Origin of the sequence: Schlegelella aquatica, from assembly GCF_026013905.1 — a bacterium.
GTDB lineage: Bacteria > Pseudomonadota > Gammaproteobacteria > Burkholderiales > Burkholderiaceae_C > Caldimonas > Caldimonas aquatica.
The window spans coordinates 1,185,258-1,242,532 of record NZ_CP110257.1 but is presented as its reverse complement, the minus strand read 5'-3'; the positions used below and the strand labels follow the sequence as shown (position 1 = coordinate 1,242,532).

General features: G+C 68.2%; 48 protein-coding genes and 3 tRNA genes (2 of these 51 cut by a window edge). 19 read left to right on the top strand and 32 right to left on the bottom strand.

Going from position 1 to position 57,275, the window contains the following annotated elements; genetic code table 11:
• The 4 genes in view from OMP39_RS05630 to OMP39_RS05615 are tightly spaced (at most 52 nt apart) and all read left to right on the top strand, a layout consistent with a single transcriptional unit that may run on beyond the window.
• On the top strand, positions 1-3,151 hold the 3' portion of the coding sequence (locus tag OMP39_RS05630; RefSeq protein ID WP_264893848.1) for an efflux RND transporter permease subunit. 53 nt of this gene lie to the left of the window's left edge; 3,151 of the gene's 3,204 nt are visible here — the last part of the coding sequence; its start codon lies off the left edge, out of view; its stop codon occupies positions 3,149-3,151.
• Positions 3,152-3,200: 49 nt separating this feature from the next.
• A complete protein-coding gene (locus OMP39_RS05625; protein WP_264893845.1) occupies positions 3,201-3,866 on the top strand; it encodes a protein-L-isoaspartate O-methyltransferase family protein in 666 nt (221 codons plus the stop codon).
• 3 nt (positions 3,867-3,869) lie between these two features.
• Positions 3,870-4,208 (top strand): rhodanese-like domain-containing protein, encoded by a 339-nt coding sequence (locus OMP39_RS05620; RefSeq protein WP_264893843.1) that lies wholly within the window; start codon positions 3,870-3,872, stop codon positions 4,206-4,208.
• Between the two features lie 52 nt (positions 4,209-4,260).
• Positions 4,261-5,712, top strand: coding sequence for a TolC family outer membrane protein (locus OMP39_RS05615; protein ID WP_264893842.1), 1,452 nt, complete (start codon positions 4,261-4,263; stop codon positions 5,710-5,712).
• 55 nt (positions 5,713-5,767) lie between these two features.
• Here the strand turns inward: OMP39_RS05615 and OMP39_RS05610 are convergent, their stop codons facing one another.
• Complete coding sequence (locus OMP39_RS05610; RefSeq protein WP_264893840.1) at positions 5,768-7,093, bottom strand: 3-deoxy-D-manno-octulosonic acid transferase; 1,326 nt, start codon at positions 7,091-7,093, stop codon at positions 5,768-5,770.
• Between the two features lie 294 nt (positions 7,094-7,387).
• Complete coding sequence (locus tag OMP39_RS05605; protein ID WP_264893838.1) at positions 7,388-8,779, bottom strand: phosphomannomutase/phosphoglucomutase; 1,392 nt, start codon at positions 8,777-8,779, stop codon at positions 7,388-7,390.
• A gap of 144 nt (positions 8,780-8,923) precedes the next feature.
• Here OMP39_RS05605 and OMP39_RS05600 point away from each other — a divergent pair, with 144 nt between their 5' ends.
• The 5 genes from OMP39_RS05600 to OMP39_RS05580 all read left to right on the top strand — a co-directional run bounded on the left by OMP39_RS05600 (position 8,924) and on the right by OMP39_RS05580 (position 12,740).
• Positions 8,924-10,429, top strand: coding sequence for an AlkA N-terminal domain-containing protein (locus OMP39_RS05600; RefSeq protein WP_264893837.1), 1,506 nt, complete (start codon positions 8,924-8,926; stop codon positions 10,427-10,429).
• A complete protein-coding gene (locus OMP39_RS05595; protein WP_264893835.1) occupies positions 10,426-10,980 on the top strand; it encodes a methylated-DNA--[protein]-cysteine S-methyltransferase in 555 nt (184 codons plus the stop codon). Before OMP39_RS05600 ends, OMP39_RS05595 begins: the two co-directional genes overlap by 4 nt.
• Positions 10,981-11,072: 92 nt before the next feature.
• Positions 11,073-12,002 (top strand): DMT family transporter, encoded by a 930-nt coding sequence (locus tag OMP39_RS05590; RefSeq protein ID WP_264893833.1) that lies wholly within the window; start codon positions 11,073-11,075, stop codon positions 12,000-12,002.
• A 112-nt stretch (positions 12,003-12,114) separates the two neighbouring features.
• A complete protein-coding gene (gene pcaC / locus OMP39_RS05585; RefSeq protein ID WP_264893832.1) occupies positions 12,115-12,573 on the top strand; it encodes a 4-carboxymuconolactone decarboxylase in 459 nt (152 codons plus the stop codon).
• Positions 12,570-12,740, top strand: a complete 171-nt coding sequence (locus OMP39_RS05580) for a hypothetical protein (RefSeq protein WP_264893830.1) — start codon at positions 12,570-12,572, stop codon at positions 12,738-12,740. The genes pcaC and OMP39_RS05580 overlap by 4 nt, the downstream gene beginning before the upstream one ends.
• Before the next feature lie 210 nt (positions 12,741-12,950).
• On the opposite strand, the gene OMP39_RS05575 is transcribed toward OMP39_RS05580, so the two are convergent.
• From OMP39_RS05575 to OMP39_RS05440, 28 genes are all read right to left on the bottom strand, one after another.
• A tRNA-Asp gene (locus tag OMP39_RS05575) sits at positions 12,951-13,027 on the bottom strand.
• Positions 13,028-13,075: 48 nt separating this feature from the next.
• Positions 13,076-13,151 (bottom strand) — tRNA-Glu (locus tag OMP39_RS05570).
• Positions 13,152-13,190: 39 nt separating this feature from the next.
• A tRNA-Ala gene (locus OMP39_RS05565) sits at positions 13,191-13,266 on the bottom strand.
• Between the two features lie 107 nt (positions 13,267-13,373).
• Positions 13,374-14,768: a glutamate--tRNA ligase gene (gene gltX / locus OMP39_RS05560; RefSeq protein ID WP_264893828.1), complete on the bottom strand. Its 1,395-nt coding sequence runs from the start codon at positions 14,766-14,768 to the stop codon at positions 13,374-13,376.
• Positions 14,765-16,006 (bottom strand): O-succinylhomoserine sulfhydrylase, encoded by a 1,242-nt coding sequence (locus tag OMP39_RS05555; RefSeq protein WP_264893826.1) that lies wholly within the window; start codon positions 16,004-16,006, stop codon positions 14,765-14,767. Before OMP39_RS05555 ends, gltX begins: the two co-directional genes overlap by 4 nt.
• 7 nt (positions 16,007-16,013) lie before the next feature.
• A complete protein-coding gene (gene purF, locus OMP39_RS05550; RefSeq protein WP_264893825.1) occupies positions 16,014-17,531 on the bottom strand; it encodes an amidophosphoribosyltransferase in 1,518 nt (505 codons plus the stop codon).
• A gap of 55 nt (positions 17,532-17,586) precedes the next feature.
• Positions 17,587-18,078 carry a CvpA family protein gene (locus OMP39_RS05545; RefSeq protein WP_264893824.1) on the bottom strand — a complete coding sequence of 164 codons (492 nt, stop codon included), beginning with the start codon at positions 18,076-18,078 and terminating at the stop codon, positions 17,587-17,589.
• 4 nt (positions 18,079-18,082) lie between these two features.
• Entirely contained in the window at positions 18,083-18,889 is an 807-nt protein-coding gene (locus OMP39_RS05540; RefSeq protein WP_264893823.1) for an SPOR domain-containing protein, read from the bottom strand.
• 80 nt (positions 18,890-18,969) lie between these two features.
• On the bottom strand, positions 18,970-20,295 hold the full coding sequence (gene folC / locus OMP39_RS05535) for a bifunctional tetrahydrofolate synthase/dihydrofolate synthase (protein ID WP_264893822.1): 1,326 nt from the start codon (positions 20,293-20,295) through the stop codon (positions 18,970-18,972).
• 162 nt (positions 20,296-20,457) lie between these two features.
• Positions 20,458-21,330 carry an acetyl-CoA carboxylase, carboxyltransferase subunit beta gene (gene accD / locus OMP39_RS05530; RefSeq protein ID WP_264893821.1) on the bottom strand — a complete coding sequence of 291 codons (873 nt, stop codon included), beginning with the start codon at positions 21,328-21,330 and terminating at the stop codon, positions 20,458-20,460.
• On the bottom strand, positions 21,317-22,159 hold the full coding sequence (gene trpA, locus OMP39_RS05525) for a tryptophan synthase subunit alpha (RefSeq protein ID WP_264893820.1): 843 nt from the start codon (positions 22,157-22,159) through the stop codon (positions 21,317-21,319). Before trpA ends, accD begins: the two co-directional genes overlap by 14 nt.
• Entirely contained in the window at positions 22,156-23,397 is a 1,242-nt protein-coding gene (gene trpB, locus OMP39_RS05520) for a tryptophan synthase subunit beta (protein WP_264893818.1), read from the bottom strand. Before trpB ends, trpA begins: the two co-directional genes overlap by 4 nt.
• Before the next feature lie 20 nt (positions 23,398-23,417).
• Complete coding sequence (locus OMP39_RS05515; protein WP_264893816.1) at positions 23,418-24,065, bottom strand: phosphoribosylanthranilate isomerase; 648 nt, start codon at positions 24,063-24,065, stop codon at positions 23,418-23,420.
• Entirely contained in the window at positions 24,062-24,868 is an 807-nt protein-coding gene (gene truA, locus OMP39_RS05510) for a tRNA pseudouridine(38-40) synthase TruA (RefSeq protein ID WP_264893815.1), read from the bottom strand. Before truA ends, OMP39_RS05515 begins: the two co-directional genes overlap by 4 nt.
• Before the next feature lie 145 nt (positions 24,869-25,013).
• On the bottom strand, positions 25,014-27,611 hold the full coding sequence (locus OMP39_RS05505) for a FimV/HubP family polar landmark protein (protein ID WP_264893813.1): 2,598 nt from the start codon (positions 27,609-27,611) through the stop codon (positions 25,014-25,016).
• A 219-nt stretch (positions 27,612-27,830) separates the two neighbouring features.
• Positions 27,831-28,964, bottom strand: coding sequence for an aspartate-semialdehyde dehydrogenase (gene asd, locus OMP39_RS05500; protein WP_264893812.1), 1,134 nt, complete (start codon positions 28,962-28,964; stop codon positions 27,831-27,833).
• 88 nt (positions 28,965-29,052) lie between these two features.
• On the bottom strand, positions 29,053-30,132 hold the full coding sequence (gene leuB, locus OMP39_RS05495) for a 3-isopropylmalate dehydrogenase (RefSeq protein ID WP_264893811.1): 1,080 nt from the start codon (positions 30,130-30,132) through the stop codon (positions 29,053-29,055).
• Positions 30,133-30,143: 11 nt separating this feature from the next.
• Positions 30,144-30,791 (bottom strand): 3-isopropylmalate dehydratase small subunit, encoded by a 648-nt coding sequence (leuD, locus tag OMP39_RS05490; protein ID WP_264893810.1) that lies wholly within the window; start codon positions 30,789-30,791, stop codon positions 30,144-30,146.
• Positions 30,792-30,834: 43 nt separating this feature from the next.
• Positions 30,835-30,963: an entericidin A/B family lipoprotein gene (locus OMP39_RS05485; protein WP_264893808.1), complete on the bottom strand. Its 129-nt coding sequence runs from the start codon at positions 30,961-30,963 to the stop codon at positions 30,835-30,837.
• A gap of 22 nt (positions 30,964-30,985) precedes the next feature.
• Positions 30,986-32,398, bottom strand: a complete 1,413-nt coding sequence (gene leuC, locus OMP39_RS05480; protein WP_264893806.1) for a 3-isopropylmalate dehydratase large subunit — start codon at positions 32,396-32,398, stop codon at positions 30,986-30,988.
• Positions 32,395-33,378: a LysR family transcriptional regulator gene (locus OMP39_RS05475; protein ID WP_264893804.1), complete on the bottom strand. Its 984-nt coding sequence runs from the start codon at positions 33,376-33,378 to the stop codon at positions 32,395-32,397. The genes leuC and OMP39_RS05475 overlap by 4 nt, the downstream gene beginning before the upstream one ends.
• A gap of 208 nt (positions 33,379-33,586) precedes the next feature.
• Complete coding sequence (locus OMP39_RS05470) at positions 33,587-34,897, bottom strand: citrate synthase (protein ID WP_264893802.1); 1,311 nt, start codon at positions 34,895-34,897, stop codon at positions 33,587-33,589.
• 27 nt (positions 34,898-34,924) lie between these two features.
• A complete protein-coding gene (locus OMP39_RS05465; RefSeq protein WP_264893800.1) occupies positions 34,925-35,197 on the bottom strand; it encodes an FAD assembly factor SdhE in 273 nt (90 codons plus the stop codon).
• A 35-nt stretch (positions 35,198-35,232) separates the two neighbouring features.
• The gene (locus OMP39_RS05460; protein WP_264893799.1) at positions 35,233-35,940 is read right to left on the bottom strand and encodes a succinate dehydrogenase iron-sulfur subunit; all 708 of its coding nucleotides are present in this window, start codon (positions 35,938-35,940) and stop codon (positions 35,233-35,235) included.
• Positions 35,941-35,968: 28 nt separating this feature from the next.
• On the bottom strand, positions 35,969-37,744 hold the full coding sequence (sdhA, locus tag OMP39_RS05455) for a succinate dehydrogenase flavoprotein subunit (RefSeq protein ID WP_264893797.1): 1,776 nt from the start codon (positions 37,742-37,744) through the stop codon (positions 35,969-35,971).
• Entirely contained in the window at positions 37,744-38,142 is a 399-nt protein-coding gene (gene sdhD, locus OMP39_RS05450) for a succinate dehydrogenase, hydrophobic membrane anchor protein (protein WP_264893795.1), read from the bottom strand. The genes sdhA and sdhD overlap by 1 nt, the downstream gene beginning before the upstream one ends.
• A gap of 25 nt (positions 38,143-38,167) precedes the next feature.
• Entirely contained in the window at positions 38,168-38,596 is a 429-nt protein-coding gene (sdhC, locus tag OMP39_RS05445) for a succinate dehydrogenase, cytochrome b556 subunit (RefSeq protein WP_264893792.1), read from the bottom strand.
• 92 nt (positions 38,597-38,688) lie between these two features.
• A complete protein-coding gene (locus OMP39_RS05440) occupies positions 38,689-39,465 on the bottom strand; it encodes a GntR family transcriptional regulator (RefSeq protein ID WP_264893791.1) in 777 nt (258 codons plus the stop codon).
• A 193-nt stretch (positions 39,466-39,658) separates the two neighbouring features.
• Here OMP39_RS05440 and OMP39_RS05435 point away from each other — a divergent pair, with 193 nt between their 5' ends.
• From OMP39_RS05435 to acnA, 9 genes are all read left to right on the top strand, one after another.
• Positions 39,659-40,645, top strand: coding sequence for a malate dehydrogenase (locus OMP39_RS05435; protein WP_264893790.1), 987 nt, complete (start codon positions 39,659-39,661; stop codon positions 40,643-40,645).
• 101 nt (positions 40,646-40,746) lie between these two features.
• Entirely contained in the window at positions 40,747-41,784 is a 1,038-nt protein-coding gene (locus tag OMP39_RS05430; RefSeq protein WP_425340663.1) for an HpcH/HpaI aldolase/citrate lyase family protein, read from the top strand.
• The gene (gene prpB / locus OMP39_RS05425; protein WP_264893788.1) at positions 41,781-42,668 is read left to right on the top strand and encodes a methylisocitrate lyase; all 888 of its coding nucleotides are present in this window, start codon (positions 41,781-41,783) and stop codon (positions 42,666-42,668) included. Before OMP39_RS05430 ends, prpB begins: the two co-directional genes overlap by 4 nt.
• A gap of 58 nt (positions 42,669-42,726) precedes the next feature.
• The gene (prpC, locus tag OMP39_RS05420) at positions 42,727-43,884 is read left to right on the top strand and encodes a bifunctional 2-methylcitrate synthase/citrate synthase (RefSeq protein ID WP_264893786.1); all 1,158 of its coding nucleotides are present in this window, start codon (positions 42,727-42,729) and stop codon (positions 43,882-43,884) included.
• A 112-nt stretch (positions 43,885-43,996) separates the two neighbouring features.
• Positions 43,997-46,609: a Fe/S-dependent 2-methylisocitrate dehydratase AcnD gene (acnD, locus tag OMP39_RS05415; protein ID WP_264894446.1), complete on the top strand. Its 2,613-nt coding sequence runs from the start codon at positions 43,997-43,999 to the stop codon at positions 46,607-46,609.
• An 11-nt stretch (positions 46,610-46,620) separates the two neighbouring features.
• On the top strand, positions 46,621-47,811 hold the full coding sequence (gene prpF, locus OMP39_RS05410; protein ID WP_264893785.1) for a 2-methylaconitate cis-trans isomerase PrpF: 1,191 nt from the start codon (positions 46,621-46,623) through the stop codon (positions 47,809-47,811).
• Between the two features lie 133 nt (positions 47,812-47,944).
• Complete coding sequence (locus OMP39_RS05405; RefSeq protein WP_264893784.1) at positions 47,945-48,415, top strand: hypothetical protein; 471 nt, start codon at positions 47,945-47,947, stop codon at positions 48,413-48,415.
• Positions 48,416-48,889: 474 nt separating this feature from the next.
• Positions 48,890-51,472 (top strand): bifunctional aconitate hydratase 2/2-methylisocitrate dehydratase, encoded by a 2,583-nt coding sequence (gene acnB, locus OMP39_RS05400; protein WP_264893783.1) that lies wholly within the window; start codon positions 48,890-48,892, stop codon positions 51,470-51,472.
• A gap of 159 nt (positions 51,473-51,631) precedes the next feature.
• Positions 51,632-54,391 carry an aconitate hydratase AcnA gene (gene acnA / locus OMP39_RS05395; RefSeq protein ID WP_264893782.1) on the top strand — a complete coding sequence of 920 codons (2,760 nt, stop codon included), beginning with the start codon at positions 51,632-51,634 and terminating at the stop codon, positions 54,389-54,391.
• An 83-nt stretch (positions 54,392-54,474) separates the two neighbouring features.
• Here the strand turns inward: acnA and OMP39_RS05390 are convergent, their stop codons facing one another.
• Both OMP39_RS05390 and OMP39_RS05385 read right to left on the bottom strand, forming a co-directional pair.
• Complete coding sequence (locus OMP39_RS05390) at positions 54,475-54,825, bottom strand: ArsC family reductase (RefSeq protein WP_264893780.1); 351 nt, start codon at positions 54,823-54,825, stop codon at positions 54,475-54,477.
• The gene (locus OMP39_RS05385) at positions 54,822-55,214 is read right to left on the bottom strand and encodes a hypothetical protein (RefSeq protein ID WP_264893779.1); all 393 of its coding nucleotides are present in this window, start codon (positions 55,212-55,214) and stop codon (positions 54,822-54,824) included. The genes OMP39_RS05390 and OMP39_RS05385 overlap by 4 nt, the downstream gene beginning before the upstream one ends.
• Before the next feature lie 585 nt (positions 55,215-55,799).
• Here OMP39_RS05385 and OMP39_RS05380 point away from each other — a divergent pair.
• A protein-coding gene (locus OMP39_RS05380) for an acetoacetate--CoA ligase (protein WP_425340670.1) crosses the window boundary here: on the top strand, positions 55,800-57,275 show its 5' portion. It continues 495 nt past the right edge of the window; 1,476 of the gene's 1,971 nt are visible here — the first part of the coding sequence; its start codon is at positions 55,800-55,802; its stop codon lies off the right edge, out of view.

Here is a 57,275-nt window from a genome sequence, read left to right as displayed (position 1 = left end):
GCTCGCCTTCGTGGTGCTGGGACTCTTTTCCTACCAGCGGCTCAAGGTCGATCAGTTCCCCGACGTCGAGTTTCCCGTCGTCGTGGTGCAGATCGAATACCCTGGCGCCTCACCGGAGATCGTCGAGACCGAAGTGACCAAGAAGGTCGAGGAGGCCGTCAACTCGATCGCCGGGATCAACCAGCTCTTCTCGCGCAGTTACGACAGCCAGTCGGTCGTCATCATCCAGTTCAACCTGGATGTGGACGGCCGCAAGGCCGCGGAGGACGTGCGCGAGAAGGTGGCGGGCATCCGCCCGCTGCTGCGTGACGAGGTGGAGGAGCCGCGCGTGCTGCGCTTCGACCCCGCCTCGCGCCCGATCTACACCCTGGCCCTCACCTCCCCCGACGGTAGCCGCAGCCCGGTCGAACTCACGACCTACGCCGACCAGGTCGTCAAGAAGCGCCTCGAGAACGTGCGCGGCGTGGGATCGGTGACGCTCGTCGGCGCGGTGGCGCGCGAGATCAACATCTACCTCAAGCCGCAGGCCCTGGAGGCCTACGGCCTGGGCGTCGATCAGGTCATGCAAGCCGTGCGCGCCGACAACCAGGATCTGCCGGCCGGCGCGCTGCGATCGAGCGAGAACGAGCGCATCGTCCAGATCACCGGGCGCATCCAGCGGCCGGAGGAGTTCCGCGACATCATCGTCGCGCGACGCGGCCCGGCGGGCAGCACCGCCCCCGTGAAGCTGGGTCAGATCGCCGACGTGGTCGACGGCCCGCAGGAAGTGGAAAGCCTCGCCCTCTACAACGGCACGCGCACCCTCGCGCTGGACGTACAAAAGGCCCAAGGCGAGAACACCATCGACGTGGTGGACGGGCTGAACCGGGTGGTGGACGAATTGCGCACCGAACTGCCCTCCGGCGTCGCAGTGGACGTGGTGCGCGACAACTCGCGTCCGATCCGGGTGGCCGTGAGCAACGTGCGCCAGACGCTGATCGAAGGCGCGGTCCTCACGGTGGTGATCGTCTTCCTGTTCCTCAACTCCTGGCGCTCCACAGTCATCACCGGCCTGACGTTGCCAATCGCGCTGATCGGCACGTTCCTCTTCATGTACTGGTTCGGCTTTTCGATCAACATGATCACGCTGATGGCGCTCAGCCTGTGCGTGGGCTTGCTGATCGACGACGCGATCGTCGTGCGAGAGAACATCGTGCGCCACGTGCAGATGGGCAAGGACGCCCACCGAGCCGCGCTGGACGGTACGCACGAGATCGGCCTGGCGGTGCTGGCCACGACGCTGTCCATCGTCGCGGTGTTTCTGCCCATCGGCTTCATGGGCGGCATCATCGGGCGGTTCTTCCACCAGTTCGGCATCACGATCGTCGCAGCGGTGCTGATCTCGATGTTCGTGAGCTTCACGCTGGACCCGATGCTCTCCAGCGTGTGGCACGACCCGGCCATTCATGCCGAGGGTCGGCCTGCCGAGCGGCGGTCGTGGTACGACCGCACCATCGGGCGGTTCACCGCCGCGGTCGATCGCTTCACGCACTGGTTGGGCGACGTCTACCAAGCCATCCTCGCGTGGTCGCTCAAGCACAAACGGGCCACGCTCGGCATCGCGGCGGCGAGCCTGGTGGTGAGCTTCGCGCTCGTACCGGTGATGGGCACCGAGTTCGTGCCCAAGGCAGACTTCTCCGAAACGTCCATCAGCTTCTACACGCCCACCGGCTCCTCCATCGAGGTGACGGAGGCCAAGGCGCGCCAGGTGGATGCCATCTTGCGCGAGTTTCCCGAGGTCAAGTACACGCTGACCACGATCAACACCGGACAGGCGCAAGGCAGGAACTACGCCACCGTCTACGTGCGGCTCGTGGATCGCAAGGAGCGCCAGCGCAATGTCGACCAAATGTCGGCCCTGCTGCGCGAGCGACTGGCCCGGGTGCCGGGCATCACCGTGACCCATGTCGGCCTGCTCGACCCGGTGGGCGGGACCAAGCCGATCTCGGTATCGATCCAAGGCGCGGACCTGCAGGAGTTGCAACGGCTGACGAGCCAGATCACCGAGCGACTGCGGCAAATCCCCGGCCTGGTGGACCTGGACACCAGCATGAAGCCGAACAAGCCCACGGTGGACGTCGTCGTGCACCGCGAAGCGGCCTCCGATCTGGGCCTCAGCGTGGGTAGCGTCACCCAGGCCCTGCGCGGCCTCATCGCGGGCCAAACGGTCGGCAACTGGCGCGCCCCGGATGACCAGAGCTACGACGTCAAGGTGCGGCTCGCCCCCGATGCCCGAGCCACGCTGCCCGACCTGGAGAAACTGGGGCTGACGGTGATCGGCCCGGACGGCACGCCGAAGATCGTGCGGCTCGCGCAGGTCGCCGACGTGAAGCCCTCGTTCGGTCCCAACCAGATCAACCGCCGCGACCTGGCTCGCGAGGTCGAGATCACGGCCAACGTCTCGGGCCGCTCGCTGGGCGAAGTCTCCGCCGATATCCGGCAGGTGCTCGACACCACTGCCTTCTCGCCCGGCTATCGGGCCAAGTTCGGCGGCTCCACCAAGGACATGCAGGAGTCCTTCGGCTATGCGCTCTCCGCGCTCGCGCTCGCAGTGATCTTCATCTACATGATCCTAGCGTCGCAGTTCAAGAGCTTCCTGCAGCCCATCGCGTTGATGTCGTCTCTGCCGCTGACGCTCATCGGCGTCGTGCTCATCCTGCTGATGTTCGGCTCGACGCTCAACATGTTCTCGATCATCGGCGTCATCATGCTGATGGGCCTGGTCACGAAGAACGCCATCTTGCTGGTGGATTTCGCCAACCGGGCGCGCGAAGGCGCCAGCGGCGAGGGCTTGGCCGGCCAGAAACTCGACCGCGAGGCCGCGCTGCTGCTGGCGGCCCGCGTGCGCTTGCGGCCGATCCTGATGACCACCTTGGCAATGGTGTTCGGCATGGTGCCGCTGGCCTTCGCGCTGTCCGAGGGCGCCGAGCAGCGCTCGCCGATGGGGCAGGCGGTGATCGGCGGCGTCGTCACCTCCTCGCTGCTGACCCTGGTCGTGGTGCCGGTCATCTACTGCTATCTGGACGACTTCTCGACGTGGATCAAGCGCAAGCTGCGCGGACGTCGCCCCGTGCCGGCGGCGGTGGGGCTCGGGACGGGTGAGGCGAAATAAAATGCTCGTTTGTCCTGACTACGCCTCAAGCCTTCCGAGGATGGCCGCCATGAACATCGAACAAGCGCGCTTCAACATGATCGAGCAGCAGATCCGCACCTGGGAGGTGCTGGATCAGTCGGTGCTGTCCCTGCTGGCTGTCGTCAAGCGCGAGGACTTCGTGCCCGCGGCCTACCGCTCGATGGCGTTCATGGACCTCGAAGTGCCGCTCAAGGACGGGGGCTCGCGCGGCCGGGTGATGCTTCAGCCCAAGGTCGAGGCCCGGCTGTTGCAGGAACTGGCCCCCGCCAAGCACGAGAAGGTGCTTGAGATCGGCGCCGGCTCCGGCTACATGGCGGCCCTGCTGGCCCACAAGGCCCAGCGGGTGCTCTCGCTCGAGATCGACGAGGAACTCGCCCGCTTCGCGGCCGAGAACCTGAAGCGCGCCGGCGTGATGAACGCCGAGGTGCGCCTGGCCGACGGCTCCAAGGCCGTGCCAGCCGAAGGCCCGTTCGATGCCATCGTCGCCTCGGGCTCGGTGGCAACCGTGCCGCAGCATCTGCTCAACCAGCTCAAGGTGGGCGGCCGCTTCTGCGGCATCGTCGGCGAGGAGCCGATCATGCGCGCCGTGATCGTCACCCGTACCGGGGAACGCGAATTTCGCACCGTCGAGATCTTCGACACCCTGGCCCCGCGGCTTCTCGGATTCGAGGAGCCGCCCAAGTTCCGCTTCTGACCCATGCAGCAACTCCCACCATCCGCCGTCCAACGACTCGTCCAATCGTCTGCGCCTGAGCGCCGCCCCGTGCTGCTCGACGTGCGGGAGCCGTGGGAGTTCCAACAGGCCGCCGTCCGCCTGGCCGAGGCGGACACGCTGCACATCCCCATGCGCGAGATCCCCTCGCGCCTGGCCGAGATCGATCCGGCCCGCACCATCGTGTGCGTCTGCCACCACGGCGGCCGCAGCCTGCAGGTGGCGCACTTCCTCGTGCAGCGCGGCTACATCGACGTGATCAACCTGCAAGGTGGGATCGACGCCTGGTCCCGTGAGGTCGACCCGTCCGTGCCCCGTTACTGACGCAGAGCACGTGCCCACTCATCGCAGCGCCCTCCCGACCAGAAGGAACTCCATGGCTGAGCGGATTCCCCTTGCGCCCTCGACCGACGCTTCGCGTGACGCCCCCCGTGCCTCGCGCCTTGCCGCATCCGGCCCTGATGCGCCGGCATGGGCGGCCACGCTGTCCGCCCTTTGGGGGCGGGCTTCTCGTCGGCTCGTCGGGGGCTTGGCGGCCGGCTGCGTCTTGCTGTGGACGGCGGGGCACGCGCAGGCGCAGACGCTGATGGAGGTGTACGAGGCCGCCCGCAGCTACGACGCCACCTACCTCGCTGCACGTGCGCAGGCCGAGTCGGTGCGCTTCGCCACCGAGCAGGCCTACGCGCTGCGCCGCCCCAGCGTGGGCCTGAGCGCGGCCGTCACCCGCAGCGAGCTCGACCCGCCGGTCGGCAGCGACCGCACCACGACGAACCGACAGGTGGGCGTCTCCGCCGCGCAGCCGATCTTCAACCGCGCCAACAGCGTGCGCATCGAGCAGGCCGAGCGTTCGCTCGAGATCGCCAAGGCCGACCTGCAAGCGGCCGAGCAGGACTTGATCGTGCGCGTGGCGCAAGCCTACTTCAACGTGCTGGCCGCTCAGGATGCGCTGGGCACGGCGCGCGCCAACAAGAAGGCCATCGAGGAGCAGCTCGCCTCGGCCAAGCGCAACTTCGAGGTGGGCACCGCCACCATCACCGACACCCGGGAAGCGCAGGCGCGGTACGACCTCGCCGTGGCCCAGGAGATCGCCGCCGAGAACCAGCTGCGCACCGCGCAGGTGGCGCTCGATCAACTGGTCGGCCGCACGGGGGTGATTCCCCGGCCGCTCACCGCCCCTGTCACGCTGCCCCCGATCCACCCCGAGTCGGTCGACGTCTGGGTGAGCCGCGCGGAAACCTCGCCCACGGTGCGCCGGGCGCAACTCGGGCTCGAGATCGCCTCGCTCGAGACGGAGCGCGCGCGCGCCGGACACCTGCCCACCGTCGATCTGGTCGGCGACGTGGGCCGCAGCCGACAGACGAGCGATCCGCCCAGCATGACGCAGCCCTCCGGCACCTATGGCAGCGCGACCGTCGGCGTGCAACTCAAGATGCCGCTGTTCGCCGGCTTCTCGGTGCAGAACCGCATCCGCGAGACCCTGCTCCTCGAAGAGAAGGCCCGCAACGACCTGGCCGCGGCCCGGCGCGGCACGGACCAGGCAACGCGCCAGGCCTTCCTCGCGCTGCAATCCGGTCTGGCTCAGGTTCGCGCCCTCGAAGCAGCCGAGGCGTCCAGCCGTCTGGCGCTGGAGGCCACGCTCACGGGCTACCGGGTCGGCGTGCGGGTGAACCTCGACGTGCTCAACGCCCAAACCCAATTGTTCACGACCCAGCGCGACCTCGCCCGCGCACGCTACGACGCGCTGCTCGGCCGGCTGCGACTGGAGCAGGCGGCCGGCCAACTCGACCCGGCCGACCTGCAGCAGATCAACGCCCTGCTCGCTCCCTGAAGCGCGCCCGGGCGGCGTCGAGGAGACGTGGCCCCCGCGAGGGCCTCTCCACCCCTCAGCCGCCCTGCTCGCGCACGATGGCGGCAATGCGGGCCGCCATGGCGCGGGCGCCCCCCCGGTGCATCGCCGCGAACGCCAAGGCCCGTTCGCCGGCCTCGCGCGCCTGCCCGGAGGCAATCACTTCCACGGCACGCGCCACCGCCTCGGCGGCGGTGTCCACCCGCCAGCCCGCCCCCGCCTGGAGCGCGAGCTCGGCGGCGTCGGCGAAGTTGAACGTGTGGGGGCCCATCACCACCGGGCATCCGCAGGCCGCCGCTTCGATCAGGTTCTGCCCGCCCAGCGGGGCGAAGCTGCCGCCCAACAAGGCCACGTCGGCCGCCGCGTAGTAGGCCGGCATTTCGCCGATGCTGTCCCCCAGCCACACGTCGGCCGCGCGATCGCCCTCTGAGGGCTGCCCCTCGCCCCACGAACTGCGGCGCGCCCATCGCCACCCCTGCTCGTGGACCGCGGCCGCCACTTCCGCAAACCGCTGAGGATGCCGGGGCACGATCCACAGCAAGGGTCGCGGCCCCGCCAGCCCCTCCCACGCGGCAAGCAGCGCGGCCTCCTCGTTCTCGCGCGTGCTGGCGGCCAGCACGACGGGGCGGTCGAGCCCCGCACGCCACGCCCGGCCCCGTGCCAGCAAGCCGGGATCGGGCGTCATGTCGAACTTGAGGTTGCCGCACACCTCCACCTCGGGTGCACCTGCATGGCGCAGCCGCTCGGCATCGGCCGCCGTCTGGGCCAGCGCCACGCGCAAGGTCTGGGCCGCCGGCCGCAGCACCGCTTCCAGCCGCTGCGCCTGTCGCAGACTCTTCTCGCTCAGGCGGGCGTTGGCCACCACCATGGGCACACCGGCCCGCTTCGCGCCGTGCAGCAGGTTGGGCCAGATCTCGGTCTCCATCAGCACACCGACGGCCGGGCGGAACTGCTCGAAAAAGCGGCGGACGACGCCCGGCGTGTCATAGGGCAGCCACACCTGCTCGTCGCCCGGGCGCAACAGCGACTGTCCGGCCTCACGGCCGGTGGCCGTGCCGTGCGTCAGCAGGAGCCGCATGCCGGGCAGCTCGGCCCGCAAGGCCTCGACGAGGCTGGCCGCGGCGCGCGTTTCGCCCAGCGAGACGGCGTGCACCCATACCCACCCCGTCGTGGGAGCGCCGGCGTAGCGGCCCAGTCGCTCCAGCACCGCATGGCGATACAAGGGCTCGTGGCGGCCACGCCACCAGAGCTTCACCAGGTATGCGGGCTTCAGCAGACCCAGCAACACGGAATAGGCGCCGCGCGCCCAGAATCGTGACGAAAGCAGGCGCGAGCCCGCCCCGGTGCGCCCGGCACTGCTCACGCCGCAGCCCTCCCGTGGACGAGTACCGGGCCGCGCCGCCGGGAGGCCGCCCGCTCAAGGCGCAGCGCTATCGCCGAGGGCGCGACTGCACCACGGGGCATGAAAGGTGAAGGGGCGTGCCTGCGAGGCACGCGGCTGGAGAAAGCTCGATGGACGGATCGCACGGCGCGATTGTCCATGCAGACGGGCCCCCGTGGACAGCGTGCCCTCGCCCGGGCCCGCTGCCGCGCGCCGAGGCCCTGACCCAGCGCGGTCGCGCCCGGCACACGCGGGGGAGCAACCCCTGCGATGCCCTCAGTGCGCCGAGGCGGCCACCTGCGCGTCGGGCTTCACCCGCCGCAGCGCCTCCATGAACGTTTGCTCGATGCGATGCAGCGCCTCGGGCGTGTGGCCCTCGAAGCGCAACACGAGCACCGGGGTGGTGTTGGACGCGCGCACCAGCCCGAACCCGTCGGCATACTCGGCACGCAGGCCGTCGATGGTGACCACCTCTTGCGCCCCGGGGAAGATGGACTCGCGTTCGTGCAACGCCTTCAATTGCGCGATCACCTCGTGATGCTCGCCCTCGGCACACGGCACGTTGAGCTCCGGCGTGCTGTGGCTCGTCGGCAGCGCGTCCAGCACGGCGCTCGGGTCGTCGTGGCGCGACAGGATCTCCAGCAGACGCGCCGCCGTGTAGGTCGCATCGTCGAAGCCGTACCAGCGCTCCTTGAAGAAAATGTGGCCGCTCATCTCGCCAGCCAGCGGGGCCCCGGTTTCCTTGAGCCTCGCCTTGATGAGCGAATGGCCGGTGCGCCACATCAGCGGCACGCCACCCGCCTGGCGGATGGCGGGTGCCAGGCGCTGCGTGCATTTGACGTCATAGATGATCGACGCGCCCGGGTTGCGCGCAAGGACATCCTGGGCAAAGAGCATCAGTTGCCGGTCGGGATAGATGATGTTGCCCTGGCGCGTGACCACACCCAGCCGGTCCCCGTCGCCGTCGAAGGCCAGGCCCAACTCGGCCCCCGTCTCCTGCATCGCGCGGATCACGTCCCGTAGGTTCTCGGGCTTGGAAGGGTCGGGGTGGTGGTTGGGAAAACTGCCGTCCACCTCGGAGTACAGCTCGACCACCTCGCAGCCCAACGCCCGCAGGATGCCGGGGGCGGATGCGCCCGGAATGCCGTTGCCCGAGTCGACGGCGATCTTCATCGGGCGCGCGAGCTTGACGTCGGAGACGATGCGCTCGCGGTACTCGGGCAGCACGTCGAGTGTGGTGAGTGCCCCGTGGCCTTGCGTGTAGTCTTCCTCTTCGATGCGGCGCCGCAGGTTCTGGATCTCATCGCCATAGATGGCACGACCGGCGAGCACCATCTTGAAGCCGTTGTAGTCCTTCGGGTTGTGGCTTCCCGTCACCTGGATGCCCGAATTGCACCGGGTAGCGGCGACGTAATAGGTCATGGGCGTGGTCACGGGGCCGATGTCGATCACGTCCACCCCTGCCGCGCGCAGACCCCGCACGACAGCCGCCGAGAGCGCGGGGCCCGACAGCCGGCCATCGCGGCCCACCGCGACCAGCCGCTCCCCTTGCGCCCTCATTTCGCTGCCGAATGCCCGGCCCAGGTGCTCGGCGACCGCTTCGTCGAGCGTCTGCCCGACGATGCCCCGCACGTCATAGGCCTTGAAGATCGATGCTGCGACTTTCATCCAAGCTCCCGATACGCAAAACTCGGGTCATTGTAGGGAGCGGCTCTCTCGCAGCTGTAGGCGCCTGTTACGGCAGCGGCCGGTCGCCCGTCCACATGTCCGAAAACGGCCAGACGCGCGGGAGCCCGCGCCCATAATGGCCGCATGACCTGGAACGACGCCGCTGCCTATCTCGCCCTGCGGGCCCGCGACGCCCGCTTCGACGGGCAGTTGTTCGTGGGCGTGGCGTCGACGCGTATCTATTGCCGACCCATCTGCCGCGTCCGTACGCCCCGGCGCGAGAACTGCATGTTCTTCGAGAGCGCCGCGCGGGCCGAGGCCGCGGGCTTCCGCCCCTGTCTCAAGTGCCGGCCCGAGTTGGCACCGGCCGGGCCGGCGTGGAGCGTGATGGACGCCTCCCGGACCCTGGCGCGGCAGGCCGCGCATTGGCTGGACGAGCAGTTGGCCCAGCAGGTGACCGTCTCTGTAGCCGGTTGGGCACGCGCGCTCGGCATCACCGACCGGCATCTGCGCCGCATCTTCACCGCCGAGCATGGCGTCACGCCGCAACAGTACCTCCAGACCCGGCGCCTGCTGCTCGCCAAGCAATTGCTGACGGACACCCACCTGCCCATGACGGACGTGGCGAGCGCCAGCGGCTTCGGCAGCGTGCGGCGATTCAACGCGGCCTTCCTCGCTCACTACCGCCTCGCCCCGGGACAGTTGCGCCGTTCGGCGCGCGACGTCGATGGGCCTCCCATGCGCGCCGTGCGCCTCGGATGGCGGCCGCCTTATGACGTCGATGCCCTGATGCGCTTTCTCCAGCAGCGCGCCATCCCCGGGGTCGAATGGGTCGACCGCGATCGGCGTGAGGTGCGGCGCACCGTGCGCCTGCACGGCCGCGAGGGCGAGGCCGTGGGGTGGGTGGCGGTGCGGTTCGTCTCGCAGGAGGCCTGCGTACGCCTCGATCTGTCGCCCGCTCTGGAGCGCTGGAGCCCGTCCGTCGTGCATCGCGTCCGCCGGTGGCTGGACCTGGACGCGGTACCGGCGGTGATCGACTCGGCCTTGGAAGACCTCGCGTGCCCGGGCATGCGCCTGCCAGGCGCCATCGACCCGTTCGAGCTCGCGGTGCGTGCGGTGCTGGGCCAGCAGGTCACCGTCGCGGCCGCCCGCACTCTGGCGTTGCGGCTCGTGGCGGCATTCGGAGAGCCGCTCGTCTCCCCATGGGCAGAGGTCGATCGCGTCTTCCCCGCCCCCGCGGTGCTGGAGGCGCTCACGCCCTCGCAGTGGGGCTCGCTCGGCATCACCCGACAGCGCGCGGCGGCCATCCAGGCCCTCGCCGGTTCGTGGCCGCACCTGCTCGCGCTCGCTGCGCAGCCCCAGGCGGCGGCCCTCTGGATCGACGCCCTGCAATCGCTGCCCGGCATCGGCCCGTGGACCGCCCACTACATCGCGATGCGCGCGTTGGGCTGGCCCGACACATTCCCACCCGGCGATGTCGCCGTGCTGAAAGCCGTTCGGCGTTTGAGCGGCGCCACGCGATGGGCCGATGCGGCCCTCTATGGCGAACGCTGGTCCCCCTGGCGGTCCTACGCCGTGATCCGGTTGTGGGCCGCACCGCAGGCCGCCGAGATGCACGCGGCCGCTGCCCTGTCGGAGGTCACTCGATGAACACGTCCCTTGCCAGCGCGCATGCCGCTGTCGCTCGCCGCCCTCCGGCGGCCAGCCTCTCGAGCGCCTGCACGGCGCAGCGCACGCTCGCCTCGCCGCTCGGCCCCATCCTCGTCGCTCGCACGCCCCGGGGGCTCGCGGGTCTCTGGTTCGAAGGCCAGAAGGACCACCCCGGCCCTCTGTGCGCGCCCGTCGTCGAGGACGACCCGCTGCTCGTCGAAGTGCAGCGCCAACTCGATGCCTACTGGATGGGACGGTCGCGCGTGTTCGATCTCCCGTTGGATCTGCACGGCACACCGTTCCAGCGCGCCGTGTGGCAGGCCTTGCTCGCGGTGCCGGCCGGCCACACGCGCAGCTACCGCGACATCGCCCGGGACATCGGCCTGCCGAGCGCCACACGCGCAGTCGGTGCCGCGGTGGGTCGCAATCCGGTCTCGATCGTCGTGCCGTGCCATCGCATCGTCGGCTCGTCGGGCCACCTCACCGGCTACGCCGGCGGCCTGGAGCGCAAAGTCGCGCTGCTGCGACTGGAAGGCGCGCTCGCCCTCTGAGCCTCCGAGTCACACAGCGCTCCTTGCACGAGAGCCGATCCCTGGCCCGATGGCACCACCATGCACCGAAGCTGCCCCTACCGCTTTCGTCGATGAAAACCTCCGATCTGTTGGACCTGCTTCTGCTCGCCGCCATCTGGGGCGCCTCGTTCCTGTTCATGCGGGTCGGCGCCCCCGAGTTCGGACCGGTCACGCTCTCGGCCGTGCGCGTCGCGGGCGCGGCGGCCTTCCTGCTGCCCATCGCATGGTGGCACGGCCACGCCGGCCCTCTGTGGCGGCATCGCGGCCGGCTCCTGGTGGCCGGCATGTTGACGAGCGGACTGCCCTTCCTGTGCTTCAGCTTCGCGGCGCTGTCGATCAGCGCGGGTCTGTCGTCCATCTTCAACGCGACGACACCGCTGTTCGGCGCGCTCATCGCCTGGGGGTGGCTGGGCGATCGGCCCGGGCGCTGGAAGGGCACCGGCCTGGTGATCGGATTCGCCGGCGTGCTGTGGCTGGCCTGGGACAAAGCCAGCTTCAAGCCCGAAGCGGCTTCCACCGGGTGGGCCGTGGTGGCCTGCCTGGCGGCCACCTTGTGCTATGGGGTCGCGGCAAGCTACACGAAACGCTACCTGAGCGGCGTGCCATCGCTCGCCGTGGCCGCAGGCACCCAGCTCGGCGCTGCCTCGATGCTCGCCCTGCCCGGCTGGTGGTGGCGCCCCGAGAGCTTGCCGTCGCCCACCGCCTGGGCCGCCACGCTCGCACTGGCACTGCTGTGCACGGGCGTCGCCTACATCCTCTACTTCCGACTGATCACGCGGATCGGGCCCGCCAATGCCATCGCGGTCACGTTCCTGATCCCCGCCTTCGCGGTGTTGTGGGGGTGGTGGTGGCTCGGCGAGCGCATCACCGGCGCGATGCTCGCCGGCGCGGGCGTGATCTTCGTGGGCACGGCCCTCGCGACGGGTGTGTGGCCCCGAGCTCCGTCCCGCCCTGCCCACACGGCTTCCAGCCGGGTCTCCTCGCCATCGCAAGGCCGATGAACATGCCGGTTCTGGTCTCGATGTCCCAACGGGTCTTCCCGGCGAGCCGAACGGCCAAGGGCCTTGCGCGAGAATCGAACCCTCTCGTCCTGCGCTCAGCGCCTCGACTGCCATGACCCACCCCACACCTTCTGCCGATGCCTTCGAACCCGGCTCTCCGATCGCCGCAGCCTTTCCAGCGGGGCTCGCCACCCGCCGCCAGGTGATGGGCGATGCGTTCGTCGAACGTGCCTTTTCTCAGGCCGACGAGTTCACGGACGACCTCCAGGAGCTCGTCACGAGCTTCGCCTGGGGGACCGTCTGGACGCGACCCGGGCTCGCGCACAAAGAGCGCAGCATGATCACCGTCGCGATGCTGGTGGCGCTGGGGAGGCAGAAGGAGCTCGAAGGCCATGTGCGGGGCGCGCTGAACAACGGCGTCACCGTGGACGAGTTGAAGGAGATCCTCCTGCACAGCGCCGTCTACTGCGGCTTCCCGGCCGCCCTCGAAGGCTTTCGCACGGCCCAGGCGGTGATCCGCCAATGGCAGGCCGAGCGAGAACAGCCCCACCCTCCACAGGCCCCGGCATGACCTCCGCACGCAAGCACAAGTTGCGCGTCAAAGCGCCCAAGCCGCGCAACCCCCTCGTCGCTCCTGCGGCTCAGCGCAAGGCGGGGGCCCACCGCAAGAGCCGATCGGCCCAACGCCAGGCCGAGGAACGCCTGCTGCGCAAGGCGCTGCGCGAGGACGAACACTGAAGGGAGGGCCGCCGAAGGAGCAGCGGTTGACGGGCCATATCGGCTGCGACGAAGCTGTGCCTGACACGAAGCTGTGCGGGCTGCGACAAAGGCCCGCGAGCTCACAGATGCAACGGGTGATCGGCTCGGACCCCGAGAGCGGTTCGCCCCTGAAACCGACGGCCCCAAAGCAGAACGGGTCAGCCTTTCGGACTGACCCGTTCAAATTTTTGGCGGAGTGGACGGGACTCGAACCCGCGACCCCCGGCGTGACAGGCCGGTATTCTAACCGACTGAACTACCACTCCGCGTCGGTAGCGGGTTTCTCGCATCGCTGCGACAAGCACCGCCAAACTTGGCGTCCCCTAGGGGATTCGAACCCCTGTTACAACCGTGAAAGGGTCGTGTCCTAGGCCTCTAGACGAAGGGGACTGAAATCTTCGTCGACTTGAACCGCGCGCCACCTGACTTTGGTGGAGGTAAGCGGGATCGAACCGCTGACCTCTTGCATGCCATGCAAGCGCTCTCCCAGCTGAGCTATACCCCCAAACACTCTTCAGTGCGGGACGAAAACTCCACCTCAAGACGTTCGATCTTGCGCTTTGTTTTCGTTTGTCGCGCCGTTCAAGCGAGAACGAGAGTATAAACCGCTTTTCAAACGCTTTGCAAGCGGTCCAGCACGATTTTTTTGTCGAAGAGCTCCAGCACCGCATCGATGGACGGCGTCTGGGCCCGACCACACACCAGCACACGAACAGGGATGGCCAGTTGCGGCATCTTGAGTCCGTGCTCGGCGATGGTCTCCTTGATCGCTTGCTGGATCGCGCCCTTCTCCCACGCAGGCAGGGCCGCGAAGCGCTGGGCCAAGCGCGCGAGCGCGGGGCGCACCGCGTCGGTCACGTGGGCCTGCAGGTCCTCGGCAGCAGGCGAAACCGGCGCGAAGTACATCCTCAGCCAGTCGGCGATCTCGACGGTGGTGGCGCAGCGGTCTTTGAACAGACCCACCATCTGCGCCAGCCGCGCCCCATCGCTCACGGCCACGCCGTGCTTGTCGAGCTGCTCGCGCACCAACGGGGCGAGCTTTGCATCGTCCGTCATCTTGATGTGCTGGGAGTTCACCCATCGCAGCTTGGCCTCGTCGAACTGGCCCGCGCTCTTGCCCAGGTGGTCGAGGTCGAACCACTGCAGGAACTGCTCGCGCGTGAAGATCTCGTCGTCGCCGTGGCTCCAGCCCAGGCGCGCCAGATAGTTGAGCACCGCATCGGCCAGGAAGCCTTCGTCGCGGTACTGCGTCACCGGCTTGGCCCCGTTGCGCTTGCTCATCTTCTCGCCCTGCTCGTTGAGCACGGTGGGCAGGTGGGCGTAGACCGGCGGCTCCTTTCCGAGCGCCCGGAAGATGTTGATCTGCCGCGGCGTGTTGTTGACGTGGTCGTCCCCGCGGATCACGTGGGTGATGCCCATGTCGATGTCGTCCACCACCACGCAGAAGTTGTAGGTCGGTGTGCCGTCCGGGCGGGCGATCACCAGATCGTCGAGTTCCTCGTTGCTGATCTCGATGCGGCCCTTGACCTTGTCGTCCCACACCACGGAGCCGGTGGTCGGGTTCCTGAATCGGATCACCGGCTGCACGCCTGGCGGGATGGGCGGCAGCGTCTTGCCCGGTTCCGGCCGCCAGGTGCCGTCGTAGCGCGGCTTCTGCTTGGCCGCCATCTGGCGCTCACGCAAGGCCTCGAGCTCGGCCTGGCTCATGTAGCAGTGGTAGGCGAGCCCCTGCTCCAGCATCTGGGCCAGCACCTCCTTGTAGCGCGCCATGCGCTGCATCTGGAAGTACGGTCCTTCGTCCGGGTCGAGGCCCAGCCACTTCATCGATTCGAGGATCACCTCGACGGCCTCCTGCGACGAGCGCTCCAGGTCCGTGTCCTCGATACGCAGGATGAACACGCCGTTGTTGGCGCGAGCATAGGCCCAGGGGTACAGGGCCGAGCGGATGTTGCCGAGGTGGATGAACCCCGTCGGGGACGGGGCGAAACGAGTGCGGATCTGCGTCATGCTGCGATGGCGTCCAGGCCGCGGGCGAGATCGGCCTTGAGGTCTTCGACATGCTCCAGGCCCACCGCCACGCGGATCATGCCCTGCGTGATCCCCGCGGCCAGGCGCTGGTCTTCGGTCAGCCGGCCGTGCGAGGTGCTGGCCGGGTGGGTGATGGTGGTCTTGGTGTCGCCGAGGTTGGCCGTGATCGAACAGATGCGGGTCGCATCGATCACCTGAAAGGCATGGCGGCGCGCGAGGTCGGCACCGCCTGCGGTCTGCCCCTTCACGATGAACGACACCACCGCGCCACCGCAGCCGCTCTGCTGCCGCATCGCCAGCTCATGCTGCGGGTGCGAGGCCAGCCCCGGGTGGTAGACGCGTTCCACCGCCGGGTGCTGCTCGAGCCAGCGGGCGAGCGCAAGGGCCCGCTCGCTTTGCGCCTGCATGCGGATGGACAAGGTCTCGAGCCCCTTGAGCACCACCCAGGCATTGAAGGGCGACAAACAGATGCCGGCGCTGCGCATCAACGGCACGAGCTTGTCGTCGATGATCGACGTGGGGCCGCACACCGCACCCGCGATCACGCGGCCCTGACCGTCCAGGTACTTGGTGCCCGAATGCACGATCAGGTCGGCGCCGAGCTTCACGGGCTGTTGCAGCGCCGGGGTGCAGAAGCAGTTGTCCACGGCAAGCAGCGCCCCCGCCCCGTGCGCAATGTCGGCCAACGCCGCGATGTCGCACACCTCGGTGAGCGGGTTGCTCGGCGTTTCGGCGAACAGGAGCCGCGTGCTGGGCCGCACCGCGCGGCGCCACTCCTGCACGTCGGTCTGCGAAACGAACGTGGTTTCGACGCCGAACTTCGCGAACTCGCCGCCCAGCAGCTTGATGGTGGAGCCGAAGACGCTTCGCGAGCAGACGATGTGGTCGCCCGCTCTCAGCAAGCCCATCACGAGCAGCAGGATCGCACCCATGCCGCTCGATGTCGCGATGCACGACTGCGTCCCCTCGAGCGCGGCGAGGCGCCGCTCCATCATCATGACGGTGGGGTTGGTGAAGCGCGAGTAGACGAAGGCTTCCTCCTCGTTCGCGAAGCGGGCCGCGGCCGTGGCCGCGTCCGGGTGCACGAAGCTGGAGGTGAGGAACAGCGCTTCGGAGTTCTCGCCCCACGGCGTCGCGGGCAGGCCCTCGCGCACCGCGAGCGTCTCGATGCGGGCGTCGGCAGGCAACTCCCGACGCGGGATCTTCTTCTCGCTCATGATGGGCTCAGGCCTCGCTGATGCCTTGCAGGGCCAGACGGGAGCTGCCGCCCTCGTCGTCTTCGGGCTGGGTGGTGCGTTGGTGTTCCATCGCGGCGAAGTCAGCCGCCGAGACATCGCCGGTCACGTACACGCCGTCGAAGCACGAGGCCTCGAAGCCGCCGATGCAGGGGTTGAGGCCGCCCACCGCCCGCTTCATGGCCGCGAGATCCTGATAGATCAACGCATCGGCACCGATGAACTGGCGCACCTCCTCGATGCTGCGGTTGTGCGCGATGAGCTCCTCCTTGGTCGGCATGTCGATGCCGTAGACGTTCGGGAAGCGCACCGGCGGCGCAGCGGAGGCCATGTAGACCTTGCGCGCGCCGGCCTCCCGGGCCATCTGAACGATCTCCTTGCTGGTCGTGCCGCGCACGATGGAGTCGTCCACCAGGAGGACGTTGCGGCCCTTGAACTCCTGAGCGATCGCGTTGAGCTTCTGGCGCACGGACTTCTTGCGCACCGCCTGGCCCGGCATGATGAAGGTGCGGCCGACGTAGCGGTTCTTCACGAAGCCCTCGCGATACGGCTTGCCGATCTTCTGCGCGAGCTGCATCGCCGCCGGGCGGCTCGACTCGGGAATCGGGATCACGACGTCGATCTCCGACGGCGGCATCGTGGAGATCACCCGCTGCGCCAGCGTCTCCCCCATGTTGAGTCGCGCCTGATAGACCGAGATGCCGTCGATCACGGAGTCAGGCCGCGCCAGGTAGACGTACTCGAAAATGCACGGATGGAGCGTCGGGTGCTCGGCGCACTGCTGGGCATGCACGCGGCCTTCGAGGTCGATGAAGATGGCCTCCCCGGGCTGCACGTCGCGCACGAAACGGTGCCCCGTGCCCTCCAGAGCCACCGACTCGCTGGCCACCATCACCTCACGCCCCTCGGGCAGGTCCGCCTCGCCGAAACACAACGGGCGGATGCCGTAAGGATCGCGGAAGGCCAGCAGGCCGTAGCCCGCGATGAGGCAGACGACGGCGTAGGAGCCCTTGATGCGCTTGTGCACGGCCCGCACCGCCTTGAAGACCTCCTCCGCCGTCAAGGGCAGGTCGCGCGCGGCCAGCTCGAGCTCGTGGGCCAGCACGTTCAGCAGCACTTCCGAATCGCTCTCGGTGTTGATGTGCCGCCGGTCGATCGCGAACAGCTCCTGTTTGAGCGAGTGGGCGTTCGTGAGGTTGCCGTTGTGCACCAGCACGAGGCCGAACGGCGCGTTCACATAGAACGGCTGGGCCTCTTCCTCGCTGTAGGCGTTGCCGGCCGTGGGATAGCGCACCTGTCCCAGGCCGACCGTGCCGGGCAGCGCTCGCATGTTCCTCGTGCGGAAGACGTCGCGCACCATCCCGCGCGCCTTGTGCATGAAGAACTTGGTCCCCATCGCGGTGACGATGCCGGCGGCATCCTGTCCACGGTGCTGCAACAGCAGCATCGCGTCGTAGATCAGCTGATTGACCGGCGCCTTGGAGATGACGCCTACGATCCCACACATATCGACATCCTTCGCGAAATGGCTGGCCCCACGGATGCGCCGGGGGCCCGAGGACTCAAGGCAGGTGCTGCGCGAGTTCGCGCGGCATCAGCGGCTTGATGCCTGCGATGATCTGCTGCAGCCACGCCGCACCGTGCGAGGTCTGCCAGGCCTGGCTGCGTGCCAGCGGCGTCCACATCACCAGCGAGGCCGCGACCAGGGCGATCAGCACACCGCGCAGCAGGCCGAAGGCGGCCCCCAGCGCGCGGTCCGCCGTGCTCAGCACACTGGCGCGGACCAGCTTCTTGACCAGCCAGGCCAGCACCGCCCACAGAAACAGCACAGCGACGAAGATCAACGCAAAGGTGGCCACATGGTTGAGCGCCGAGCCGGGCGACCCGACCGGAATGCTTGTCGCGATTCGCGGCGTTGCCCATTGGGCGCCGACGTAGGCCACCACCCACCCGAGCACCGACAGCACCTCGAAGGCCAGCCCGCGTACCAGGCCCACCACCGTCGAGAGGAGCAGCAGCGCCAGGAGCGCCCAGTCGACCCATCCCAGCTCCATTGCCTTACAGGCTCAGCACGGCCGCGGGCATGCCCGCGGCCTTCAGTTTGGCGGCCGCGCGGTCCGCCTCCTCCTTGGAGGAGAACGGCCCCACCCTCACGCGGATGCGCTTGCCGTTGGACGTTTCGATCACCTGAGTGTAGGTCTTGAGACCCAAGCGCTCGACCTTCTGGCGCGCTTCGCTTGCGCTGGAGGTCTCGCCGAAAGCACCCACCTGCACCACGAAACGGCCGGCGTCGGCGGCCGCGAGCCGCTTCGCTTCCTTGCCTTCCAGCAGCGCCTGTGCGCGGGCGGCCTCTTCACCCTTGGCCTCGCGCGGCGCCGCGGCCTTCGCCCTGTCGGCGGCTGAGCCCTTTGCAGAAGTGTCGGCCTGCTTGTCCGGCGAGCGATTCTCGGTGCCCGCGGCTTTGGTCCCATCCTTGCGGGGCCCGGCGCCGGCCTCGCCCGGGGCCGCCTTGCCGGGCGCGGAGGCCGCAGAGCTGGGCGCGGCCGTCGCAGTCGGCACCTCCCGGCCCGCCTCGGCAGCGGATTCCTCGATGACGGGCTGGGGCGCCTTGGCCGGCGACTTGGGCGTGGCGGCCAGCGGCGGGGCGCTTTCCTTCTTGGGGATCTCGATGGGCACGTCCACGGGGATGGGACGCGGCTGGCTCTCGAACAGCAACGGGAAGGCGATCACCCCGGCGCCCACCAGCACCGCCGCGCCGATCAGGCGCTGACGCGCGCGGGTGCGCGCCTGCTCGAGCGGCTCGGCCGCCGCCTGGACGCCGGAGGAAGCCTGCGAGGGACGCTTCAGGAAGGATAACAAGCGCATGCGTTCGAGCGGTTGGCCGCGGCCTGGTCCCCGCGCCCTTCGCCGCAGGCAGGAGCCGCGACCGGCAGGCGGCCCCAGGGTCACGCGAGGTGTTTGGCGCCGAGACGGGGCAGGCCTTCCTGCAGGATGCCGCCCACGGTGTAGAACGATCCGAAGATGACGATTCTATCAGTGGGGTCCGCTTCAGCGAGGGCGGCGTCGAGCGCCGACCGGGGGCTGGAATGCGTGCTGCTGGTCGCCCGCATGGCGGCCCCGGCGGTGCGCGGCAAGGCGCGCCACTGGGCATCGAGTTGGTCGGCCCGCGCGGCACGGGGTGTCGGCAAGTCCGTGAAGTACCAGGCGTCGATCAACGGCGCCAGCTTGCGCAGGATTTCGGTCGTGTCCTTGTCCGACATGGCGCCGAACACGGCATGTGTGCGCGGAAAGAAGCCCATCTGGTCGAGGTTGTGCAGCAAGGTCGCCGCGGCGTGCGGGTTGTGCGCCACGTCCAGCACCAGCGTCGGCTGGCCGGGGACGATCTGGAAGCGCCCCGGCAGCTGGACCGAGGCCAGCCCCCGGCGCACGGCCTGCGCGTCCACCGGCAAGCGCGGGCGCAATGCCTCCAGCGCCGCGAGCACGCCGCTCGCATTGAGCAGCTGGTTCGTGCCGCGCAGCGCGGGATAGGCCAAGCCGTTGAATCGCACCGAGCGCCCCGACCAGGACCATTGCTGCCAGGCCCCCGACTCCCCCTGCTGCGCGGTATAGCGATGGTCGCGCCCGAACAGCCACAGGTCCGCGCCGAGCGATTCGGCATGCTCGACGATGCTGCGCGGCGGCTGGGGGTCGCTCACCACGGCGGGCCGACCGGGCCGCATGATGCCTGCCTTCTCACGACCGATCGATTCGCGGTCGGGGCCGAGGAACTCCATGTGGTCGAGGTCGATGCTAGTGATGACCGCGCAATCCGGATCGACCACATTCACCGCGTCCAGCCGGCCCCCCAGGCCCACCTCGAGAATCGCCGCGTCCAGGCGGGACTGCGACAGACAGCGCAGGATCGCCAGCGTGGTGAACTCGAAGTAGGTCAGCGCCTCGCCACCCCGTGCCGCCTCGACCGCCTCGAAGTGCGGCACGAGCGCGTGCGCGTCCACGCTGTGCTCATCGATGCGGCAGCGCTCCTCGAAGTGCACCAGATGCGGCGAGGTGTACACCCCCGTGCGGTAGCCGGCCTGCCGCAGGATCGCTTCGAGCATCGCGCAGGTCGACCCCTTGCCGTTGGTGCCCGCCACGGTGATCACCGGCACATCGAAGCGAAGCGCCAAGCGCTCGGCCACCCGTCGCACGCGATCGAGGGTGAGGTCGATGGTCGCGGGATGCAGCCGCTCGCAATGCGCGAGCCACTCGGCAAGCGTGGTCGGGGTGGACATGATGGCAATGGTAGTGCGCCCGGGCCGGCATGCCCGCGGTGGGGCTGCCAGCCCGGGCAACGAGCGCAAACGTGAGCGCCTCGAAAGCCGAAGGCCGGCGCGATGCCGGCCCGGGAGCCGGTGCAGCCGCAGCGACGCCGGCGTTCAAAGGCAAGAGCGGGGTCAAGCGATCGCGTCGGCCGGCTGCCGCTGAAGCATGGCCAACAGGCGGGCCACGGTCTGCCGCAGCTCGCGGCGGTCGACGATCATGTCCAGCGCGCCCTTGCCCAGCAGGAACTCCGAGCGCTGGAAGCCCTCCGGCAACTTCTCACGCACGGTGTTCTCGATCACGCGCGGGCCGGCAAAGCCGATGAGTGCCTTGGGCTCGGCGATCACCACGTCGCCCATGAACGCGAAGCTGGCCGACACGCCGCCCATCGTCGGGTCGGTCAGCACGCTGATGTAAGGCAGCTTGGCCTTCGCCAGCCGGGTCAGCGCAGCGTTGGTCTTGGCCATCTGCATGAGCGAGAGCAGGCCCTCTTGCATCCGGGCGCCACCCGTGGCGGTGAAGCAGATGAACGGCGTCTTCTGCTCCAGGGCCGTCTCGACGCCGCGCACGAAGCGCTCGCCCACCACCGAGCCCATCGAGCCGCCCATGAAGTCGAACTCGAAGCATGCGGCCACCACCGGCAGGCTGTGCACCGCCCCGCCCATCACGACGAGCGCATCGGTCTCGCCGGTGGATTCCAGCGCGTCCTTGAGGCGATCGGGGTAGCGCTTGCTGTCCTTGAACTTGAGCGCATCGACCGGCAGCACCTCCTGGCCGATCTCATAACGCCCCTCCGGATCCAGGAACTTGTCCAGCCGCTCGCGGGCGCCGATGCGGTGATGATGCGCGCACTTCGGGCAGACATAGACGTTCTGCTCCAGGTCCGTCTTGTAGAGCACGGTCTCGCACGACGGGCACTTGATCCACAGACCTTCGGGCACCGAGCGGCGCTCGGCCGGGTCGGTCTGCTGGATCTTCGGGGGCAATAGCTTTTCAAGCCAACTCATGCGCAGGCTCCTTCGCAGAGAGTGAATCGAGGGCTGCCCGGATCTCGGCGATGAAGCGCGCCCCCGTGGCCGCGACGCGGTCGCGCGGCTCCTGTTCGATCAACTGCACCAGACGTGAGCCGATGACCACGGCATCCGCCACCCGCGCCACGGCCCGGGCGCTCTCGGCATCACGGATGCCGAACCCGACGCCGACCGGCACCGAGACGCAGGCGCGGATACGGGGCACCATCTGGGCGACCGCGCTGGTGTCGAGGTGACCGGCACCGGTCACCCCTTTCAAGGACACATAGTACACGTAGCCGCTGGCCACCCGGCCGACCTCGCGGATGCGCTCGTCGGTCGAGGTCGGCGCGAGCAGGAAGATCGGGTCCAGCCCGTGGGCCTTGAGCCGAGCGGCGAACGTCTCGCACTCCTCGGGCGGGTAATCGACCACGAGCACCCCGTCCACCCCGGCGTCCTGGGCCGCGGCGATGAAGGCCCCCTCGCCGTGGCGCTGGTCGTAGCGCTCGATGGGGTTGGCGTACCCCATCAGGACGACCGGGGTGTGCTCGTCACGCGAGCGGAAGCCGCGCACCATCTCCAGCACCTGCGCCATGCCGATGCCACGCGCCAGGGCCCGTTCCGACGCCTTCTGGATGACGGGGCCGTCGGCCATCGGATCCGAGAACGGCACGCCGAGTTCGATGACGTCCGCGCCGGCCTGCGCCAACGCCAGCATCAACTCGACCGTCACGTCGGCATAGGGGTCGCCGGCGGTGACGTATGGAATGAGCGCCTTGCGACCCTCGGCCCTCAACCGGTCGAACGTGCGGGCAATGCGGCTCATCGCAGAGCTCCCAAGGCCGAACCGGCCATCTCCAGCGCCACATCGGTGGCCCCTTCGAGCCGCGCGACGGTGCCGATGTCCTTGTCGCCGCGCCCCGACAGGCACACGAGAATGGATTGGTCGGGCCGCATCGTCGGCGCCAGCTTCATCGCATAGGCCACCGCGTGGCTCGATTCGAGCGCGGGAATGATGCCCTCGGTGCGGCACAGGTAGTGGAACGCCTGCAAAGCCTCGTCGTCGGTGATGCCGACGTACTCGGCGCGACCGATGTCCTTGAGGAACGCGTGCTCGGGGCCGACGCCGGGGTAGTCGAGCCCCGCCGAGACCGAGTGCGTCTCGATCACCTGGCCGTTCTCGTCTTGCAGCAAGTAGGTGCGGTTGCCGTGCAGCACACCGGGCGTGCCGGCGCTGATCGACGCCGCATGACGGCCGGTGTCCAGGCCCTGCCCCGCCGCCTCCACGCCGATGAGGCGCGTCGACTCGTAGGGGATGTAGGGGTAGAAGATCCCCATGGCGTTGCTCCCTCCCCCCACGCACGCCACCACGGCGTCCGGCTGCCGCCCGGTGAGCTCGGGCATTTGCGTGAGGCACTCCTCGCCGATCACACTCTGGAAGTCGCGCACCATCGTCGGGTACGGGTGCGGCCCGGCGACCGTGCCGATGATGTAGAACGTGTTCTCGACGTTCGTCACCCAGTCGCGCAACGCCTCGTTGAGCGCGTCCTTCAGCGTCCTGGAGCCGCTTTCCACCGGGACGACCTTCGCCCCGAGCAGGTGCATGCGGTAGACGTTCGGCGCCTGGCGCTTGACGTCCTCGCTGCCCATGTAGACCACGCATTCCAGGCCGTAGCGGGCGCACACCGTGGCGGTGGCCACCCCATGCTGGCCCGCGCCCGTTTCGGCGATCACGCGGGGCTTGCCCATGCGGCGAGCAAGCAGCGCCTGCCCGATGGTGTTGTTGATCTTGTGCGCGCCGGTGTGGTTGAGGTCCTCGCGCTTGAGGTAGATCTGCGCCCCTCCCATCTCGCGGCTCATGCGCGCGGCGTGGTAGACGGGGCTCGGACGGCCCACGTAATGGGCCAGTTCGTGCCGGAACTCGGCCTGGAACGCCGGGTCCTGGCGGCACTGCTCGTAGGCCGCCTTCAGTTCGTCGAGCGCGTGGATGAGGGTTTCGGCGACGAAGGTGCCGCCATAGGGTCCGAAATGCCCGCGGGCGTCGGGCTGCTGATACTGGAACATGACTTCAGGTGGGGGCTGTGTCAGGCGACGGCGGCGGCGATGCGGGCATCTGCCTCGCGTACCGCCTCGCAGAACCGGCGTATCGCGTCGGGGTCCTTGATCCCCTTGGCGCTTTCGACGCCGGAGCTCACATCAACGGCCCAAGGCCGTACCTGAAGAATCCCATCGGTCACGTTTGCAGGCGTTAACCCACCAGACAAAACGACCGGAATGGGAACGCTTGGTGGAATCAGTGACCAATCGAAGACCTTTCCGCCACCTCCATAGCCCTCCACATAGGCATCCAACAAGAGCGCCTGGGCATCGGCGTAGCGATGGGCAAAGTGTAGCAAATCGAGGCCTGGCGCCATGCGCGCGGCCCGTAAGTACGGACGGCGCACCGCCGCGCACTGCTCGGGCGTCTCGTCGCCATGGAACTGCAGCACGAGAGACGGGATCGCCTCGCACGCCGCCTCGATCTGCGCGAGCGGTGCGTTCACGAACAGACCCACCGGCGTCACGAAGGGCGGGAGGCGCCGCGCCAGTTCCCGCGCACGCGACAGCGTGACGTGGCGCGGGCTCTTCGGGTAGAAGACGAAGCCCACCGCGTCGGCGCCCGCCTGGGCGGCAGCATCGACATCCTCCTCACGCGTCAGGCCGCAGATCTTGATGCGCGTACGTGGGTTCATGGCGAGTTCTCGGCAGGCGTTCCGGGCAGGAAATCCAGAGCGGGCGTGCGCTGCGGCACCCCATACCGTTCATCGTACCGGGGCCCGAGGAAGTACAGGCCGTCAGGGGCGAACGTGGGTGCCGCGAGGCGCCGATCGCGAGCATCGCGCACGGCCGCCACCCACTCGGGAGGATGCAGCCCGGTCCCCACCGCAATCAGACAGCCCATGATGTTGCGCACCATGTGGTGCAGGAAAGCGCTCGCCTCGAAGTCGAACCGCCAATAGGCGCCGACCCTCCGGATGCGGATTTCCCGGACGATCTTGATGGGGGACTTGGCCTGGCATTCGGACGAGCGGAATGCGCTGAAATCGTGCTCGCCGAGCAGATGCACGGCTGCCTCGCACATCGCCGCGCCATCGAGGGGACGAAACACCCAGCCCACCCGACCTGCATCGAGCGACGGCCGGGTCGGTGCCTCGCGCACCAGGTACGCATAACGGCGGCCGAGGGCCGCGTTGCGGGCGTGGAAGTCGCCGGGCACCGGCTGACACCACTCGACGGCAATGTCCGCCGGCAGGAACGTGTTGGGGCCGCGCACCCACGAGAACGGCTCGCGGCGCAAGTCGGTATCGAAATGAACCACCTGGTTGAGCGCGTGCACGCCGGCGTCGGTGCGCCCGGCGCACACGGTGCGCACCGGCGTGCCGGTGAAGCGCTCCAGCGCCTGCTCAAGATGGTCCTGCACGGTGCCGCCCCCCGGCTGGCTCTGCCAGCCCTTGTAGGCGGTGCCGCGGTAGCTGATTCCGAGGGCGATTCTCAACGTGGTGCCGATCCAAAAGAACGAAGACCCGCCACCAGCGGGTCTTCCAGAGCCTCCTGCCGTGCGGGGCTGCAGCGCCGAACGCGCCCAGAGCTCGGGCCGGGCACGGGGCCCCAAGGGCCCACCCGCCGCCCGCCAGCGGGATCTACGCGAGCTCCGCCAGCATGTTCTGCGCCTTGGCCTTGAGGGCGCCGCTCGATTTTGCGACCACTTCCTGCAGCAACTCGCGCGCCCCCTCGCGGTCACCGATCTGGCGGAACTCCTCGGCCAGCTCGAGCTTGCGGGCCAGCGGGTCTCCCCCTGCCGGTTCCGCCGGGCCGAGATCGAGGTCCGGCAGCGCCTCGACCACCCCGACCTCAGGCACCCCCGCCGGCGCCGGGGCGGGCCCGAGATCGAGCGTCAGGTCGGACAGGTCGAAGTCCATCGAGCGGGAGTCACTGGCGCTGGTGCCCTTGGGCGCCTCGGGCGCGGGCGGCTCCAGGTCCGGCAGTTCGAAGGCCAGGGGCTCGTCCACCTGGGCCACCCCCGCCGGCTCCAACTCGATCGAGGGCAGCTCGGCCACCGACGGTGCCGCGCTGAGCGGCTGCGTCGTCTCGGAATCGACCGGCTTGGCGACCGCCGGCTCGCTGAGCGGCAGGTCAAGGTCCAGGTCGATGCCCCCTCCAGCGGGTGCCGCCGCGGCCGGAGCGCGCCCGGGTTGCGGCTCGGGCATGACCGACTGGGGCATCGTGCTCGCGCCCAAGGGCTCGGCCGGCCCCTCGGCCACGCGCGCCTCGGCGGGCTGGCCGCCCGGCCGGTACAACGCGTTCTCGGGATCGATCTGGCGGCCGAGCTCCTGGGCACGCTGCCACTCCTCGCCCTCTCCGCCGGTCAGGCCATACAGCTGCGTCGCGAGCACTTCGAATCCCTTCGAATCGCGACGCTTGGCGTAAACCTCCAGCAGCTTGGTGCGGATGGCCAGCCGCTCCGGATTGGCGCGCATGGCCTCCTTGAGGATCTCCTCGGCCTGGAGGTCGCGACCGTAGGCGAGGTACACGTCCGCCTCGGCCACCGGGTCCACATCGCCGATCGCGTCGAGCTGGCTGAGCGAGTAGCTGAGCGACGACGGCGTACCGGAAGCGTCCTTGGTGTCGATGCGCTGCCCGCCGCTCGCGCCGAAGAACGTGTCGGGCTGCAGGCGGCTCTCGAGGAAAGAGGTTTCCCCGCTGTCCTGCTTCGTCCTGGCCTTCAGACGATACAGGCCCAGACCCGCGAGCAGCACGATCAGCCCGCCCGCGAGCGGCAGGGCCAGCGGGTTCTCCAGCAGCCCATCGATGAAGCTGGGCTCCTCGACCACGGGAGGCTGGGGCAGCGTGGGCTTGCTGGCAGCCGCAGCCCGCGCGGGCGCGCTCGCCGCGGCGACGGCCGACGCGGCAGCCGCTGGGCCACTGGCCTCGGAGGCCGCGGCCTGCGCCACCGCCGCCGAGGCCGCAGGGGCCGTGGCCGCGGCGACCGGCACCGCCACACCCGGGGCGGACGCCGCAGCGACCGGGGGGGCGACGGGCGCCGCCGGCGGCGCAGCCGCAGGCGCCGGGGTGGCGGCTGCAGCGGGTGCAGAAGCCGCCGGCGAGAGTTTTTGGAGCTCTTGCAGGTTGCGGGAGAGCTCGGCGACGCGCGCGCTGGCTTCCTGCTTCTCGCGCTGCTTTGCGATGCCCTCCTCCGGCGCCCCCTTGGCGGCCACCCCGCCCTTGCTGAGCGTCAGCTTATCCGCCGACGGGGCAGCAGCTTGCTTGCGGTCCTGGACTTCGGCCTGGAGTTGGCCCGAAGCCTGGCGACTCGGCTCGGCGCCTGCCGCGGCGACGGCGGCGGAAGCGAGCCGCTGCCGGTACGCGGCGAAGTCCGCGCTCTGGGCCTGGATCAGCTGTCGCGCCTCCGAAGGCGAGACCGCCTGGGCTTGCTCGCCGGCCGGCACCTGCAGCACGACCCCGGCCTTCAGGCGGTTCATGTTCTCGCCGAGGAACGCCTCGGGGTTGGCACGGTACAGGGCGACCAGCATCTGGTCGAGAGACACGCCCGGACGTTGGACGCGGTTGGCGATGGAATAAAGCGTGTCGCCGCGGCGCACCCGGTACTCGTCGGCGCCGGTGCCCGCAGGGGCAGGCGCCGGCGCGGGCGCGGCGGCCGTTTCCTGACGGGGAGCCGCCGGAGTTCCGCGGCGAGCCGGCGTCGGGGCCGGCGCGCTGACGGACGGAGAGGGGGCGGCAGCCGCCCGAGAGGGCGACGGAGCTGGAGCGGGCGCCATGCCAGAGGCCTGGGCGCCGGTGGACGGAGCGGCAGCCTGCCTGCTGCCCGGCGGGTCGATCAGGAGCGTGTACTCGCGCACCAGTCGACCGGAGGCCCAGGAGAGTTCGAGGATGACGTCGAGGAACGGCTCTTGCACGACCCGATCGCTCGTGATGCGCAGGTAGGGCCGCCCGTCCGAGCGCCTCTGCAGCGACACCTCGGTGCCAGGCAGGACCGGGTTGTATTCGACGCCTGCGGCCCGATAGGCATCCGGCGGTGCCACCCGGGCACGGAAACTGTTCGCCTCCTCCAGCGTGAGGCTGGTCACGTCGATCTCGGCTCGCAGGCTTTCGCCGAGGGCGGACTGCACGGTCAGCCGCCCGAGCCCCAGGGCCAGGGCGTGATGCGCCGCGAGGGTCAAAGCGGCCGCAGCCACCCCATTCAGAACGAAGCGCCCGGCCGGGCGTGAAATTCGTTTCAAGGCGTCTCCCAATCCGTCATGCGGCCACTGGCGGGCCGTCGTTCTGAGCAAGGCGCGCCTAAGCCCCCGCCCTCCCGAAAATGCCAGAAATCACAATAACATCAGGCAGATACGCTGACAAGCTCATGCAATTGCTGACATTCTCTTTCCAGGAATCCCCTGGCAACAGAACGTAACCTGTCGGCTGGCCGCAACGGACGTGCCCGCCCGTTCGACGCTTCAGGCCTCCAACAGGATGCGCAGCATGCGCCGCAGCGGCTCCGCAGCTCCCCACAACAACTGGTCGCCGATCGTGAAGGCTCCCAGGTACTCGGGCCCCATCGCCAGCTTGCGCAGACGTCCGACGGGGATGGTCAGCGTGCCGGTGACGGCCACCGGTGTCAGCTCCTGCATGGTCGCCTCGCGGGTGTTCGGCACCACCTTCACCCACGCGTTGTCGTTGGCGATCATCTGCTCGATGTCGGCCAGGGGAACGTCCTTCTTGAGCTTGAAGGTGAGCGCCTGGCTGTGGCAGCGCATCGCGCCGATGCGCACGCAGAAGCCGTCCACGGGAATGGCGGGTTTGCCAAAGGCCTCGCCGATGCCGAGGATCTTGTTCGTCTCGGCGCCCCCCTTCCATTCCTCGCGACTCACGCCGTTGCCCAGGTCTTTGTCGATCCAGGGGATGATGCTGCCGCCGAGCGGCACCCCGAAGTTGGACATCTCCTCGGGCGCCAGGGAGCGCTGCTTGCCGATGATCTTGCGGTCGATCTCGAGGATGGCGCTCTTCGGGTCGGCCAGGAGGTCGCGCACTTCGGCATGGAGCGTGCCGAACTGGGTGAGCAGCTCCCGCATGTGCTGCGCGCCCCCTCCCGACGCGGCCTGGTAGGTCATCGTGGTCATCCACTCGACGAGACCCGCCTTGTACAGCGCGCCCACGCCCATCAGCATGCAGCTGACCGTGCAGTTGCCACCGATCCAGTTGCGCCCGCCCTGGGCCAGCGCGTCCTTGATGACGGGCAGGTTGACCGGGTCGAGGACGATGACGGCATCGTCCTTCATGCGCAGCGTCGAGGCGGCGTCGATCCAATGCCCCTTCCAGCCGGCCGCACGCAGCTTGGGGAAGACCTCGGTGGTGTAATCGCCGCCCTGCGCGGTGAGGATGATGTCGCAGCGCTTGAGCGCCTCGATGTCGTAGGCGTCCTGGAGGGTGGTCTCGTTCTTCGCCATCGCCGGGGCCTGCCCGCCGGCGTTGCTGGTGCTGAAGAACAAGGGCTCGATGAGCGCGAAATCGCCCTCCTGCTGCATTCGGTCCATGAGCACGGAACCGACCATGCCGCGCCAGCCCACAAGTCCTACCAAAGTCGTCGCCATGTCGTTTATCCTGGGTGAAAGTCCGTATTGTCGGGGATCACGCCCGGGGGCTTGGGCCGCGGCCGGCACCCGGGCCGAGCAGTCGCCGTCAGCCTTGGGTCCGCAGCGCAGCCACGACCGCGTCGCCCATGTCCCTGGTGCCGACCTTGCGGGTGCCTTCGCTGTAAATATCGGCCGTCCGCAGGCCCTGCGCCAGTACGCTTTTCACGGCCGACTCGATCCGATCGGCCGCTTCGGCCTGGTTCAGGCTGAAGCGCAACATCATCGCCGCGCTCAGGATCGTGGCCAGCGGGTTCGCCACGCCCTGGCCGGCAATGTCCGGCGCGCTGCCGTGGCTCGGCTCGTACAGACCGCGGTTGTCCGCGTTCAGCGAGGCGGAAGGCAGCATGCCGATCGAGCCGGTCAGCATCGCCGCCTCGTCCGAGAGGATGTCGCCGAACATGTTGCCCGTCACGATCACGTCGAACTTCTTCGGTGCCTTGACCAGCTGCATGGCGGCGTTGTCGACGTACATGTGCTCCAGTTCGACGTCCGGGTACTGGGCGTGAACCTCGGTGACCACGTCCTTCCAGAACTGGAAGGTCTCCAGCACATTCGCCTTGTCGACGCTCGTGACCTTCTTGCCGCGCTTGCGCGCCGCCTGGAACGCCACGTGGGCGATGCGTTCGATCTCCGGCTTTGAATAGCGCATCGTGTCGAACGCCTCCTGCGCGCCCCGGAAGGCACCGTCCGGGCTCTCACGCCGCCCGCGCGGCTGGCCGAAGTAGATGTCTCCGGTCAGCTCGCGGATGATGAGGATGTCGAGCCCCGCCACCAACTCGGGCTTCAGACTCGAGGCATGAGTCAACTCGGCGTAGCAAATCGCGGGACGGAAATTGGCGAAGAGGCCCAGTTCCTTGCGCAGCCCGAGGATGGCCTGCTCCGGCCGCAGGCGCCGCTCGAGCGTGTCGTACTTCCAATCGCCGACCGCGCCGAAGAGGACGGCGTCGGCCTCCTTCGCCAGCTCGAGCGTCGCCTCGGGAAGCGGGTGGCCGGCCGCTTCATAGGCGGCGCCGCCCACGGGCGCCTCCTCCATCTCGAAGCGCAGGTCCAGTGCGTGCAGCACCTTCACGGCTTCGGCGACGATCTCCGGGCCGATCCCGTCGCCGGGCAAGACGGCAATCTTCATCTTCTCGCTCCTCACACGATGCGGTTGGCCAGCCACGGGCGCTTCGCCAGCCGCTCGGCCTCGTAAGCCTTGATCTTGTCGGCGTGGCGCAGGGTCAGGCCGATGTCGTCGTAGCCGTTGAGCAGGCAGTACTTGCGGAAGGGCTGCACCTCGAAGGCGAGCTCGGTGCCATCGGGTTTGAGGACCACCTGGCGCTCCAGGTCGACGGTCAGCTCGTAGCCGACGAAGGCATACACCTCGTCGAAGAGGCGCGCCACCTCGTGCTCCGGCAGCACGATGGGCAGCAACCCGTTCTTGAAGCAGTTGTTGAAGAAGATGTCGGCGAAGCTCGGCGCGATCAACGCGCGAAAGCCGTACTGCTGGATCGCCCACGGCGCGTGCTCCCGGCTGGAGCCGCAACCGAAGTTCTTGCGCGACAGAAGGATCGACGCCCCCTGGTAGCGCGGCTGGTTCAGAACGAAATCAGGGTTCGGCTTGCGCGTGGCCGGGTCCTGGCCAGGCTCGCCCACGTCCAAGTATCGCCATTCGTCGAACAGGTTCGGGCCGAAGCCCGTGCGCTTGATCGACTTCAGGAACTGCTTGGGGATGATCGCGTCGGTGTCGACGTTCTCGCGATCGATCGGGGCCACGAGGCCCTTGTGCACTCGAAATGGTTCCATGGATTCCTCGCTCGCGCCCGCACGGCAGCCGCCGCCGGTCGCCTCACTTGCGCCTGGCGGCTTCCTCGATCTTCTCGCCGGCCTTCTGGACATCCTTGCCGATGCCCTGGAAGGTGTTGCAGCCGGCGAGCACCGCCGCTGCGATCAGCCACAAGACGGTCTTCTTCGTCATCGCCCTCTCCTTGAAGGATGCGTCACACCAGACGGCGCACGTCCACGAAACGACCCTCGATGGCAGCGGCAGCCGCCATGGCGGGGCTCACCAGGTGGGTGCGCCCGCCGGCGCCCTGCCGCCCCTCGAAATTGCGGTTGGACGTCGAGGCGCAGCGCTCGCCCGGCTCCAGCCGGTCGGCGTTCATCGCCAAGCACATCGAGCATCCCGGCTCGCGCCATTCGAAACCGGCGGCGCGGAAGACCTCGTGCAACCCCTCGCGCTCGGCCTGCTCCTTGACCAGGCCCGAGCCGGGCACCACCATCGCCAGCTTGACGTTGGCCGCGACCCGGCCGCCCATCCGGCGGACCACGTTCGCCGCCTCGCGCAGGTCCTCGATGCGCGAGTTGGTGCACGAGCCGATGAACACCTTGTCGATGAAGATGTCCTGCATCGGTTTGTTGGGCTCCAGGTCCATGTACTGCAACGCGCGCTCCATCGCATTGCGTTTGACCGGGTCCTTCTCCTTCTCGGGGTCGGGTACGCGATCTTCGATGGAGACGACCATCTCGGGCGAGGTCCCCCAGGTGACCTGCGGGCGGATCTGTGCGGCGTCCAGCTCGACCACGGCGTCCCAGTGGGCGTCCGGGTCGGAGTGCAGCGTGCGCCAGTAGGCGACCGCCTGGTCCCACTCGGCCCCCGTGGGCGCGAACGGCCGGCCCTTCACGTACTGCAGGGTGGTCTCGTCCACCGCCACGAGTCCGGCCCGCGCACCGGCCTCGATCGCCATGTTGCACACCGTCATGCGCCCTTCCATGCTGAGCGCGCGGATCGCGCTGCCGGCGAACTCGATGGTGTAGCCGGTCCCCCCGGCCGTGCCGATCTTGCCGATGATCGCCAGCACGATGTCCTTCGCGCTGCACCCCTTCGGCAGTTGACCCTCGACCACGACCCGCATGTTCTTGGCCTTCTTGGCCAGCAGCGTCTGGGTCGCCAGCACGTGCTCGACCTCGCTGGTGCCGATGCCGTGAGCCAGCGCGCCGAAGGCCCCGTGGGTGGAGGTGTGGCTGTCGCCGCAGACCACCGTCATGCCGGGCAGCGTGGCGCCTTGCTCCGGGCCGATCACGTGCACGATGCCCTGGCGCTTGTCGTGCATCTTGAACTGGGTGATCCCGAAGCGGTCGCAGTTGCGGTCCAGCGTCTCGACTTGCAGCCGCGAGACCGGGTCGGCGATGCCGGCGCTGCGATCGGTCGTCGGTACGTTGTGGTCCGAGACGGCGAGGTTGGCCGACAGGCGCCACACCTTGCGGGCGGCCAGTTCCAGTCCCTCGAAGGCCTGCGGGCTGGTCACCTCGTGCAGCAGATGCCGGTCGATATAGAGGATGGCCGTGCCGTCCTCCTCGGTGTGGACGACGTGCTCGTCCCAGATCTTGTCGTACAGCGTGCGTCCGCTCATGACTTGGAGCCTCCGGAAGGGGATTGTCTCGCGTTTCGCGACGTGGCCGCGCCGGCGGACGGGCCGCACAGCGCGTCGAGAAATCGTTGCACCGCGGCCGGCTGAACCTCCTGCCGGCGCACGGCGATGAGGTACTGCCGCTCGGCCCAGGGCTCGTCCAGCCCCAGCACCTTGACCTCGAACAGGCGCGCCAGCCGATCAGCCACCGTGGCGGGCAGCACCGCGACGCCGAGCCCGGCCTCCACCAACTGCGCGATGGCATCGAAGCCGCGCACCTGGAGCCTCGCCCGCAGCATCCTGCCCTGCCGTTCGGCGTGAGCCAGCATCGCCTCGTGCACCGAGGTGCCGATGGGCAGGCCCACGATGTCATGATCGAGCAAGGCCTCGAACCGCACCGCCTTGCGACGCCCCAACGGGTGGGCACGGGGCACCAGCACCGCGAGCCGCCCCCGCCGGTAGTCGTGGACGGCCAGATCCAGCCCATCACGCACGGGCGCCACGAAGATGCCCACGTCCGCGCGGCCTTCCGCCACGGCTTGCTGGACCTCGGCACTGCTCAGGTCCTCCAGGCTCACCCGCACCCCCGCATTCGCCCTTGAGAAGGCGGCCAGGTCGCGCGGCAGTGTCTCCGCGATGGAGGCCGCGTTGGCCGCGACCCGCAGGTGTCCCTTGACGCCGCGCGAAAACTCGACCACCTCGCTCTCGAGGGCGTGCAGCGAGGCACGCAGGCTGCGGATGTGGCGCACCAAGGCATGCCCGGCCTCGGTCGGCTCGACTCCGCGCGCGCGGCGCTCGAACAACTTCACACCCAGGCGCGTCTCGATATCGGAAAGACGGCGGCTGGCCGCGGCCAGCGCCAGATGCTCCCGGGCAGCCCCGGCCGTGATGCTGCGGGTTTCCGCGATCGCGAGCACCAGGTTGAGGGTGACGAGGTCGAAGCGCATGGCAGGAATGGCGAGCGGCAAGCTGGAAGCGGCCACGGAAAGCGGACCATGGGGCCGCTCCGAGCTGATAGCGTAACCCCGTCCGCCCGCCCGGTGGATCGCAGATCATCAAAAGAGCCTTCGCCTGGCGCGAAGGCTCGCCCCGGGTTCGGAGCGAGGACCGGCCTGCTTGGCCTCCTCGGCGCGCCAAGCAAAAGCCCCGGCGCGCGGCCGGGGCTTTGACAGAGGCCCGTGAGGGGACCGATCAGCGCTGGCCGATCGGCTTGACGTCGCGCTTGGTGGCGCCGACGTAGAGCTGGCGCGGACGGCCGATCTTGTACTCCGGGTCGCCGATCATCTCGTTGAGCTGGGCGATCCAGCCGACCGTGCGGGCCAGCGCGAAGATCGCGGTGAACAGCGACACCGGGATGCCGATGGCGCGCTGAACGATGCCGGAGTAGAAGTCGACGTTCGGGTAGAGCTTGCGGGCGACGAAGTACTCGTCTTCCAGCGCGATCTTCTCCAGCTCCATGGCCAGCTTGAAGAGCGGATCGTTCTCCAGGCCCAGCTCGCCCAGCACCTCATGGCAGGTCTCGCGCATCAGCTTGGCGCGCGGATCGTAGTTCTTGTAGACGCGGTGGCCGAAGCCCATCAGCCGCACGCCCGAGTTCTTGTCCTTGACCTTGTTGATGAACTCGCCGATCTTGGCCACGCCGCCCATGGCCTGGATCTCTTCCAGCATGTTGAGGCAGGCCTCGTTGGCGCCGCCATGCGCCGGCCCCCACAGGCAGGCCACGCCGGCCGCGATGGCGGCAAACGGGTTGGTGCCCGAGGAGCCGCACAGCCGCACCGTCGAGGTCGAGGCGTTCTGCTCGTGGTCGGCGTGCAGGATGAAGATGCGATCCATCGCGCGCACGAGAACTTCATTGGGCTCGTATTCCTCGCACGGCGTGGCGAACATCATGCGCATGAAGTTCGCGGTGTAGGACAGCGAGTTCTTCGGGTAGATGTAGGGCTGGCCGATCGAGTACTTGTACGCCATGGCCACCAGCGTGGGCATCTTGGCGATGAGCCGGATCGCCGAGATGTCGCGATGCTGGGGGTTATGGATATCGGTGCTGTCGTGATAGAAGGCCGACAGCGCGCCGACCAGGCCGGTCATCACCGCCATCGGGTGGGCGTCACGACGGAAGCCGCGCAGGAAGAACTGCATCTGCTCGTTGACCATGGTGTGGTTGGTCACGCGCGAGACGAACTCCTTCTTCTGCGACTCGTTCGGCAGGTCTCCGTACAGCAGCAGGTAGCAGACTTCCAGGAAGTCGCAGTTGACCGCGAGCTGCTCGATCGGGTAGCCGCGGTACAGCAACTCGCCCTTGTCACCGTCGATGTAGGTGATGCTGGAATTGCACGACGCCGTCGACAGAAAGCCCGGGTCGTACGTGAACTTGCCGGTCTGCGCGTACAGCTTGCGGATGTCGATCACATCCGGGCCGATCGTGCCCTTGTAGATCGGCAGATCCATGCTCGGGCTGCCATCGGAGAACGATAGGGTGGCTTTCACGTCTGACGGTGTCATGGCATTTCCTTGCGTTTTCGTGAATCGTTAGGCCGGCGTGCGCATCAGCGCGAGGACCTCGCGGACTTCCGGACGGTCCAGTTCGTCCTGGGGCTCGGTGCGGCCGAGCAACAGGTCGAGCAAGTCGTTGTCGGGCAGCTCCATCAGCGCTTCCAGCCCGGCCGCCTGGCGCACGGTGAGCGCGCCCTGCAGCCGGTTGAAGAATCGCTCGATGAACAGGTCGTTCTCGAGCAAGCCCCGACGGCAGCGCCAGCGCAGCTTGCTGAGGGACCGTTCGTCGAGCAGGTTGGAGTCCATCATAGGCTGTGCCGGAGCTGCTGTTGTTTCCGGGCGGATCACACCGCCCGGCGCACCATCAGTTCCTTGATCTTGCCGATCGCCTTCGTGGGGTTCAGCCCCTTCGGGCAGACGTCCACGCAGTTCATGATCGTGTGGCAACGGAACAGGCGATACGGGTCTTCGAGGTTGTCCAGACGCTCGCTGGTGGCCTGATCGCGGCTGTCAGCGATGAAGCGATAGGCTTGCAGCAGACCGGCCGGCCCGACGAACTTGTCGGGATTCCACCAGAAGCTCGGGCAGCTCGTCGAGCAGCTGGCGCACAGGATGCACTCGTACAGGCCGTCGAGCTCCTCGCGCTCCTCGGGCGACTGCAGACGCTCTTTCTCGGGCGGCGGCGTGTCGTTGATGAGGTAAGGCTTGATCGAGTGGTACTGGTTGAAGAACTGCGTCATGTCCACGATCAGGTCGCGGATCACGGGCAGCCCCGGCAGCGGCTTCAGGACGATGGGGTCCGGCAGCGAGCGCAGGTTCGTCAGGCACGCCAGCCCGTTCTTGCCGTTGATGTTCATCGCGTCCGAACCGCACACGCCCTCGCGGCAGGAGCGGCGGAACGACAGGCTCGGATCCACGGACTTCAGCTTGACCAGCGCGTCGAGCAGCATGCGGTCGTTCGCATCGAGCTCGATCTCGATCGTCTGCATGTACGGCTTGGCGTCCTTGTCCGGGTCGTACCGGTAGATGTGGAAGGTTCGTTTCTGGCTCATCGTGGGTTCCTGCGACTCGAGTGACGCCTCAGAACGTGCGCACCTTCGGCGGGATCGAATCCACCGTCAGCGGCTTCAGATTGACCGGCTTGTAGTCCAGGCTGTTGGTTTCACTGAACCACAGCGTGTGCTTCATCCAGTTCGCGTCGTCCCGGTTCGGGTAGTCGTTGTGCGCATGGGCACCGCGGCTTTCCTTGCGGGCGGCCGCCGAGACCATCGTGGCCTGGGCGGCCTCGATGAGGTTCTCGACCTCCAGCGCCTCGACACGCGCGGTATTGAACACCTTGGACTTGTCCTTCAGGCCGATGGCCTTCACCCGCTCGCGCAGCTCGGCGATCTTGCGCACGCCCTCGTCCATGCTGGCTTGGGTGCGGAAGACGCCGGCGTGCGTCTGCATCGTGCGGCGGATGTCGTTGGCCACGTCCTGGGCGTACTCGCCTTGCGTGCTCGATTCGAGACGCGCCAGCCGCGCCAGGGTGCGGTCGGCGGCGTCCTTGGGCAGCGGCTTGTGAGCCTTGTTCTTGAGGTTGAACTCGATGATGTGGTTGCCCGCAGCACGACCGAAGACCACCAGGTCGAGCAGCGAGTTGGTCCCGAGGCGGTTGGCGCCGTGTACGCTGACACAGGAGCACTCGCCCACGGCATACAGGCCGTTGACGATCGTGTTGGGGTTGCCGTTCTTGGGCACGACCACCTGGCCGTGGATGTTGGTCGGGATGCCGCCCATCTGGTAGTGGATGGTGGGCACCACGGGGATCGGCTCCTTCGTGATGTCGACGTTCGCGAAGTTCTTGCCGATCTCGTACACCGAGGGCAGGCGCTTCATGATCGTCTCGGCGCCCAGGTGCGTCATGTCGAGCAGCACGTAGTCCTTGTTGGGACCACAGCCGCGACCTTCCTTGATCTCCTGGTCCATCGAGCGCGAGACGAAGTCGCGCGGAGCGAGGTCCTTCAGCGTCGGGGCATAGCGCTCCATGAAGCGCTCCCCGTTGGCGTTGCGCAGGATGGCACCCTCGCCGCGGCAGCCCTCCGTCAGCAGCACGCCCGCGCCGGCCACGCCGGTCGGGTGGAACTGCCAGAACTCCATGTCTTCCAGCGGGATGCCGGCGCGCGCGGCCATGCCGAGGCCGTCACCCGTGTTGATGAAGGCGTTCGTCGAGGCCTGGTAGATGCGGCCGGCACCGCCGGTGGCCAAGAGCACCGTCTTGGCGTGCAGGATGTGAACCTCGCCGGTCTCCATCTCGAGGGCCGTCACGCCGACCACGTCGCCGTCGGCGTCGCGGATGAGGTCCAGTGCCATCCACTCGACGAAGAAGTGGGTGCGGGCCTTGACGTTCTGCTGGTACAGCGTGTGCAGCAACGCATGGCCGGTGCGGTCGGCCGCGGCGCAGGCGCGCTGCACGGGCTTCTCGCCGTAGTTGGCGGTGTGGCCACCGAAGGGGCGCTGGTAGATCGTGCCGTCGGGGTTGCGGTCGAACGGCATGCCGAAGTGCTCGAGCTCGTAGACGACCTTCGGTGCCTCGCGGCACATGAACTCGATGGCGTCCTGGTCACCCAGCCAGTCGGAGCCCTTGACGGTGTCGAAGAAGTGGTAGTGCCAGTTGTCCTCGCTCATGTTGCCGAGCGAGGCGCCGATGCCGCCTTGCGCGGCGACGGTGTGCGATCGGGTCGGGAAGACCTTGGACAGCACGGCCACGTTCAGGCCGGCCAGCGCGAGCTGCAACGACGCGCGCATGCCGGAGCCACCGGCACCGACGATGACGACGTCGAAACGGCGGGTGGGCAGAGAAGTTCCAATTTGCATTACAGCCTCCAGAGCACTTGGATCGCCCACCCGGCGCAACCCACCAGCCACACGATCGTGAACACCTGCAGCGCGAGCTTGATGCCGACCGGCTTGATGTAGTCCATCCAGATGTCGCGCATGCCGACCCAGACGTGGTAGAGCAGCGAGACGATCACGACGAAGGTGAGGACCTTCATCCACTGCTGCGAGAAGATGCCGGCCCACTTGTCGTAGCCGACGATGGGCTCCAGGCGGTTGCCGGCATCGTCGCGGCGGTACCAGGGCCACAGGACCTGGGCGATCAGGACGATGGTGAACAGGGCCATGAGGGCGGCCGTCACGCGCTGGGCCAGCCAGTCGCGGAAGCCGTAGTGCGCGCCGACGACCAGGCGCTTGGATCCGTAGTTGGTGCTCATCGTGGGTATCGAGTGGGTATGCGGATCAGTACAGGCCGAAGAGCTTCGCGCCGAGCACGACAGTCAGCGCCAGGCTCGCGACGAGCGTGAAGATCGCCGACGAACGCCCTTGCTCCTTGCTGACGGTGTGGAACACGTCCATCCACAGGTGCCGCAAGCCCGCGAAGAAGTGATGCAGGTAGGCCCAGATCATGGCCAGGGCCACCAGCTTCATGAACCAGCCGGGGAAGATCCACAACCCGGCGACGAAGGCCGAGGTGAACTGGGAGTAGGTGATTTCGGAGGTCAGGCTCTTGTCGAACAGCCAGATCAGGAGCGGCATCAGCAGGAACAACAAGGCTCCGCTGATGCGATGCAGGATCGACACGATGCCCGCGGGCGGCAGGCGGTACTTGACGATGTCCGTGACGTGAATGTTCCGGAACACCGGCCGTTGTCTGGTCATTTCAGGCATACCCGACCTTTGATCTGTAACGAAGGTGAAACCAGTCGATTTTATTGCAATGCACCACCGCGAACGCGGGCATCACGTCCGCAAAGCGCACTTCATTGCAGTTCGTTCCGATAAAAGTGCGAAGCGGTGTTGTACAGGCCCCGACGGAACTCCACCGGCTTGTCGCCGTAGGTGTAGGACAGGCGCTCCACGCTGAGCAGCGGATAACCCGGCGCGACTTGCAGCAACTCGGCCGCCGGCGCATCGGCGCCGACGGCGCGCAGCTTTTCCTCGGCGCGGATCATGCGCACGCCGAACTCCTGCTCGAACAGCGCGTACATCGGCCCCCGGTAGTCGGTGAGCCGCTCGGCCGTGAGCCCCTTGAACAAGGTGCCGTGCAGCCAGATGTCGTCCAGGACCACCGGGCGGGCGCGAAAGTAGAGCAAGCGGCGGATCTGCACGGCGGCGTCCCCCGCCTTCAGGTCCAGTGCGCGAGCCACCTCCGAGGGGGCACGCTGGCGACGGCATTCGATGACTTTGCGCTCGATGGGCCCCGTCACGCCGTCGTCGGGGGTCAGCCGCAGGAACCGGTACTGGATCTTCTCCTCGGCATGGGTGGCCACGAAGGTACCCTTGCCCTGCCGGCGCACGAGGAGGTTCTCGGCGGCGAGTTCGTCGATGGCCTTGCGCACCGTGCCCTGGCTCACGCGGTAGCGGGCAGCCAGATCGACCTCGCTGGGAATGGCCTCGCCGGGCTTCCACTCCCCCGACTGCAGACTGCGGGTGATGAGCGCCTTGATCTGCTGGTACAACGGGCTGAAGGCCGGCCCGCCCGTTTCGCCGCTGGAAACAGGCGCGTCAGGGCCGGGAGTCGGGGGCTGGGTGGCCATGAGGCGCGATTGCATCACATCCCCCGCTCGAAGTCCAGACACTGATGAAAGATGTCTTATATAAGACATAAGACTGTTGACATCCCGGGGGTGCGGCGCCTAGACTCGCCTACACTTCGCGCTGGAACGGGCGGCCGCTCGGTTGCCTCGGATTTCCTTCCTTCCGCAATCCACGATTTCCCTGGAGTCTCAGATGAGCAAGAAACCCGTACGCGTGGCCGTCACCGGCGCGGCCGGCCAGATCGGCTACGCCCTGCTGTTCCGCATCGCTTCCGGCGAAATGCTGGGCAAGGACCAGCCCGTCATCCTGCAACTGCTCGAGATCCCCGACGAGAAGGCCCAGAAGGCCCTCAAGGGCGTCATGATGGAGCTGGAAGACTGCGCCTTCCCGCTGTTGGCCGGCATGGAAGCCCACAGCGACCCGATGACGGCCTTCAAGGACACCGACTACGCGCTGCTCGTGGGCGCCCGCCCGCGCGGCCCCGGCATGGAGCGCAAGGACTTGCTCTCGGCCAACGCCCAGATCTTCACGGCCCAGGGCAAAGCGCTGAACGCCGTGGCCTCGCGCAATGTGCGCGTGCTGGTGGTGGGCAACCCGGCCAACACCAACGCCTATATCGCGATGAAGTCGGCGCCGGATCTGCCGCGCAAGAACTTCACCGCGATGCTGCGCCTGGACCACAACCGCGCGCTCTCGCAGATCGCCGCCAAGACCGGCAAGCCGGTGGCCAGCATCGAGAAGATGGCCGTGTGGGGCAACCACTCGCCCACGATGTACGCCGACTATCGCTTCGCGACCATCGAGGGTCAGTCCGTCAAGGAGATGATCAACGACGAGGAGTGGAACCGCAACGTGTTCCTGCCCACCGTCGGCAAGCGCGGCGCGGCGATCATCGAGGCGCGCGGCCTGTCCTCGGCGGCCTCGGCGGCCAACGCGGCGATCGATCACATGCGCGACTGGGCCCTGGGCACCAACGGCAAGTGGGTGACGATGGGCGTGCCGTCCAACGGCGAGTACGGCATCCCGAAGGACGTGATCTTCGGCTACCCTGTCACTTGCGAAGGCGGCGAATACAAGATCGTCGAGGGCCTGCCGATCGACGAGTTCAGCCAGGAGCGCTTGAACATCACGCTCAAGGAACTGCAGGAAGAGCAAGACGGCGTGAAGCACCTGCTCTGATCGGCCACGCGGGCCGACAGGCCCGCCAAGAAAGGCCGACACGCATGCCGCCTGTCGGCCTTTTTTTCGACCCGGGCCTTCAGTTTACGTAAACGTCAACCGTGTCCACCCCCCTCCCCGTTCATCCCGCCGACGCGCTGTTCGAGGCGGGCGAGGCGATGCCCGACCTGCCGGTGTGCGATCACTATGCCGGCGTGGAGGCGCGCATGCGAAAGAGCCTGGAGCTGCAGGCCGAGATGGGCGAGGCGGCGGGCCGGGCGCTGTTCGATGTGACCCTCGACGCCGAGGACGGGGCCCCGGTCGGCGGCGAGCAGGAGCACATCGCCCTCATCGCCGAGCTGGTGGCCGGCCGCAGCAATCGCTGGAACCGGGTCGGCGCGCGCGTGCACGGCGTCGGTCACCCCGCCTTCGAAGGGGATCTGCAGACGTTGTTCAGCCGGGCCGGCGAGCGCCTGGCCTATGTGATGGTTCCCAAAGTGGCGGATCTGGGCGAAGCGCGGCGGGCCTGCGACTGCATCGAGGCGGCGCAGCGTGCCGCGGGCTTGTCGCCGCAGGTGCCGGTGCACCTGCTGATCGAAACGCACGGCGCACTGCGCGACGTGCAGGCCATCGCGGCCTTGCCGCAGGTGCAATCGCTGTCCTTCGGCCTGATGGACTTCGTCTCGGCCCACCGCGCAGCCGTTCCCGCGAGCGCGATGACGGCGCGGGGGCAGTTCGAGCACCCGCTGGTGGTGCGGGCCAAGCTGGAGATCGCCGCCGCTTGCCATGCCGCGGGCAAGACGCCTTCGCACTGCGTCGTCACCGAGTTCAACGACACGCAGGCGCTCGGCCAGGCGGTGCGGCGGGCGGCGCGCGAGTTGGGCTATACCCGCATGTGGAGCATCCATCCGGCGCAGATCCGCCCCATCCTGGAGGCCTTTGCCCCCGACGAGGCGGACGTGCAGGACGCCTGCGAGATCCTCCTCGCCGCCCGGGCCGCCGGCTGGGCGCCGATTCGCCACCGCACGGGCGGGCGCGACACGCTGCACGACCGCGCCAGTTACCGCTACTACTGGCACGTGCTTGCGCGTGCCCACCGCACCGGACGGCCTCTGCCGCAGGACGTCCTCGAGGCCTTCTTCCAGGAGAACCGATCATGACCCGACCCAGCCCCGGCGCCCGTTTCCGCGAGGCGCTTCGCCAGGAATCGCCCCTGCAGATCATCGGCGCGATCAACGCCAACCACGCCCTGCTGGCCCAGCGCGCCGGCTACCGCGCGATCTACCTGTCCGGCGGCGGCGTCGCGGCCGGATCGCTCGGCATGCCGGACCTGGGCATCAATACCCTGGACGACGTGCTGGTGGACGTGCGCCGCATCACGGATGTGTGCGACCTGCCACTGCTGGTGGACATCGACACCGGCTTCGGCCCGAGCGCGTTCAACATCGCTCGCACGGTCAAGAGCCTCATCAAGTTCGGCGCGGCGGCCTGCCACATCGAGGACCAGGTGGGTGCCAAGCGCTGCGGCCACCGCCCGGGCAAGGAGATCGTCTCCGCGCAGGAGATGGCCGACCGGGTCAAGGCCGCGGCGGATGCGAAGACGGACCCGGACTTCTTCCTGATCGCACGTACCGACGCGATCGCGGTGGAGGGCGTCGATGCGGCCATCGAGCGGGCCATCAAGTGCGTGGAAGCGGGCGCCGACGGCATCTTCGCCGAAGCGGCCTACGACCTGCCCACCTACAAGCGCTTCGTCGATGCGGTGAAGGTGCCGGTGCTCGCCAACATCACCGAGTTCGGCAAGACGCCGCTGTTCACCGTCGACGAGTTGCGCTCGGCGGACGTGGCGATGGTGCTGTATCCGCTGTCGGCCTTCCGCGCGATGAACAAGGCGGCCGAGACGGTGTACCAGGCCATCCGCCGCGACGGCACGCAGAAGAACGTTCTGGACCTTATGCAAACCCGCGAGGAACTGTACGAGCGCATCGGCTACCACGACTACGAGCAGCGGCTGGACGCGCTGTTCTCGTCGTCGCGCAAGTGATCGCCACACCACGCGCCACGCCCTGATCCGGCAACCTGACAATCCCGAGGAGATCTCCATGACCGAGGCCACCGCCACCCCCGGCTTCAAGCCGAAGAAGTCCGTCGCCCTGTCCGGCACTGCCGCCGGCAACACCGCCCTGTGTACCGTGGGGCGCACGGGCAACGACCTGCACTACCGCGGCTACGACATCCTGGACATCGCCGAGACCTGCGAGTTCGAGGAGATCGCCTACCTGCTGGTGCACGGCAAGCTGCCCAACCTGGCAGAACTGACCGCCTACAAGGCCAAGCTGAAGGCGCTGCGCGGCATCCCGGCGGCGGTCAAGACCGTGCTCGAGCAGTTGCCGCCCTCGGCCCATCCGATGGACGTGATGCGCACGGGCGTCTCGGCGCTCGGCTGCGTCTCGCCCGAAAAGGACGACCACAACCATCCGGGCGCACGCGACATCGCCGACAAGCTGATGGCGAGCCTCGGCTCGATGCTGCTCTACTGGTATCACTACAGCCACAACGGCAAGCGCATCGAGGTCGAAACGGACGACGACTCGATCGGCGGCCACTTCCTGCATTTGCTGCACGGCCGCACGCCGAGCGAGCTGTGGGTGCGCAGCATGCACACCTCGCTCATCCTTTACGCCGAGCATGAGTTCAATGCCTCGACCTTCACCGGCCGGGTGATCGCCGGCACCGGCTCGGACATGTACTCGTGCATCGCGGGCGCGATCGGCGCACTGCGCGGCCCCAAGCACGGCGGGGCCAACGAGGTGGCCTTCGAGATCCAGAAGCGCTACGACTCCCCGGACGAGGCCGAGGCCGACATCCGTCGCCGCGTGGAGAACAAGGAGGTCATCATCGGCTTCGGCCACCCGGTCTACACGGTGAGCGACCCCCGCAACAAGGTGATCAAGGAGGTCGCAAGGCGGCTGTCGGCGGACGCGAAGAACATGAAGATGTTCGAGATCGCCGAGCGACTGGAGGCCGTGATGTGGGACATCAAGAAGATGTTCCCGAACCTGGACTGGTTCTCCGCCGTGAGCTACCACATGATGGGCGTGCCCACCGCGATGTTCACCCCGCTCTTCGTGATTGCGCGCACGTCGGGGTGGAGCGCCCACATCATCGAGCAGCGCATCGACGGCAAGATCATCCGGCCCAGCGCCAACTACATCGGGCCGGAGGATCTGAAGTTCGTGCCCCTCCACGAACGCGCTTGAAACCACAGACCGCCGAGGAGGTGGCGCCGCGGGCCGCCGAGAAGCGGGGCCCCGGCACAACGGGCCGTCGGGCCGCGCCCCTCCCACGGTGGATGCACCGGGAACCATGACCATGAACACCGCCCACCGCAAGCCACTGCCCGGCACGCCACTGGACTACTTCGACGCCCGCGAGGCGGTCGAGGCGATCCAGCCGGGCGCCTACGACAAGCTGCCGTACACGTCCCGAGTGCTGGCAGAGAACCTCGTGCGCCGCTGCGATCCGCAGATCCTCAGCGAGTCGTTGAAGCAGCTGATCGAACGCCGGCGCGACCGGGACTTCCCGTGGTATCCGGCGCGCGTGGTGTGCCATGACATCCTCGGGCAGACGGCGCTGGTGGACCTGGCCGGTCTGCGCGATGCGATCGCTGCGGCCGGCGGCGACCCGGCGCTGGTGAACCCGGTGGTGCCGGTGCAGCTGATCGTGGACCACTCCCTGGCCGTGGAGTGCGGCGGCTTCGACCCGGACGCCTTCCGCAAGAACCGCGAGATCGAGGACCGGCGCAACGAGGACCGCTTCCACTTCATCGAGTGGACCAAGCACGCGTTCCAGAACGTGGACGTGATCCCGGCGGGCAACGGCATCATGCACCAGATCAACCTGGAGAAGATGTCGCCGGTGATCCACGCGAGGGACGGCGTGGCCTTCCCCGACACCTTGGTGGGCACCGACAGCCATACGCCGCACGTCGACGCCCTGGGCGTCATCGCGATCGGCGTGGGCGGCCTAGAGGCCGAGAACGTGATGCTCGGCCGCGCCTCGTGGATGCGGCTGCCGGAGATCGTGGGGGTCGAGCTGAGCGGCCGCCCGGGACGCGGTATCACCGCGACCGACATCGTGCTGGCGCTGACCGAGTTCCTGCGCAAGCAGAAGGTGGTGGGGGCGTACCTCGAGTTCTACGGCGAAGGCGCCGCGAGCCTCACCCTCGGCGACCGCGCGACCATCTCGAACATGGCGCCCGAGTATGGGGCGACCGCCGCGATGTTCTCCATCGACCAGCAGACGCTCGACTACCTCAAGCTCACGGGCCGCAGCGACGAGCAGGTGAAGCTGGTCGAGATCTACGCCAAGACGGCGGGCCTGTGGTCGGACACGTTGAAGGACGCCGAGTACGAGCGGGTGCTGAAGTTCGACCTCTCCAGCGTCGTGCGCAACATGGCCGGCCCGTCGAATCCCCATGCGCGCGTGGCGACCACGGACCTGGCGGCCAAGGGCATCGCCAAGCCCTGGGAGGAAACGCCCGGCCTCATGCCGGACGGCGCCGTCATCATCGCGGCCATCACGAGCTGCACCAACACCAGCAACCCGCGCAACGTGATCACGGCGGGCCTCTTGGCGCGCAACGCCAACCGCCTGGGCCTGGCACGCAAGCCGTGGGTCAAGACCTCGCTGGCGCCCGGCTCGAAGGCCGTGGCGCTCTACCTCGAGGAAGCCGGCCTCAAGCAAGAGCTGGAGAAGCTCGGCTTCGGCATCGTCGGCTTCGCCTGCACGACCTGCAACGGCATGTCCGGCGCGCTGGACCCGAAGATCCAGCAGGAGATCATCGAGCGCGACCTCTACGCCGTGGCCGTGCTCTCGGGCAACCGCAACTTCGACGGACGCATCCACCCCTATGCCAAGCAGGCCTTCCTGGCCTCGCCGCCGCTGGTGGTGGCCTACGCGATCGCGGGCACCATCCGCTTCGACATCGAGCGCGACGCCTTCGGCACCACGCCTGAGGGCCAGCCGATCACGCTGAAAGACCTTTGGCCCTCGGACGAGGAGATCGACGCGATGGTGCAGGCCAGCGTCAAGCCCGAGCACTTCCGCCAGGTCTACATCCCGATGTTCGAGAAGAAGGACGAGGGCGTGGCGCAGGTCAAACCTTTGTACGACTGGCGGCCGCGGAGCACCTACATCCGTCGCCCGCCCTACTGGGACAAAGAGGGCGTGGGCGCCCTGGCGGCCAGCCCGCGCACGTTGAAGGGCATGCGGCCGCTGGCGGTGCTGGGCGACAACATCACCACCGACCACATCTCGCCGTCCAACGCCATCCTGCCGGACAGCGCGGCGGGCGAGTATCTGGCGAAAATGGGCCTGCCGGAGGAGGACTTCAACTCCTACGCGACCCACCGCGGCGATCACCTGACGGCCATGCGCGCGACCTTCGCCAACCCGACGCTCAAGAACGAGATGGTCGTGGTCGATGGCAAGGTCAAGCAAGGCTCCTACGCCCGCGTCGAGCCGGAGGGCCGGATCATGCGCATGTGGGAGGCGATCGAGACCTACATCGGCCGCAAGCAGCCGCTCATCATCATCGCCGGTGCCGACTACGGCCAGGGCTCCTCGCGCGACTGGGCGGCCAAGGGCGTGCGGCTGGCGGGTGTCGAGGCGATCGTCGCCGAGGGCTTCGAGCGCATCCACCGCACGAACCTGATCGGCATGGGCGTGCTGCCGCTCGAGTTCAAGCCGGGCACCACACGGTTGACGCTCGGCATCGACGGCACCGAGACCTTCGACGTGATCGGCGAGCGCAAGCCGCGCGCCGACCTGACCCTCGTCATCCACCGCAAGGACGGCCAGACGCTGCAAGTGCCTGTCACCTGCCGGCTGGACACGGCCGAGGAGGTGTCGATCTACGAAGCCGGGGGCGTCTTGCAACGCTTCGCGCAGGACTTCCTCGAAGCGCACCGCGCCGCCGCTTGAAGGAGCCCGCCATGCCCCACGCACCGCAGATCCGCATCCCGGCCACCTACATGCGAGGCGGCACCAGCAAGGGCGTGTTCTTCCGACTGGAGGACTTGCCCGCCCGCTGCCAGGTGCCCGGTGAGGCCCGCGACCGGCTGCTCATGCGCGTCATCGGCAGCCCCGACCCGTACGGCAAGCAGATCGACGGCATGGGCGGCGCGACCTCGAGCACCAGCAAGGCGGTCATCGTCGCCAAGAGCTCCCGCCCCGACCACGACGTGGACTACCTGTTCGGGCAGGTGTCGATCGACCAGGCCTTCGTGGACTGGAGCGGCAACTGCGGCAACCTCTCGTCGGCCGTGGGCCCGTTCGCCATCGCGGCGGGCCTGATCGACGCGGCGCGCGTGCCGCGCGAGGGCCTGTGCACCGTGCGCATCTGGCAGGCCAACATCGGCAAGACCATCATCGCCCACGTGCCGATCACCGACGGTCAGGTGCAGGAGACAGGCGACTTCGAACTCGACGGGGTCACCTTCCCTGCCGCGGAAGTGCAGCTCGAGTTCCTGGACCCGGCCGCCGAGGAAGAAGGCGCCGGAGGCGCGATGTTCCCGACGGGGCGTCTGGTAGACGACCTGGAGGTGCCGGGGGTCGGCACGCTCAAGGCGACGATGATCAATGCGGGCATTCCGACGATCTTCGTCAACGCGGCCGACATCGGCTACACCGGCACCGAGCTGCAGGACGCGATCAACGGCGACCCGAAGGCGCTCGCCATGTTCGAGACGATCCGTGCCCACGGCGCCGTGCGCATGGGGCTGATCGCCCATCCCGACGAAGCGGTCAAGCGCCAGCACACGCCGAAGATCGCTTTCGTCGCGCCGCCTTGCACCTACGTCGCCTCCAGCGGCAAGACGGTGCGCGCCGAGGACATCGACCTGCTGGTGCGGGCCCTCTCGATGGGCAAGCTCCACCACGCCATGATGGGCACGGCCGCGGTGGCCATCGGCACGGCCGCCGCCATCCCCGGCACGCTCGTCAACCTCGCGGCGGGCGGGGGCACGCGGCAGTCGGTGCGGTTCGGTCACCCCTCCGGCACCTTGCGGGTGGGGGCCGAGGCGCACCAGGTGGGGGGCGACTGGAAAGTCACCAAAGCCCTGATGAGCCGCAGCGCCCGGGTGCTGATGGAAGGCTGGGTGCGGGTGCCGGCCGACTCGTTCTGATCGCTCCTCCTCGCGAAGACCGGCGCCGCCTGCAATTTGTCGCGTTTCGACATCGGCGCCGCTGTCGTTACAAAATGCACCGGCCCACAATCCAGGGACCTGGGCGCTGCGCGTCCTTGATGAGGAGACGACCGTGAACAAGACTTCCATTCGGGCCGCTGGATTGGCCCTTGCCGTGCTGCTGGTATGCGCCGGGCTGGCACAAGCGCAAAGCTCGCCCGCCAAGAAGAAAGACAAGGCCGCCGCGGCTTCGCAGACGGTCGTCGCGCAAGCCTCGCCCGAGCAGCTGGCCGCCGCGGACATGGTCCTGCTGGGCACGAGCCAATGCGAGTTCAATCAGTCGGTGGACGTGATCCGCAGCGAGAAGCATCCCGGCTACGTGGACCTGCGGCACGGCAAGCGCACCTACCTGATGAAGCCCGTGCTCTCCTCCACCGGGGCGATGCGCTTGGAGGACGTGCGTGGCGAGGCGCTCTACATCCAGATCGCCAACAAGTCGATGCTGCTGAACACCCGCACCGGCCAGCGCATGGTGGACGAGTGCGTGCACGAGCGCCAGCGCGCCACCTCGGGGTCGATGCGCGCCGCCGCCCTCATCAACTGAGCCGCTGAGCGAACGCGGGCCACCACCGGCACCCCCGGTCTTCGGAGGCCCGCAGCTTCTGGCGGACCACCCCCTCCCTCAGGGGGAACGCTTCCGTCACCCTCACCCTGCACGCCGTCGGGCATGGCCGGATCACCGCCGGCCTGAGGGGGAACGCTTCCGCCCGCCACGCCGCGTCGCGGGCGCCTGGAAAGGGCTGCCGCCGGCAGCCCTCCGCCCTTCCCTCCGCCCTTCCCTCCGCCCTTCCCTCCGCCCTTCCCTCCGCCCTTCCCTCCGCCCTTCCCTCCGCCCTTCCCTTCGCCCTTCCCGTTCGTCCTGTCCCGCCCGCCGTTTCGGTGGTCGCACCGGTTCGTCCCTCGGTCCCGCCGGCGAAATGCTGGCGCGGCTTGTGCGAGCCTCGGCCTTTCTTCACTCTTATATAAGACATAAAATAGCGGAGTCGGCCCTTGCTGCCGACATTCTCCGGAGCCCCACATGCTGCAAACCTATCGTGAACACGTGGCCGAGCGCGCCGCGCTCGGCATCCCGCCGCTGCCCCTCACCGCCCAGCAGACGTCCGAGCTGATCGAACTGCTGAAGAACCCGCCCGCCGGCGAGGAGCAGTTCCTGCTGGATCTGCTCACCCACCGCGTGCCGCCGGGGGTCGACGATGCAGCCAAGGTCAAGGCTTCGTTCCTGGCCGCCGTGGCGCATGGCGACGTGCAGGTGGGGCTCATCAGCCGTGCCAAGGCGACCGACCTGCTGGGCACCATGGTGGGCGGCTACAACGTCAAGCCGTTGATCGACCTGCTCGACGACGCCGAGGTGGGCGGCATCGCGGCCGAGGGTCTGAAGAAGACCCTGCTGATGTTCGACTACTTCCACGACGTGGCCGAGAAGGCCAAGGCCGGCAACGCCCACGCGAAGGCGGTGATTCAGTCGTGGGCCGACGCCGAGTGGTTCACCTCGCGCCCGGCCGTGCCGGAGAAGATCACCGTCACCGTCTTCAAGGTGCCGGGCGAGACGAACACCGACGATCTGTCCCCCGCGCCGGACGCGTGGAGCCGCCCCGACATCCCGCTGCACGCGCTGGCCATGCTCAAGAACCCGCGCCCCGGCATCGAGCCGGACGAGCCCGGCAAGGTCGGCCCGCTCAGGCTGATCGAGGAGCTGAAGAAGAAAGGCCACCTGGTCGCCTATGTCGGTGACGTGGTGGGCACGGGCTCCTCGCGCAAGTCGGCCACCAACAGCGTGATCTGGCACACCGGCGAGGACATTCCGTACGTGCCGAACAAGCGCTTCGGCGGCGTGTGCCTCGGCGGCAAGATCGCCCCGATCTTCTTCAACACGCAGGAAGACTCCGGCGCCCTGCCGATCGAGGTCGACGTCTCCAAGATGGAGATGGGCGACGTCATCGACATCTACCCCTACGCCGGCAAGATCGAGAAGAACGGCGAGGTGATCGCCCAGTTCCAACTCAAGAGCGAGGTGCTGCTCGACGAGGTGCGCGCCGGCGGGCGCATCAACCTCATCATCGGCCGCTCGCTGACAGGCCGCGCCCGCCAGTTCCTGGGCCTGCCCGCGTCCACCGCCTTCCGCCTGCCCAAGGCCCCGGTCGACACGGGCAAGGGCTACACGCTCGCGCAAAAGATGGTCGGCCGTGCCTGCGGCCTGCCGGAGGGCCAGGGCGTGCGCCCGGGCACCTACTGCGAGCCCAAGATGACCACCGTCGGCAGCCAGGACACCACCGGCCCGATGACGCGCGACGAGCTGAAGGACCTGGCGTGCCTGGGCTTCTCGGCCGACCTGGTGGTGCAGTCGTTCTGCCACACGGCCGCCTACCCGAAGCCGGTGGACGTGAAGATGCACCGCGAGCTGCCGACCTTCATCAGCACCCGCGGCGGCGTCGCGCTGCGACCGGGCGACGGCGTGATCCACTCCTGGCTCAACCGCATGCTGCTGCCCGACACCGTGGGCACGGGCGGTGACTCGCACACGCGCTTCCCGATCGGTATCTCATTCCCGGCCGGCTCGGGCCTGGTGGCCTTCGCCGCGGCCACCGGCGTCATGCCGCTGGACATGCCTGAATCGGTGCTGGTGCGCTTCAAGGGCAAGATGCAGCCGGGCATCACCCTGCGTGACCTGGTGCATGCCATCCCGCTATATGCCATCAAGCAGGGGCTGCTCACCGTCGAGAAGCAGGGCAAGAAGAACATCTTCTCGGGCCGCATCCTCGAGATCGAAGGCCTGCCGGACCTGAAGGTCGAACAGGCGTTCGAGCTGTCCGACGCGTCGGCCGAGCGCTCGGCGGCCGGCTGCACGGTGCGCCTGAACAAGGAACCGATCATCGAGTACCTGAACAGCAACATCACGCTGCTCAAGTGGATGATCGCCAACGGCTACCAGGACAAGCGCACGCTGGAGCGCCGGATCGCCGCGATGGAGCAGTGGCTGGCCAACCCGCAGCTGCTGGAGCCGGACGCCGATGCCGAGTACGCCGCGGTCATCGAGATCGACCTCGACGAGATCAAGGAGCCCATCGTCTGCTGCCCGAACGACCCGGACGACGCGAAGTTCCTTTCGCAGGTCCAGGGCGCCAAGATCGACGAGGTGTTCATCGGCTCGTGCATGACCAACATCGGCCACTTCCGCGCGGCCTCCAAGCTGCTGGAAGGCAAGAAGGACATCCCGGTGCGCCTGTGGGTGGCCCCGCCGACCAAGATGGACGCGGCCGAGCTGACCAAGGAAGGCCATTACGGCGTTCTGGGAACGGCCGGTGCCCGCATGGAGATGCCCGGCTGCTCGCTGTGCATGGGCAACCAGGCCCAAGTGCGTGAGGGCGCCACGGTGATGTCCACCTCGACGCGCAACTTCCCGAACCGCCTGGGCAAGAACACCAACGTGTACCTCGGCTCGGCGGAACTGGCCGCGATCTGCTCGCGCCTGGGCCGCATCCCGACGGTCGAGGAGTACCACGCGGAGATGGGCATCATCAACAAGGATGCCGACAAGATCTACCGGTACATGAACTTCGACCAGATCGAGGAGTACCGCGAGGTCGCGAAGGACGTGGCGTAAGCCGGCTGGTGCGGGCGGCCGAGCGGCTGCCGTGAACCGACACCGGGGCCCTGCGGGGCCCCGGTTTGCTTCGTGGGTGTGACACTACCAAGTCACGGGCAAACTGCGACAATGTTCCGGTACCCCCCTTCATCCCACCGCTTCACGGAGAGTTTCACGATGGCCATCGCCGAGAAGAAAGCGCAGAAGCCCGGCAAGACCGCGGGCAAGACAGTGGATCACGCCTTCGCACGCACGCTCAAGACCTTCCAGACGGCCTCGGGCCGAGAGGGGAAGTTCTTCTCGCTGCCCGAGCTGGCCAAGCAGTACCCCAATATCCACAAGCTGCCGGTGTCCATCCGCATCGTGCTGGAAAGCGTGCTGCGCAACTGCGACGGCAAGAAGGTGACGCCGGAGCACGTGGCCCAGCTCGCCAACTGGCAGCCCAACGCCGAGCGGGTGGACGAGATCCCCTTCATCGTCGCGCGAGTGGTGTTGCAGGACTTCACCGGTGTACCGCTCTTGGCCGACCTGGCCGCGATGCGCTCGGTGGCCGACCGCATGGGCAAGAACCCGAAGCTGATCGAGCCGCTGGTGCCGGTGGACCTGGTGGTCGATCACTCGGTGATGATCGACTACTACGGCAACAAGAAGGCGCTGGACCTCAACATGAAGCTCGAGTTCCAGCGCAACCGCGAGCGCTACGAGTTCCTGAAGTGGGGCATGCAGGCGTTCGAGACCTTCGGCGTCGTGCCTCCGGGCTTCGGCATCGTGCACCAGGTCAACCTGGAGTACCTGGCGCGAGGCGTGCACCAGCGCAACGACGGGGTCTATTACCCTGACACGCTGGTCGGCACCGACAGCCACACGACGATGATCAACGGCATCGGCGTCGTGGGCTGGGGCGTGGGCGGCATCGAAGCCGAGGCAGGCATGCTCGGGCAGCCGGTGTACTTCCTCACCCCCGACGTGGTCGGCTTCGAGCTCACCGGCCAACTGCGCGAGGGCGTGACGGCCACCGACCTGGTGCTCACGATCACCGAGATCCTGCGCCGCGAGAAGGTGGTGGGCAAGTTCGTGGAGTTCTTCGGCGAAGGCACGGCCTCGCTGGCGGTGCCCGACCGTGCGACGATCGGCAACATGGCGCCGGAGTACGGCGCGACGATGGGCTTCTTCCCGGTTGATGAGAAGACGATCGAGTACTTCCGCGGCACGGGGCGCAGCAAGCGCGAGATCGAGGCATTCGAGGCCTACTTCCGCGCGCAAGGGCTGTTCGGCATCCCGCGCGCAGGCGAGATCCACTACAGCAAGGTGGTGCGGCTCGATCTGGGACAGGTGGCGCCCAGCCTCGCCGGCCCCAAGCGCCCGCAGGACCGCATCGAGATCGGCCACCTGAAGCGCACGTTCACCGAGCTGTTCAGCAAGCCGGTGGCCGAAAACGGCTTCAACCAGCCGGCCGAGAAGCTCGAACAGGTGTACACCACCTCCAACGGCATCGATCTGCGCAATGGCGACGTCCTGATCGCCGCGATCACTTCGTGCACCAACACGTCCAACCCGGGCGTGCTGCTGGCCGCCGGCCTGCTGGCGAAGAAGGCGGTGGAATACGGCCTCAAGGTCAAGCCGCACATCAAGACCTCGCTCGCGCCGGGATCGCGCATCGTCACCGAGTACCTGGAGAAGGCCGGCCTGCTGCCCTACCTGGAGAAGCTGGGCTTCGCGGTGGCCGCCTACGGTTGCACCACCTGCATCGGCAACGCGGGTGACCTGGCGCCCGAGATCAACGAGGCCATCGTCAACAACGACCTCGTCTGCGCCGCAGTGCTGTCGGGCAACCGCAACTTCGAGGCGCGCATCCACCCCAACCTGAAGGCGAACTTCCTGGCCTCGCCGCCGCTGGTGGTCGCCTACGCCATCGCGGGCAACGTCACCAAGGACCTGATGACCGAGCCGGTCGGCAAGGGCAAGGGTGGGCGCGACATCTACCTGGGCGACATCTGGCCGTCGAGCGACGAGGTCTACCGGCTGATGAAGTACGCGATGGACCCGAAGGCCTTCAAGGAGAACTACGAGAAGGTCACGAAGAAGCCGGGCAAGCTGTGGGAGGAGATCAAGGGCGTGAAGGGCCAGGTGTACAACTGGCCGAAGTCCACCTACATCGCCGAACCGCCTTTCTTCAAGGACTTCACGCTCGAGCCGCAGGCGTCGGGCACGAGCATCCGGGGCGCACGGGCCATGGCGCTCTTCGGCGACTCGATCACGACCGACCACATCTCCCCGGCCGGCTCGATCAAGGAGAACTCGCCGGCCGGCCAGTGGCTGAAGGAAAACGGCGTGCTCAAGGCGGACTTCAACAGCTACGGCTCGCGGCGCGGCAACCACGAGGTGATGATGCGCGGCACCTTCGCCAACGTGCGGATCAAGAACCTCATGATCCCGCCGGGGCCCGACGGCTCGCGAGAGGAAGGCGGCCTCACGCTGTTCCAGCCCGGCGGCGAGAAGATGTTCATCTACGACGCCGCGATGAAATACATCGCGCAGGGAACGCCGACGATCGTCTTCGCTGGCGAGGAATACGGCACCGGCTCCTCGCGCGACTGGGCGGCCAAGGGCACGCAGCTGCTGGGCATCAAGGCCGTGGTCGCCCGCAGCTTCGAGCGCATCCACCGCTCCAACCTGGTCGGCATGGGCGTGCTGCCGCTGCAGTTCATGGGCGACGACTCGTGGGAGTCGCTCGGCATCAAGGGCGACGAGGAGTTCGACATCGAGCTCGGCGAGGAGATCCGCCCGCAGCAGGATGCCACGCTGGTGATCCGCCGGCCCGACGGCTCGGAGCAACGTGTGACGCTGCGCCTGCGCATCGACACGCCCATCGAGGTGGACTACTACAAGCACGGGGGCATCCTGCCCTACGTGCTGCGGCAGCTCCTCGCGGTGTGAGTCTCGTCCTCGCGCAGGGACTGCGTGACTGCGAGCAGTAAGGGGGTGCGGCGGCACCCCCTCCCCGTTTGCTGCTGCCTTCCTTACTTCAGCGTTGCGTAGGCGGCCTCGTCGAACCCCACCAGCACCTTCGCGCCGGCTTCGACCACCGGGCGCTTGATGAGGCTGGGGTGGGCCGCCAGCGCGGCCTCGGCGCTCTTGGCGTCCACCACCCGGGCCTGCTCCTGCGCGGGCAGCTTGCGCCAGGTGGTGCCCCGGCGGTTCACGAGAGCCTCCCACCCCAGCGTCGCCACCCAGTGCGCGAGCCGCTCGGCGGGCACGCCGAGCTTCTTGAAATCGTGAAAGCGGTACGGCACGCCCTGCTCGTCCAGCCAGCGGCGGGCCTTCTTGACGGTGTCGCAGTTCGGGATGCCGTAGAGGGTGACTTCTGTCATCGGTCTTCGCGGTCGTTCGCGTCGCACAGGGGATCGACGTTATACCCCGTCTGCGTGACCCGGTCGGTGCGGGTGTCCAGGCTCACCTGGAACCACTGGCAGAAGGGCGATTCGTACCGGTAGGACCAGACCCGCTCGTGGCGGCGCGGGATGTGCATTTCATGAGAGGGCCGACCGAGGCGGTACAGCACTTCCTGCCGGGACAGGCCGGCCTGCAAGGCATTGAAGCGTGCCTCCGTCAGCACCTGTTCCCATTGCAGCACGCGGCCGCCCGGATCGAGATCGACCATGAAGGTGTGACGCCCCATCGGCCCACGCGCGAACTCCAGCCGCTTGCCCCCTTCGGGCCGGGGGTGCACCCCCGTGGGCGGGCCCATGCGTTGGACCACGGCCTGCTCCGGCGCCCCGGGAGAAAGGCCTTGCGGGCCGTAGCCGGCACACCCGGCGGCGGCGAGGGCGACGAGGGCCGCCACCCCTCGCAGCCGCCCGCGCAGGGACGCTTCCCCGCCGCAGCTGCCCGCGAGGCAGGGCGGCTCGCTGCCGGGGGGCCGGCCAGGCGGCGGGACGGGGGCCCGGGGGGCACCGCGCACGAGGGTCGGGCAAGGGGCAATGCAACGCATGACAGTGACCTTTCGCAGCGCCCGCGACACCCCGGCTGCGCGGGGCCCTCGCCCGACGGGCCCGGGGGCTGCGCGACAAGCAGGGCGAGAGCAAGCGCGACTCGATGCTCGATGCTAACGAGCACCCGGGACCTCCTTGCGTGAAGGGGAATCGCCGGGCGTCGGCAGTCACCTCGGCGACAAACACCGCGCCTCGAGGCGGCGGGACAAACCCTAGCTGGTCCGTGACGTCGCCTCGCCCTACCCTCGAACCACCAGGCGCTGCCCCGAGGCCGCGCCCTCCTCCCGACATCGAGGAGGTGTCTCGCCGTGACCGGAGCGTGTTCAGTGAACAAGGCCCCCTACGTGCCCAAGATGCGTCTTTATCGCGAGTGGCTGCGCGAGCACCGCGGCCTGGAGTTTGCCGACTACGAGGCGTTGTGGCGCTGGTCCGTGACCGACCTCGAAGGCTTCTGGAGCAGTATCTGGGAGTACGACGAGTTCGAGTCGCCCACCGCGTACGAACGGGTGCTCGCCGAGCCACGGATGCCCGGCGCGCGATGGTTCGTGGGCGCGAAGGTGAACTATGCGCAACGCGTGCTGAGGCACGCGGCGCGCGCACACGCGGCGGGGCAGCCGGCCATCGTCGCCGAGAACGAGCAGGGCGAGGTGCGCGAGATCGGGTGGCCCGAACTGCAGCGGCAGGTAGCGTCGATGGCGCTTTCGCTGCGCGAGCTGAGCGTGGGGCGCGGGGACCGCGTGGCGGCCTACCTGCCCAATGTGCCGGAAACGGTCATCGCCTTCCTCGCGTGCGCGAGTCTGGGCGCGATCTGGAGCGTGTGCGCGCCCGACATGGGCACGCAGGCGGTGGCCGATCGCTTCCGGCAGATCGAGCCCAAGGTGCTGCTGGCGGCCGACGGGGTGCACTACGCCGGCCGCCCGCAGGATCGCAGCGAGATCGTCGCGCAACTGCGCGAGGCGCTGCCCTCGGTGCAACGCCTCGTGGTCCTGCGCAGCCCGTTTGCCGCGCGCCGGCTGCCGGCCGACCTGGACTTCGCGCAGGCCCTGGCCCGTGATGAGGAGGCCGTCTCGCGCTTCGAGCCGCAGTGGCTGCCGTTCGACCACCCGCTGTGGATCGTCTACTCCAGCGGCACGACCGGCTTGCCGAAGGCCCTGGTGCATGGGCACGGGGGCATCCTGCTCACCGCGGCGGCCAACAACAAGCACGGGGACCTGGGCGCGAGTTACGAGCCCAACAGCTTCGGCGAGCGCTTCCACTGGTACAGCAGTACCGGATGGGTGATGTGGAACGCGCAGGTCAGCGGCCTGCTCAACGGCACGACCATCTGCCTCTATGACGGCAGCCCGGGCGGCTCGAAAGAGCGGCCGGACTGGACCGTGCTGTGGCGCTTCGCGGCCCGGCACGGGGTCACCTACTTCGGCGCCGGGGCTGCGTTCTACGCCAACTGCATGAAGGCCGGCGTCGATCTCGCCTCGTGCGGCGACTTGTCGCGCGTGCGCGCGTTGGGATCGACCGGCTCGCCCTTGTCCGAGGAGGTGCAGCGCTGGGGTTCTGCGCAGTTCGAGCGGCTCGGCACGCCGGACATCTGGTGGAGCAACATCTCGGGCGGCACGGACTTCTGCGGCGCCTTCGTCGGCGGCCATCGCGAGCTGCCGCAGACGCCGGGGCGCATGCAATGCCGCTACCTGGGCGCGGCCGTCGAGGCGTGGAGCGAGGCCGGCGAGCCGGTGATGGACGAGGTCGGCGAACTGGTGTGCACCCGGCCCATCCCTTCGATGCCGCTCTACTTCTGGGGCGACGAGGGGCACAAGCGGTATCTGTCGAGCTAC

What these genes read in the sequence shown, in the direction of transcription:
- OMP39_RS05465 (WP_264893800.1), bottom strand. Translation starts at nt 35,197, where the DNA reads ATGATGGACTCCAACCTGCTCGACGAACGGTCCCTCAGCAAGCTGCGC.
- sdhA (WP_264893797.1), bottom strand. Translation starts at nt 37,744, where the DNA reads ATGCAAATTGGAACTTCTCTGCCCACCCGCCGTTTCGACGTCGTCATC.
- OMP39_RS05460 (WP_264893799.1), bottom strand. Translation starts at nt 35,940, where the DNA reads ATGAGCCAGAAACGAACCTTCCACATCTACCGGTACGACCCGGACAAG.
- acnD (WP_264894446.1), top strand. Translation starts at nt 43,997, where the DNA reads ATGAACACCGCCCACCGCAAGCCACTGCCCGGCACGCCACTGGACTAC.
- OMP39_RS05545 (WP_264893824.1), bottom strand. Translation starts at nt 18,078, where the DNA reads ATGGAGCTGGGATGGGTCGACTGGGCGCTCCTGGCGCTGCTGCTCCTC.
- OMP39_RS05605 (WP_264893838.1), bottom strand. Translation starts at nt 8,779, where the DNA reads ATGAAAGTCGCAGCATCGATCTTCAAGGCCTATGACGTGCGGGGCATC.
- prpF (WP_264893785.1), top strand. Translation starts at nt 46,621, where the DNA reads ATGCCCCACGCACCGCAGATCCGCATCCCGGCCACCTACATGCGAGGC.
- OMP39_RS05470 (WP_264893802.1), bottom strand. Translation starts at nt 34,897, where the DNA reads ATGACACCGTCAGACGTGAAAGCCACCCTATCGTTCTCCGATGGCAGC.
- leuD (WP_264893810.1), bottom strand. Translation starts at nt 30,791, where the DNA reads ATGGAACCATTTCGAGTGCACAAGGGCCTCGTGGCCCCGATCGATCGC.
- OMP39_RS05435 (WP_264893790.1), top strand. Translation starts at nt 39,659, where the DNA reads ATGAGCAAGAAACCCGTACGCGTGGCCGTCACCGGCGCGGCCGGCCAG.
- sdhC (WP_264893792.1), bottom strand. Translation starts at nt 38,596, where the DNA reads ATGCCTGAAATGACCAGACAACGGCCGGTGTTCCGGAACATTCACGTC.
- OMP39_RS05620 (WP_264893843.1), top strand. Translation starts at nt 3,870, where the DNA reads ATGCAGCAACTCCCACCATCCGCCGTCCAACGACTCGTCCAATCGTCT.
- trpA (WP_264893820.1), bottom strand. Translation starts at nt 22,159, where the DNA reads ATGAGCCGCATTGCCCGCACGTTCGACCGGTTGAGGGCCGAGGGTCGC.
- folC (WP_264893822.1), bottom strand. Translation starts at nt 20,295, where the DNA reads ATGTCCACCCCGACCACGCTTGCCGAGTGGCTCGCGCATTGCGAGCGG.
- prpC (WP_264893786.1), top strand. Translation starts at nt 42,727, where the DNA reads ATGACCGAGGCCACCGCCACCCCCGGCTTCAAGCCGAAGAAGTCCGTC.
- OMP39_RS05615 (WP_264893842.1), top strand. Translation starts at nt 4,261, where the DNA reads ATGGCTGAGCGGATTCCCCTTGCGCCCTCGACCGACGCTTCGCGTGAC.
- OMP39_RS05580 (WP_264893830.1), top strand. Translation starts at nt 12,570, where the DNA reads ATGACCTCCGCACGCAAGCACAAGTTGCGCGTCAAAGCGCCCAAGCCG.
- purF (WP_264893825.1), bottom strand. Translation starts at nt 17,531, where the DNA reads ATGTGTGGGATCGTAGGCGTCATCTCCAAGGCGCCGGTCAATCAGCTG.
- acnB (WP_264893783.1), top strand. Translation starts at nt 48,890, where the DNA reads ATGCTGCAAACCTATCGTGAACACGTGGCCGAGCGCGCCGCGCTCGGC.
- sdhD (WP_264893795.1), bottom strand. Translation starts at nt 38,142, where the DNA reads ATGAGCACCAACTACGGATCCAAGCGCCTGGTCGTCGGCGCGCACTAC.
- OMP39_RS05555 (WP_264893826.1), bottom strand. Translation starts at nt 16,006, where the DNA reads ATGAGCGAGAAGAAGATCCCGCGTCGGGAGTTGCCTGCCGACGCCCGC.
- OMP39_RS05515 (WP_264893816.1), bottom strand. Translation starts at nt 24,065, where the DNA reads ATGAACCCACGTACGCGCATCAAGATCTGCGGCCTGACGCGTGAGGAG.
- OMP39_RS05540 (WP_264893823.1), bottom strand. Translation starts at nt 18,889, where the DNA reads ATGCGCTTGTTATCCTTCCTGAAGCGTCCCTCGCAGGCTTCCTCCGGC.
- accD (WP_264893821.1), bottom strand. Translation starts at nt 21,330, where the DNA reads ATGAGTTGGCTTGAAAAGCTATTGCCCCCGAAGATCCAGCAGACCGAC.
- OMP39_RS05485 (WP_264893808.1), bottom strand. Translation starts at nt 30,963, where the DNA reads ATGACGAAGAAGACCGTCTTGTGGCTGATCGCAGCGGCGGTGCTCGCC.
- OMP39_RS05590 (WP_264893833.1), top strand. Translation starts at nt 11,073, where the DNA reads ATGAAAACCTCCGATCTGTTGGACCTGCTTCTGCTCGCCGCCATCTGG.
- OMP39_RS05390 (WP_264893780.1), bottom strand. Translation starts at nt 54,825, where the DNA reads ATGACAGAAGTCACCCTCTACGGCATCCCGAACTGCGACACCGTCAAG.
- OMP39_RS05595 (WP_264893835.1), top strand. Translation starts at nt 10,426, where the DNA reads ATGAACACGTCCCTTGCCAGCGCGCATGCCGCTGTCGCTCGCCGCCCT.
- gltX (WP_264893828.1), bottom strand. Translation starts at nt 14,768, where the DNA reads ATGACGCAGATCCGCACTCGTTTCGCCCCGTCCCCGACGGGGTTCATC.
- OMP39_RS05440 (WP_264893791.1), bottom strand. Translation starts at nt 39,465, where the DNA reads ATGGCCACCCAGCCCCCGACTCCCGGCCCTGACGCGCCTGTTTCCAGC.
- OMP39_RS05625 (WP_264893845.1), top strand. Translation starts at nt 3,201, where the DNA reads ATGAACATCGAACAAGCGCGCTTCAACATGATCGAGCAGCAGATCCGC.
- prpB (WP_264893788.1), top strand. Translation starts at nt 41,781, where the DNA reads ATGACCCGACCCAGCCCCGGCGCCCGTTTCCGCGAGGCGCTTCGCCAG.
- trpB (WP_264893818.1), bottom strand. Translation starts at nt 23,397, where the DNA reads ATGTTCCAGTATCAGCAGCCCGACGCCCGCGGGCATTTCGGACCCTAT.
- leuC (WP_264893806.1), bottom strand. Translation starts at nt 32,398, where the DNA reads ATGAGCGGACGCACGCTGTACGACAAGATCTGGGACGAGCACGTCGTC.
- acnA (WP_264893782.1), top strand. Translation starts at nt 51,632, where the DNA reads ATGGCCATCGCCGAGAAGAAAGCGCAGAAGCCCGGCAAGACCGCGGGC.
- pcaC (WP_264893832.1), top strand. Translation starts at nt 12,115, where the DNA reads ATGACCCACCCCACACCTTCTGCCGATGCCTTCGAACCCGGCTCTCCG.
- asd (WP_264893812.1), bottom strand. Translation starts at nt 28,964, where the DNA reads ATGGCGACGACTTTGGTAGGACTTGTGGGCTGGCGCGGCATGGTCGGT.
- leuB (WP_264893811.1), bottom strand. Translation starts at nt 30,132, where the DNA reads ATGAAGATTGCCGTCTTGCCCGGCGACGGGATCGGCCCGGAGATCGTC.
- OMP39_RS05600 (WP_264893837.1), top strand. Translation starts at nt 8,924, where the DNA reads ATGACCTGGAACGACGCCGCTGCCTATCTCGCCCTGCGGGCCCGCGAC.